Annotated in this window: 48 protein-coding genes and 1 pseudogene (2 of these 49 cut by a window edge); 28 read left to right on the forward strand and 21 right to left on the reverse strand. The window is 70.5% G+C overall.

The window, feature by feature from the left end:
- From E9565_RS00550 to E9565_RS00585, 8 genes are all read left to right on the forward strand, one after another.
- Positions 1 to 1,459, forward strand: partial view of a glycogen debranching N-terminal domain-containing protein gene (locus E9565_RS00550; RefSeq protein ID WP_236833811.1) — the 3' portion only. It extends 668 nt beyond the left edge of the window; the window shows 1,459 of its 2,127 coding nt (coding positions 669-2,127); the start codon falls outside the window, past its left edge; its stop codon occupies positions 1,457 to 1,459.
- 380 nt (positions 1,460 to 1,839) lie between these two features.
- The gene (locus E9565_RS00555) at positions 1,840 to 2,313 is read left to right on the forward strand and encodes a hypothetical protein (protein ID WP_236833812.1); all 474 of its coding nucleotides are present in this window, start codon (positions 1,840 to 1,842) and stop codon (positions 2,311 to 2,313) included.
- A 347-nt stretch (positions 2,314 to 2,660) separates the two neighbouring features.
- A complete protein-coding gene (locus E9565_RS00560; RefSeq protein ID WP_236833813.1) occupies positions 2,661 to 3,131 on the forward strand; it encodes a general stress protein in 471 nt (156 codons plus the stop codon).
- A gap of 316 nt (positions 3,132 to 3,447) precedes the next feature.
- On the forward strand, positions 3,448 to 4,056 hold the full coding sequence (locus E9565_RS00565) for an adenylate kinase (RefSeq protein ID WP_236833814.1): 609 nt from the start codon (positions 3,448 to 3,450) through the stop codon (positions 4,054 to 4,056).
- 299 nt (positions 4,057 to 4,355) lie between these two features.
- Positions 4,356 to 4,934 (forward strand): NYN domain-containing protein, encoded by a 579-nt coding sequence (locus E9565_RS00570; RefSeq protein ID WP_236833815.1) that lies wholly within the window; start codon positions 4,356 to 4,358, stop codon positions 4,932 to 4,934.
- A gap of 438 nt (positions 4,935 to 5,372) precedes the next feature.
- Positions 5,373 to 7,514 (forward strand): TerB N-terminal domain-containing protein, encoded by a 2,142-nt coding sequence (locus tag E9565_RS00575; protein WP_236833816.1) that lies wholly within the window; start codon positions 5,373 to 5,375, stop codon positions 7,512 to 7,514.
- Entirely contained in the window at positions 7,511 to 8,935 is a 1,425-nt protein-coding gene (locus E9565_RS00580; RefSeq protein ID WP_236833817.1) for an ATP-binding protein, read from the forward strand. The genes E9565_RS00575 and E9565_RS00580 overlap by 4 nt, the downstream gene beginning before the upstream one ends.
- 21 nt (positions 8,936 to 8,956) lie before the next feature.
- A complete protein-coding gene (locus E9565_RS00585; RefSeq protein ID WP_236833818.1) occupies positions 8,957 to 11,254 on the forward strand; it encodes a DEAD/DEAH box helicase in 2,298 nt (765 codons plus the stop codon).
- 180 nt (positions 11,255 to 11,434) lie between these two features.
- Here E9565_RS00585 and E9565_RS00590 read toward each other — a convergent pair whose 3' ends face one another.
- Positions 11,435 to 12,109, reverse strand: a complete 675-nt coding sequence (locus E9565_RS00590; RefSeq protein WP_236833819.1) for a Crp/Fnr family transcriptional regulator — start codon at positions 12,107 to 12,109, stop codon at positions 11,435 to 11,437.
- 499 nt (positions 12,110 to 12,608) lie between these two features.
- Here E9565_RS00590 and E9565_RS00595 point away from each other — a divergent pair, with 499 nt between their 5' ends.
- A complete protein-coding gene (locus E9565_RS00595; RefSeq protein WP_236833820.1) occupies positions 12,609 to 13,622 on the forward strand; it encodes a S1C family serine protease in 1,014 nt (337 codons plus the stop codon).
- A 356-nt stretch (positions 13,623 to 13,978) separates the two neighbouring features.
- On the opposite strand, the gene E9565_RS00600 is transcribed toward E9565_RS00595, so the two are convergent.
- The gene (locus E9565_RS00600) at positions 13,979 to 14,485 is read right to left on the reverse strand and encodes a hypothetical protein (protein WP_236833821.1); all 507 of its coding nucleotides are present in this window, start codon (positions 14,483 to 14,485) and stop codon (positions 13,979 to 13,981) included.
- A gap of 297 nt (positions 14,486 to 14,782) precedes the next feature.
- Here E9565_RS00600 and E9565_RS00605 point away from each other — a divergent pair, with 297 nt between their 5' ends.
- The 5 genes from E9565_RS00605 to E9565_RS00625 all read left to right on the forward strand — a co-directional run bounded on the left by E9565_RS00605 (position 14,783) and on the right by E9565_RS00625 (position 19,966).
- Positions 14,783 to 16,126 carry a DUF4365 domain-containing protein gene (locus E9565_RS00605; RefSeq protein ID WP_236833822.1) on the forward strand — a complete coding sequence of 448 codons (1,344 nt, stop codon included), beginning with the start codon at positions 14,783 to 14,785 and terminating at the stop codon, positions 16,124 to 16,126.
- Positions 16,126 to 17,556, forward strand: coding sequence for a hypothetical protein (locus tag E9565_RS00610; protein ID WP_236833823.1), 1,431 nt, complete (start codon positions 16,126 to 16,128; stop codon positions 17,554 to 17,556). Before E9565_RS00605 ends, E9565_RS00610 begins: the two co-directional genes overlap by 1 nt.
- A 390-nt stretch (positions 17,557 to 17,946) precedes the next feature.
- Positions 17,947 to 18,360, forward strand: a complete 414-nt coding sequence (locus E9565_RS00615) for a hypothetical protein (RefSeq protein ID WP_236833824.1) — start codon at positions 17,947 to 17,949, stop codon at positions 18,358 to 18,360.
- 83 nt (positions 18,361 to 18,443) lie between these two features.
- A complete protein-coding gene (locus E9565_RS00620; RefSeq protein ID WP_236833825.1) occupies positions 18,444 to 19,349 on the forward strand; it encodes a hypothetical protein in 906 nt (301 codons plus the stop codon).
- Positions 19,346 to 19,966, forward strand: coding sequence for a hypothetical protein (locus tag E9565_RS00625; protein ID WP_236833826.1), 621 nt, complete (start codon positions 19,346 to 19,348; stop codon positions 19,964 to 19,966). The genes E9565_RS00620 and E9565_RS00625 overlap by 4 nt, the downstream gene beginning before the upstream one ends.
- A gap of 121 nt (positions 19,967 to 20,087) precedes the next feature.
- Here E9565_RS00625 and E9565_RS00630 read toward each other — a convergent pair whose 3' ends face one another.
- Positions 20,088 to 20,555 (reverse strand): hypothetical protein, encoded by a 468-nt coding sequence (locus E9565_RS00630; RefSeq protein WP_236833827.1) that lies wholly within the window; start codon positions 20,553 to 20,555, stop codon positions 20,088 to 20,090.
- A gap of 121 nt (positions 20,556 to 20,676) precedes the next feature.
- Here E9565_RS00630 and E9565_RS00635 point away from each other — a divergent pair, with 121 nt between their 5' ends.
- Positions 20,677 to 20,895 (forward strand): helix-turn-helix domain-containing protein, encoded by a 219-nt coding sequence (locus tag E9565_RS00635; RefSeq protein ID WP_236833828.1) that lies wholly within the window; start codon positions 20,677 to 20,679, stop codon positions 20,893 to 20,895.
- Between the two features lie 246 nt (positions 20,896 to 21,141).
- Here the strand turns inward: E9565_RS00635 and E9565_RS00640 are convergent, their stop codons facing one another.
- Genes E9565_RS00640 through E9565_RS00660 form a run of 5 tightly spaced genes read right to left on the reverse strand, consistent with a single transcriptional unit; the run spans position 21,142 to position 28,259 of the window.
- The gene (locus tag E9565_RS00640) at positions 21,142 to 22,536 is read right to left on the reverse strand and encodes a DUF2399 domain-containing protein (protein ID WP_236833829.1); all 1,395 of its coding nucleotides are present in this window, start codon (positions 22,534 to 22,536) and stop codon (positions 21,142 to 21,144) included.
- The gene (locus E9565_RS00645; protein WP_236833830.1) at positions 22,527 to 25,697 is read right to left on the reverse strand and encodes a hypothetical protein; all 3,171 of its coding nucleotides are present in this window, start codon (positions 25,695 to 25,697) and stop codon (positions 22,527 to 22,529) included. Before E9565_RS00645 ends, E9565_RS00640 begins: the two co-directional genes overlap by 10 nt.
- Positions 25,694 to 26,341, reverse strand: a complete 648-nt coding sequence (locus E9565_RS00650; RefSeq protein ID WP_236833831.1) for a hypothetical protein — start codon at positions 26,339 to 26,341, stop codon at positions 25,694 to 25,696. The genes E9565_RS00645 and E9565_RS00650 overlap by 4 nt, the downstream gene beginning before the upstream one ends.
- Complete coding sequence (locus E9565_RS00655) at positions 26,338 to 26,916, reverse strand: hypothetical protein (protein WP_236833832.1); 579 nt, start codon at positions 26,914 to 26,916, stop codon at positions 26,338 to 26,340. The genes E9565_RS00650 and E9565_RS00655 overlap by 4 nt, the downstream gene beginning before the upstream one ends.
- Positions 26,913 to 28,259 carry a hypothetical protein gene (locus E9565_RS00660; protein ID WP_236833833.1) on the reverse strand — a complete coding sequence of 449 codons (1,347 nt, stop codon included), beginning with the start codon at positions 28,257 to 28,259 and terminating at the stop codon, positions 26,913 to 26,915. Before E9565_RS00660 ends, E9565_RS00655 begins: the two co-directional genes overlap by 4 nt.
- Before the next feature lie 256 nt (positions 28,260 to 28,515).
- On the opposite strand from E9565_RS00660, the gene E9565_RS00665 reads away from it, so the two are divergent.
- The 4 genes from E9565_RS00665 (at position 28,516) to E9565_RS00680 (ending at position 33,489) form a co-directional block, all read left to right on the forward strand.
- Positions 28,516 to 29,601, forward strand: a complete 1,086-nt coding sequence (locus E9565_RS00665; RefSeq protein ID WP_236833834.1) for a type IV toxin-antitoxin system AbiEi family antitoxin domain-containing protein — start codon at positions 28,516 to 28,518, stop codon at positions 29,599 to 29,601.
- The gene (locus E9565_RS00670) at positions 29,598 to 30,560 is read left to right on the forward strand and encodes a nucleotidyl transferase AbiEii/AbiGii toxin family protein (RefSeq protein ID WP_236833835.1); all 963 of its coding nucleotides are present in this window, start codon (positions 29,598 to 29,600) and stop codon (positions 30,558 to 30,560) included. The genes E9565_RS00665 and E9565_RS00670 overlap by 4 nt, the downstream gene beginning before the upstream one ends.
- 548 nt (positions 30,561 to 31,108) lie before the next feature.
- Positions 31,109 to 32,098, forward strand: coding sequence for a DUF4238 domain-containing protein (locus tag E9565_RS00675; protein WP_236833836.1), 990 nt, complete (start codon positions 31,109 to 31,111; stop codon positions 32,096 to 32,098).
- A 146-nt stretch (positions 32,099 to 32,244) separates the two neighbouring features.
- The gene (locus tag E9565_RS00680; RefSeq protein WP_236833837.1) at positions 32,245 to 33,489 is read left to right on the forward strand and encodes a DUF4032 domain-containing protein; all 1,245 of its coding nucleotides are present in this window, start codon (positions 32,245 to 32,247) and stop codon (positions 33,487 to 33,489) included.
- 13 nt (positions 33,490 to 33,502) lie between these two features.
- Here E9565_RS00680 and E9565_RS00685 read toward each other — a convergent pair whose 3' ends face one another.
- From E9565_RS00685 to E9565_RS23020, 7 genes are all read right to left on the reverse strand, one after another.
- Complete coding sequence (locus tag E9565_RS00685) at positions 33,503 to 33,781, reverse strand: hypothetical protein (RefSeq protein ID WP_236833838.1); 279 nt, start codon at positions 33,779 to 33,781, stop codon at positions 33,503 to 33,505.
- A gap of 352 nt (positions 33,782 to 34,133) precedes the next feature.
- Entirely contained in the window at positions 34,134 to 34,361 is a 228-nt protein-coding gene (locus E9565_RS00690; RefSeq protein WP_236833839.1) for a hypothetical protein, read from the reverse strand.
- A gap of 166 nt (positions 34,362 to 34,527) precedes the next feature.
- Positions 34,528 to 34,965 (reverse strand): HIT family protein, encoded by a 438-nt coding sequence (locus E9565_RS00695; protein ID WP_236833840.1) that lies wholly within the window; start codon positions 34,963 to 34,965, stop codon positions 34,528 to 34,530.
- Positions 34,966 to 34,991: 26 nt separating this feature from the next.
- Positions 34,992 to 36,023, reverse strand: coding sequence for a nucleotidyltransferase domain-containing protein (locus E9565_RS00700; RefSeq protein ID WP_236833841.1), 1,032 nt, complete (start codon positions 36,021 to 36,023; stop codon positions 34,992 to 34,994).
- Between the two features lie 43 nt (positions 36,024 to 36,066).
- Complete coding sequence (locus tag E9565_RS00705; RefSeq protein WP_236825540.1) at positions 36,067 to 36,318, reverse strand: hypothetical protein; 252 nt, start codon at positions 36,316 to 36,318, stop codon at positions 36,067 to 36,069.
- 37 nt (positions 36,319 to 36,355) lie between these two features.
- The gene (locus E9565_RS00710; RefSeq protein WP_236833842.1) at positions 36,356 to 36,805 is read right to left on the reverse strand and encodes an HIT family protein; all 450 of its coding nucleotides are present in this window, start codon (positions 36,803 to 36,805) and stop codon (positions 36,356 to 36,358) included.
- Between the two features lie 943 nt (positions 36,806 to 37,748).
- Positions 37,749 to 38,150, reverse strand: coding sequence for a sigma factor-like helix-turn-helix DNA-binding protein (locus E9565_RS23020; RefSeq protein ID WP_236833843.1), 402 nt, complete (start codon positions 38,148 to 38,150; stop codon positions 37,749 to 37,751).
- 348 nt (positions 38,151 to 38,498) lie between these two features.
- Between E9565_RS23020 and E9565_RS23025 the strand changes: the two genes are divergently transcribed.
- Both E9565_RS23025 and E9565_RS00725 read left to right on the forward strand, forming a co-directional pair.
- Positions 38,499 to 39,770 carry a PP2C family protein-serine/threonine phosphatase gene (locus E9565_RS23025; RefSeq protein WP_236833844.1) on the forward strand — a complete coding sequence of 424 codons (1,272 nt, stop codon included), beginning with the start codon at positions 38,499 to 38,501 and terminating at the stop codon, positions 39,768 to 39,770.
- Between the two features lie 473 nt (positions 39,771 to 40,243).
- Positions 40,244 to 42,196, forward strand: a complete 1,953-nt coding sequence (locus E9565_RS00725) for a hypothetical protein (protein ID WP_236833845.1) — start codon at positions 40,244 to 40,246, stop codon at positions 42,194 to 42,196.
- Between the two features lie 24 nt (positions 42,197 to 42,220).
- Here the strand turns inward: E9565_RS00725 and E9565_RS00730 are convergent, their stop codons facing one another.
- The 4 genes from E9565_RS00730 to E9565_RS00745 all read right to left on the reverse strand — a co-directional run bounded on the left by E9565_RS00730 (position 42,221) and on the right by E9565_RS00745 (position 48,574).
- Positions 42,221 to 46,525 (reverse strand): DEAD/DEAH box helicase, encoded by a 4,305-nt coding sequence (locus E9565_RS00730; protein ID WP_236833846.1) that lies wholly within the window; start codon positions 46,523 to 46,525, stop codon positions 42,221 to 42,223.
- Between the two features lie 377 nt (positions 46,526 to 46,902).
- Complete coding sequence (locus E9565_RS00735; protein ID WP_236833847.1) at positions 46,903 to 47,040, reverse strand: hypothetical protein; 138 nt, start codon at positions 47,038 to 47,040, stop codon at positions 46,903 to 46,905.
- Positions 47,041 to 47,289: 249 nt separating this feature from the next.
- On the reverse strand, positions 47,290 to 48,015 hold the full coding sequence (locus E9565_RS00740) for an adenylate/guanylate cyclase domain-containing protein (RefSeq protein ID WP_236833848.1): 726 nt from the start codon (positions 48,013 to 48,015) through the stop codon (positions 47,290 to 47,292).
- A gap of 1 nt (position 48,016) precedes the next feature.
- A complete protein-coding gene (locus E9565_RS00745) occupies positions 48,017 to 48,574 on the reverse strand; it encodes a Pycsar system effector family protein (RefSeq protein ID WP_236833849.1) in 558 nt (185 codons plus the stop codon).
- A 557-nt stretch (positions 48,575 to 49,131) separates the two neighbouring features.
- On the opposite strand from E9565_RS00745, the gene E9565_RS00750 reads away from it, so the two are divergent.
- From E9565_RS00750 to E9565_RS00770, 5 genes are all read left to right on the forward strand, one after another.
- On the forward strand, positions 49,132 to 49,590 hold the full coding sequence (locus E9565_RS00750) for a hypothetical protein (RefSeq protein ID WP_236833850.1): 459 nt from the start codon (positions 49,132 to 49,134) through the stop codon (positions 49,588 to 49,590).
- Positions 49,591 to 50,278: 688 nt separating this feature from the next.
- Positions 50,279 to 50,506 (forward strand): hypothetical protein, encoded by a 228-nt coding sequence (locus tag E9565_RS00755; RefSeq protein WP_236825513.1) that lies wholly within the window; start codon positions 50,279 to 50,281, stop codon positions 50,504 to 50,506.
- Position 50,507: 1 nt separating this feature from the next.
- Complete coding sequence (locus E9565_RS00760; protein ID WP_236825512.1) at positions 50,508 to 52,052, forward strand: cation:proton antiporter; 1,545 nt, start codon at positions 50,508 to 50,510, stop codon at positions 52,050 to 52,052.
- A gap of 291 nt (positions 52,053 to 52,343) precedes the next feature.
- Complete coding sequence (locus E9565_RS00765) at positions 52,344 to 52,922, forward strand: MBL fold metallo-hydrolase (protein WP_236833851.1); 579 nt, start codon at positions 52,344 to 52,346, stop codon at positions 52,920 to 52,922.
- An 82-nt stretch (positions 52,923 to 53,004) separates the two neighbouring features.
- Positions 53,005 to 53,853: a DUF817 domain-containing protein gene (locus E9565_RS00770; protein ID WP_236833852.1), complete on the forward strand. Its 849-nt coding sequence runs from the start codon at positions 53,005 to 53,007 to the stop codon at positions 53,851 to 53,853.
- Here the strand turns inward: E9565_RS00770 and E9565_RS00775 are convergent, their stop codons facing one another.
- On the reverse strand, positions 53,854 to 55,290 hold the full coding sequence (locus tag E9565_RS00775) for a serine hydrolase (RefSeq protein ID WP_236833853.1): 1,437 nt from the start codon (positions 55,288 to 55,290) through the stop codon (positions 53,854 to 53,856).
- Positions 55,291 to 55,479: 189 nt separating this feature from the next.
- Between E9565_RS00775 and E9565_RS23470 the strand changes: the two are divergent.
- Positions 55,480 to 56,070 (forward strand): annotated as a pseudogene (locus E9565_RS23470) (SemiSWEET transporter); the annotation flags it as partial.
- Positions 56,071 to 56,103: 33 nt separating this feature from the next.
- On the opposite strand, the gene E9565_RS00780 reads toward E9565_RS23470, so the two are convergent.
- A complete protein-coding gene (locus E9565_RS00780) occupies positions 56,104 to 57,243 on the reverse strand; it encodes a glycosyl hydrolase (RefSeq protein ID WP_236825509.1) in 1,140 nt (379 codons plus the stop codon).
- Between the two features lie 96 nt (positions 57,244 to 57,339).
- Here E9565_RS00780 and nagB point away from each other — a divergent pair, with 96 nt between their 5' ends.
- Positions 57,340 to 57,671, forward strand: the beginning of a protein-coding gene (gene nagB, locus E9565_RS00785) for a glucosamine-6-phosphate deaminase (protein ID WP_236825508.1). 445 nt of this gene lie beyond the right edge of the window; the window shows 332 of its 777 coding nt (coding positions 1-332); the start codon lies at positions 57,340 to 57,342; the stop codon falls past the right edge of the window.

The following is a 57,671-nucleotide window of genomic DNA, read 5'->3' on the forward strand; positions in this document are numbered from 1 at the left end:
CAGCCGACCGGCCCAGCAGCTGCGCCGGTGGCGCCAGACCAGCACGACGATCACCGCCGACCATCCGGTGCTCGCCGAGACGCTGCGGCGCACCGAAGACGACCTCGGTGTCCTCCAGATCCACGACCTGCCCGGCGACCAACCCGTGGTCGCAGCCGGCGCGCCGTGGTTCATGACGCTGTTCGGCCGCGACAGCCTGCTCAGCAGCTACATGGCGCTGCCACTGGAGACATCGCTGGCGCAGGGGACCCTGCAGACGCTTGCCCGGTTGCAGGGCCGACGGGTCGATCCCCACACCGAGGAAGAACCCGGGCGCATCCTGCACGAGCTGCGGCTGGGCCCCGACCGGGACACCGCCCTGGGCGGCAGCCACTACTACGGCACCGTCGACGCCACGCCACTGTTCGTCGTGCTCCTGGCCGAGGCCTGGCGGTGGGGCATTCCGGAACAGGTCGTCCGTGAGCTCCTGCCGGCCGCCGACGCCGCCTTGGAGTGGATGGACCACCACGGCGACCGCGACGGTGACGGATTCCTGGAGTACCAGCGAGCGACCGACCGCGGCCTGGTCAACCAGGGCTGGAAGGACAGCTTCGACGGCATCAACGACGCCGCCGGACACCTCGGCGCCGCGCCGATCGCGCTGTGCGAGGTCCAGGGATACGCCTACGCCGCGCGGCTGGCCCGCGCCCAGCTCGCCGAGGCCTTCGGCGACCCCGACACCGCCCAGCGCCTGCGGGACCGCGCCGCCGAGCTGCGCACCGCCTTCGCCGAGAGGTTCTGGCTGCCCGACCGGGGCTGGTTCGCCGTGGCCTTGGACCGCGACAAGCGGCCGGTGGATGCGCTGACCAGCAACGTCGGCCACTGTCTGTGGAGCGGCATCGTCACCGATGAGCACGCCGCGGCGCTCATCGAGCGGCTGGCCGACTCTCGCATGGACACCGGCTACGGGCTGCGCACGCTGGCCGCGGACATGGGCGCCTACAACCCGATGAGTTATCACAACGGCTCGGTGTGGCCGCATGACACCGCGATCGCCGTGGCCGGCCTCATCCGGTACGCCCACCTGCCCGGAGCCGTGGAGCTGGCCCACCGGTTGGCCAACGGGCTCCTCGATGCGGCCGCGGCGTTCGGCGGGCGGCTGCCGGAACTGTTCTGCGGCTTCGCCCGGCACAGGTTCGGCCAGCCGGTGCCGTACCCGACGTCGTGCTCGCCGCAGGCCTGGGCCAGTGCTGCGCCGCTGCTCCTGGTCCGGGCGCTGCTGGGCGTCGAGCTGGACGTGCCGTCCCGCACGCTGACGCTGCAGCCCCGGCTCCCGGCCACCTGGGGGCACGTCGTGCTCAACGGGCTGGCGGTGGGTTGCGCTCAGGTACGCATCGACGCGGCTCAGGACTCGGCCATGGTGGATGGTCTGCCGGACGAGTGGGTGCTCAAGGGGGCTGCCGCCACGGCCGACCAGTGACACGACCGCGCCGCTGCAGCCCTGCGGACGGTGGCGCGAGGCAATCGGGCCGAAAGCGATCAGGCCCACAGATGGAGACCTGGCAGTCGCGAGCCCGCGCCGGTCTGGTTGAGGTCGATGTCGGACACGAGGAGGGACCGCCGAGCACTCGGCGGTCCCTCGTCACCACCCAGGGGCTGTCCCCGCGGCACCGCTGCACCCCCTACGGGGTGACCCTCTCCGCACGAGCGCCGCTGGAGCGGCGACCCGTTCACCGGCGGTGGCTGCGGGGATTAGCCCGCCCCACCTCCTACGAGGTGGACGCACGCACGAACAAGGCTGCCTGCCGCTCTATTCCCGGCACCGGCGGAACTGTCGGCGGAGTACGGCACCGTCTGGACATGTCGACGCCGACGGGAGCCCGCCACCCCTCCGACCTCGTCGCCACTGCGCTGCTGTGGGACCTGGACAACGTCGCCGTCCCCCTCGCCGAGATGAACTCCTTCGCGCGGACGCTCGGTGCCCTGGTGCCGCCCACGGCGCCGAAGGTGGCGGCCGCGAACTGGCGCGCGTTCCGCCTGTACGGCGACGTCCTGCGCGCGCACGGCATTCGAGTTCTCTCCGGAGGCCGCGATCCCGCCGGCGCCGACGGAGTGCTGCTGCGCCAGGCCAAGCGGCTGCGCAGCGGCGGAGCCACACGATTCCTCGTCGCCAGCAACGACCGGGTCTTCGCCCGGCTCGCAACCCGCGCCGAGGTGCACGTGGTCACGCGCACCGGCGACCTGGTCAGCGGACGGCTGCGAGCCGTCGCTCGCAGCGTCACGGTGCTGGCGCGCGAGGAGGACGGATGCTGGACCGCCTTGCCGGCGGCCTGACCGCCCACGATCCGGTGCCGGGGTGACGAAGCGCTGATGGTGCCCGCAGCGCGCAGGAGCACGCGGGCAGGTCGCGGGGTCCGGTCCGGATGGGGGCGAGCGGGCTGCAGCGTCAAGGACTGGGGTCGTCGCCGCGCGGCAGTGGGCGGGGGAGCCAGCGACGGCGTGGACCGACCGGAGCGCGTGAGGGATCCGGCTGCCGCGTCCGAACGCCGGACCGAGGCCAATGCAGACCGTGCGGCCGGAAACCTGACGCCCGCCGGATCCGATGTTTGAGCTTTCATCCACATCGGTAGCTGAAGTACCACCAACGGATGGGGAAGCGAACAACCAGAAGGGAGCCGACCATGACCACCGTTTCCCCCAACACCGGCGCCGCGACCGGCCGCCTGCTGACGCTGGCCCGCTTCGGTACCTACGCCGAGGCCCAGCGGCTGGTGGACCGGCTGTCGGACGCGAAGTTCCCCGTCGAACGCACCCGAATCGTCGGCAACGGCATTCGCACCGTGGAGACGGTCACCGGGCGGATGACCACCGGCCGAGCCGCCCTCTACGGCGCCGGCAGCGGCGCATGGCTGGGCCTGTTCATCGCGCTGCTGTTCGCGATCTTCACGATCGGCCCGGTGTGGTGGGGCGTTCTGCTCACCACCGTCCTCATCGGCGCGGTCTTCGGCGCGGTCCTCGGTGCAGTGGGGCACGCGCTCACGGGCGGAGCACGCGACTTCGCCAGCGTGACCGGCATCGAAGCCGACGAGTACGAGGTCCAGGTCGACGCCGCCTACTACGACGAAGCGATGCGTCTGGCCGAGACGGCCTGATTCTGACCGCAGCGGAGTCGCTGGCCGAACACGGACCGGCGGCTCCGCACACACACCAAGCCCTCCGCGGTGGACGCGGACAGCCGACAACCGACGCCGCTGCGGCCCCCGGTCGATCACCCGACGGTGATCCGTCCGCCTACGTGGTCCGCGCGCGGCTCCCGTCCGTCGCACGTGAGCGCCGGCGCACCCGAGCCTGTGTCCCGGGCCAGGCAGCGCCGGCGTGGCACCCGGGTGCAGTCGCAGCGCCGGCCGTCGGCCGGGGCATCACCGGCGCAGCGGTATCCGAGGGCATTCCGAGGTGAGGCGAAGGAGCGTGGACACGGTGCGGGTTGTCTTGTTAGGGCCGCCGGGGGCAGGCAAGGGCACCCAGGCGCGGCAGATCGCCGACCGGCTGGGCGTTCCGGCGATCTCAACCGGGCAGATCTTCCGCACCCATGTCGCCGAGCAGACCGACCTGGGCCGACGGGTCAGGCCCTACCTCGATGCGGGAGAGTTCGTGCCCGACGAGGTCACCATCGCCACGGTCGAAGACCGACTCACCCGACCGGACGCCCGCGCCGGATTCGTGCTCGACGGGTTCCCGCGCACCGTCCGGCAGGGCAACGCCCTGCGCACGATCCTGACCGGAATGCAGACCCGACTGGACTGCGCGCTGGAGCTCGTCGTCGAGGAGGAGGAAGTCATCCGCCGGCTGGCCAACCGGCGGGTGACGGGTGATACCGCCGGAGGGCGACGTCCGAACGACCAGCCCGACACCATCCGGCACCGGCTGACCGTCTATCGCGAGCAGACGGCTCCGCTCACCGAGTACTACGAAGCCGAAGGAGTCTTGGTACGCATCGACGCCTCGGGTCCGGTCGATCAGGTCACGCAGCGGGTCATGACCGCGCTGCAGACCGCCGCGTCCCGCCGCTCACCGTGACCGCCAGGCCCAGCACGCCGGACGCCCGTCGGCTCCGCGGCCGTACCCACCGCGAGGCGACCGCCGCCGATCTCTGATTCATGACGGCCACGCCGGCGCGGCCCGAGCGACGAGTCGCGCAAAACCATTCAACACCGGAATCGACCGGGGGACGAGGCTCAACGCAGCTGTGCCGGCCACGAATGGCGAGGGTGCAGGGCGTCCGGCTGGCGAGGGTGCAGGGCGTCCGGCTGGCGAGGGTGCAGGGCGTCCGGCGTGTCGGCACTGCGCCGACGGGCTGCCCCGCACAGGGTGGACCCGTGGACCGAACCGTCCTGCTGGTGGACGCAGGCAACCTGCTGGCAGCAGGCGGCAACCTGACCGTGGCGAACAACCGCCGCCACGACCTCGACATCCGCGTCGGGCCACTGCTCAGCGCGCTGACCGCACTCGTCGCGGAGCACGCGCGGCTGCCGCTGCTGCGCACGTACTGGTACGACGCCAGCCGCGAAGGACGGCTCACCGCCGAGCACGAGGCCGTCCGCGGGCACCCCTACACCAAGCTGCGACTCGGGCGACTCGTCGGAGGCGCGCAGAAAGGCGTGGACGCGCTGATCTACCGCGACCTGACCACCCTGGCTCGGCAGCGCTCCATCGCCAGCGCCTACCTGTTGGCCGGTGACGAGGATCTGCGCGAAGGCGTCGCCGAGGCGCAGTCTCTGGGCGTCCAGGTGATCCTGCTGGCGGTAGAGCCCGCAGGCAACAGCAAGATCTCCGACGCCCTGCTGTGGGAGGTCGACGACGTGCTCGACCTTGACCGCGCCTTCCTCGCACCGTTCTTCACTGCCCGCGGCGTTGGCGCGGAGCCAGCCGCCGGAGCAGTCACCGACTCCACATGACAGGGCACGCGGCCTCCCGGCCGTAGTCGGCCGCAGCTGCCCCATGCGGAGGAGAAGTCGGCGCTGCCGGGTGACCGTGGCTGGGGGCCTGAGCGTGTGACGCAGGTGCCGTCAGCGTACGCGTGGGCCGCACGATCCGGTCGAGACGGCAAACGCACCGGACGGTGTCGCATCTCGACCTAGGCTCTGCTGCGGTCGGGGGGCGAGGACAAAGGCGCCATCCCGCGCGGGAGACGGGGGAGCGGCATGGGCTGGCTTGCGAGGTTGCGTCGAGGCGCGACAGACGCCCACCCGGAGCAGCCGCAGCCGACGGCCCAGCCCCGCCTCCGCATCGATTCCGATCGACCCGGGGAGTACACCGTTCGGCTGGATCTGGCGCTACCGGCCGTCCCACCGCCCCCGCACCGTCCGAAGGGGTCACGCCATCCGGGGCGGTGGATGCCTCACGGCACAGTCACCACGATCGCCGGGCTGCCCGTCCACGGTGGCCTGCTCTACGTCGGATCCGACCTGCCGTCGGTGCGCGGCTATGAGGTCGACCCCTCGCTGATCGACCCAGCGCTGCCGATCGACCTGGTCCGGGCGGACAGCAGCGGGTTGGGCCTCGGCTACTGGCCCTCCTACAGCCACCTCACACCGGCCGAGCGGGGCGGATTTCTGCGCTGGCTCGCCCAGGGCCGCACCCACCCCCAGGCCCCAATCGGGTTCGTCTTCATCTACTTCTACGGGCTGGAGCGACGTCTCCTGCACGACCTGCCAGACGGCGATCCGGAGCGCGTGGTCCTCCTGCAGGAGGTCCGGCGCCTGCTGGACCTGTACGGCGAGAACCACTCCTTCCGCGGCTACGCCACCAATCTGCTGCAGTGGGCGACGCCCCTCGACGGCGGTCGTCGCTACCTGGCACCACCGCCGGCGCCCACGGACTGGGGGTACGAACTCCCGTTCGACGTCTGCATCGGCCTCGGTCAACTGCTCGCCGACGGGCACCCCATCCCGCCCGCCTGGGCTCAAGCCTGGTGGCAACAGCACCCCGAGACGCGCACCCGCGCCCCGGTCAAGCGCTGCCCGGAGCAGTTCGCTGCCGCCTTTGCGACGCTCTACCGCCGCCGCTTCGGTGACGGCCTCGTCGTCAAGGAGAACAAGAAGCGCCTCCAACTGGACTACCGTCCGGCCAGCGCCGGCCTTCCCGGCCACACCAAGGACCTCGGCCTGCCCGACGTCCGCGGCCTGCGGGGCCCCGTCACCAAGTTCGCTGAGATCGCCGAGCAGGCCACTCACGACCTCGACCCCTACAGCCGCTACCTCGGACGCAGCGGCGCCGACCCCGGCTCACCCGCCGCGCTCGCGGTGCTCCCGCCCTACCTCGACGTCGCCCCCAGCCAGAGCACCCAGGACCTGCTCAACTGGGTCCGCGGGACACTCGGCACCGCCGACTGCCGCCGGGTACCGGCGGTGGAGATCATCAGCCGGTGGCCGGCCAGCCGCTCCGATCGGCTGAACAAGGCCGAGACCGAACTGCTCGCCACGCTGCTCGAACGCCACGGCGTCGGCATCGAGCCCGACGTGCGCTTCGGGAGCGCGCCGCCCACCCCGACCGGCGACATCGTCCTGTTCCCGCTCCCCGGCGGAGCCAGCGCACGACCCACCGCCGCGCCCAACCCCGATTACGTGTCGGCCGTCGCGCTCCTACAGCTGGCGGCCGCGGTCGCCGCCGCCGACGGATCGGTCGCCGACGAGGAGACCACCGCCCTGCTCGGCCACCTCAGCCGCGGCCTCGCCCTGAGCGCGACCGAGCAGGCCCGCCTGCACGCGCATCTCCACCTGGTCCTGCGGCGTCCTCCCACCCCGGCGGCCCTGCGCAAACGCGCCGCCACGCTCGACGACGCTCAGCGCCAGCAGGCCGCGCAGCTATTGCTGGCGGTCGCCGCCGCGGACGGAACGATCAGCCCGACCGAGATCGACCAGATCTCCCGCCTGTTCACCGTCCTGGGCTTCGAGGCGACCGATGCCTACGCCCAGATCCACGCCGCGGCGACCACGACCCGCCCGGTCCCGGATCCGCTCACACCGGCACGCACCGCCGGAACCGCGGCCGGGAACTTCGCCCTGCCCCCGCGTCCGCCGGCCACCGTTCCTCGTGGCCGCCATGCCGCCCCCCAACCCGCCGACACCGCAGCGCCGCTCCAGCTCGACCCGCACCTGCTCGCCCGCACCCGCCGCGACAGCGAGCAGGTCGCGGCGCTGCTCGCCGACATCTTCATCGACACCGACCCACCAGCGCACGAGCCTGAAGCGGCGATCGCGGCGGCACAGACCACGACCGTGACGGCCGACCACGGCAGCAGCGCACTGCTCGCCGGGCTCGACGCCCCGCACAGCGAACTGCTCCGGTCGCTCACCGAGCAGACCCAATGGGCCCGTGCCGCATTCGCGGCCCTGTGCAGTGCGCGGCGGCTGCTTCCAGACGGCGCGCTGGACACGCTCAACGAGGCAGCCGTCGAGGCGACCGGAGAACCGGTGTGCGAAGGACACGACCCCATCGAGATCAACAGTTACGCGCTTGAGGAGATGCTTCGGTGACCACCCCCTCGGCCCCCGCCGCCGGCCGGCTGCGTCCACGCGAGCGCGACGCCATCATCAACAGCCTGCGTGCCGGAGTCGTCCCCCGCGCCGGCTTCCAGCACATCCAGGTCGGCCGCGCGGGAGAGGTGAAGGCGCTCGCCGCCGACCTCGACCGGGTCGCCGACGGCGGCTCCCTGATCCGCTTCATCATCGGTGAGTACGGCGCCGGCAAGACCTTCTTCCTCTCGCTCACCAGCTCCATCGCCGCGGAGAAGAAGCTGGTCACCGCCCGCGCCGACCTCACTCCGGACCGACGCCTGCAGTCGACCACCGGCCAGGCTCGGTCGCTGTACGCCGAGCTGATGCGCAACCTCGCCACCCGCGCCGCGCCCGACGGCGGAGCCCTGCCCGCCGTCGTCGAGCGCTTCGTGACCTCGGCCCGCACCGAAGCCGACGCCTCCGGCAGCGACGTCGACCAGGTCATCAGCCGCCGGCTATCCACGTTGTCGGAGATGGTCGGCGGCTACGACTTCGCGCACGTCATCGGCGCCTACTGGCGCGGCTACGACGCCGGCAACGACCAGCTCAAGAGCGACGCGATCCGCTGGCTGCGCGCCGAGTTCACCACCAAGACCGAGGCCCGCGCGGCGCTCGGCGTGCGCACGATCATCGACGACGCGAGCTTCTACGACGCGCTCAAACTCTTGGCCACCTTCGTGCGCCTGGCCGGCTACAGCGGCCTGCTCATCTGCCTCGACGAGATGGTCAACCTCTACAAGCTCGCCCACACGCAGAGCCGCAACAGCAACTACGAGCAGGTGCTGCGCATCGTCAACGACTGCCTGCAGGGACGAGCTCCGGGTCTTGGCGTCTGCTTCGGCGGCACACCCGAGCTGCTCATGGACAGCCGCCGCGGCCTCTACAGCTACGAGGCGCTGCGCAGCCGCCTGGCCGAGAACGCCTTCGCGGTCGGCGGCCTCGTCGACATGTCCAGCCCCGTGCTGCGCCTGGCCAACCTGACCCCCGAAGACCTCTACGTGCTGCTCACCAAGCTGCGGCACGTCTACGCGGCCGGCGACCCGAGCGCCTACCTGCTGCCCGATGATGCCCTGCACGCCTTCATGCAGCACTGCGCCACCCGGGTCGGGGACGCCTACTTCCGCACCCCGCGCACCACCATCCGCGAGTTCCTCAACCTACTCGCGGTCGTGGACCAGAACCCGGACCTGGACTGGCACACCCTCATCGGTCGCGTCGAGCTGCCGGCCGAGTCCAACCCCGACCTGCAGCCGCTGCCCGAACCGACCCCCAGCGCAGGCGATGATGCGTCGGCTGCCGCGCTCGCCTTCGCCTCACCCGAGACGACCGCGACCCTCGGAGCCACTGGTTCGTCTGCGCAGGACGAGCAGGACGACGACCTGGCCACCTTCCGGCTCTGACCCCATGACCACGCTGACCCCATGACGACCGACCGCGGCAGCGTCCGCTCGGCCGCGGCCGGCACGGACAGCCGCGCGTTCGAGCGGCTCCACCCGCATGTGCAGCGCTGGATCTACGACGCCAACTGGACCGGCCTGCGCGACGCCCAAGAACGCGCCATCCCGCTACTGCTGCAGCCAACCGGCGACGTGCTCATCTCCGCCGCCACCGCCGGCGGCAAGACCGAAGCCGCGTTCCTGCCGATCATCAGCAACCTGCTCGACCAGCCGGCACCCGGTCCCGGGTTGCAGGCCCTCTATCTGGCGCCCCTCAAGGCGCTGATCAACGACCAGTACGGCCGGCTAACCGACCTTTGTGACGGCACGGGCCTCGCGGTGCACCGCTGGCACGGCGACGTCGCGGCCGACCGCAAGACCAAGCTGCTCAAGACGCCGTCCGGAGTGCTGCTCACCACCCCGGAGTCGCTGGAGGCGCTCTTCGTGCTCCGCGGCACCAAGGTCCCCGGATTGTTCGCCCAGCTGCGCTACGTCGTGGTAGACGAGCTGCACGCCTTCCTGGGCACCGAACGCGGCGCGCAACTGCGCTCGCTGCTGCATCGGCTGGAGCTGACCGTGCGCCGCCGCATCGCGCGCGTGGGCCTTTCCGCGACCCTCGGCGACATGCGCCTGGCCGCCGCGCAGCTGCGGCCCAGCGCCCCCGACCAGGTCACGCTCATCGAGTCCGCTGCCGGCGGACAAGACCTCCGACTCGCCGTCCGCGGCTACCTCGACAGCGCCCCACGCGCCACCATCGGCCCACAGGATCAGACCGCCGAAAGCTCAGACGAGGAGTCCGGCGACAACGCCACCCTCACCAGCACCCGGCTGATCAGCAGCCACCTGTTCGAGGTGCTGCGCGGCAGCGACAACCTGGTCTTCGCCAACTCCCGCAGCAAGGTCGAGATGTACGCCGACCAGCTGCGCCGCCTCTGCGAACAGGCGCACCTGCCCAACGAGTTCTTCCCCCACCACGGCAGCCTGTCCAAAGAGCTCCGCGAAGACGTCGAAGCAGCGCTCAAGAATCCCGCCCGGCCGGTCACGGCGGTGGCCACCACCACCCTGGAGATGGGCATCGACATCGGCAGCGTCGCCTCGATCGCCCAGATCGGCCCGCCGCCCAGCGTCGCCGGCCTGCGCCAGCGTCTCGGCCGCTCCGGACGCCGCGGCGACCCGGCCACCTTGCGGACCTACATCACCGAACCGGAGATCGACCCCCGCACTCCACTGGCCGACCAGCTGCGCGGAGCCCTAGTACAGGCGACCGCGACGATCGAGCTGCTGCTCGCCGGCTGGTGCGAACCGCCCGACCCGGCGGTGCTGCACACCTCCACCCTCATCCAGCAGCTACTCAGCCTGATCGCCCAGCACGGCGGTGTCACGCCCCTGGATGCCTACCGCGCGCTCTGCGACATCGACGGGCCGTTCCGCGCGACCACCCCCGTCCGGTTCAAGGCCCTCCTGCGCTCACTCGCCGCCCACGAGGTGATCGACCAGAGCCGCGACGGGACCCTGCTGCTCGCCGAAGCGGGGGAGCGAACCGTCAACCACTACAGCTTCTACGCCGCGTTCACCAGCCCCGAGGAGTACCGGCTGCTCACCGGCGGCCGCCAACTCGGCGTTCTGCCCGTCGACTTCCCGCTCTACATCGGCCTCGGCCTAATCTTCGGCGGCCGACGATGGCGCGTCATCGGCATCGACGACCGGCAACGCACCATCGACCTCACCCGGGCCGCCGGCGGCCGACCCCCGACCTTCGGCGGCGATGGCGCGGCGGTGCACGACCACGTCCGCGCCCAAATGCGTGACCTGCTGGCGGACGACCGCGTTCCCGACTTCCTCAACGCCCCGGCCCGCCAGCTCCTCACCGAAGCCCGGGACACCTTCCACCGGCACGGACTAGCCACCCAGAGTCTGCTCGACCGTGGCCCGGCAAGCATCGTGGTGCCGTGGGTCGGCACCCGCACCGGCAACACCCTCACCGTCCTGCTCCGCCACCACGGCATCGAGGCGGTCAACGACGGCCTCACCATCACCTGCGAGCGGCACGACCGCCCCCAACTGCTCGCCGTCCTCACCATGCTGGCCGCGACCGGTCCTGCGGACCCGCTCGCTCTGGCGGCCTCCGTCCAGGGCAAGCAATCCAACAAGTACGACAGGTGGCTTGATGACGCGCTGCTCGACGAGGACTACGCCGCCCGATCCCTCGACACCGTCGGTGCCCACCGGACCGTCGTGCGCCTGCTCAACGAGGCGAACGGTGCCGGGCAGCAGCACGCATGACTCGGGACGCCCACCCGCGTCGGCGCGTCGTGCACCGATGAGCTCTCGCCGCGAACCGTCCGCCGGAACGCAGCAACTCTGGGCCCGCCCAGCGGAGTACCTCCAGCAACCGCGACGGCCCGCCCACGAGGATTCCACAGGTCGAGGACGAGCGGCTCGCCGTCGGCCGCGATGCGCCGGTCAGCGCACCCGGCGACGCAACCGTTTGGGATCGAGGATCAACACCGAGCTGCCCTCCCGGCGGATCCAGCCACGCTCGACGAAGTCGGCCAGCGCCGCTTCCACCGTCTCGCGCGAGGCCCCGACCAAGCCGGCCATGTCCTGCACGCTCAAGTCGAGCTGGATGCGCACCCCTTCAGGAGTCGCGCGACCAAACTTGTCGGCCAGCAACATCAGCGCTCTGGCGAGCCGACCTGGAACGTCGGTGAAGAACAGATCGGGCACCCACGGCCTCGTGCCCCACAGGCGGCGGGCCAGCACGCGCAGAAGCCGCTCGCCGATCTCCGGATGCGACTCGATCCACGGGCGCAGCACCGAATGCGGCACGCGCGCCAGCTGTACGTCGGTCACCGCCGTGGCTGTTTCGGTCCGCGGACACGGCTCGAACACGGCGAGCTCCCCGAAGTGTTCCGACGGCCCCAACTGGGCCAGCACCTTCTCCTGCCCGCCCGGTGAGCGGCGGGTCAGCCGAATCGTCCCGGCGAGGACGATGAAAAGGGCATCGCCTGGTTCGCCTTCGCGGAAGATTACCGTGCCGCCCGGAACGGCGAGCCGCTCCAGCCGTGATGCGACTGGATCGACGACCTCCGCCGGTAGCCCGTGGAAGAGTCCGGACCGGCTCAGTACGTCATCCACGGCGCATTCTCCCTCGGTGACAGGTGAGCGGACTGGTCGGGGCCCTCATCGGCGTCCGGCGAAAGAATAGAAAGCGGAGCGGCTATTCGCCACTCACGCCGGGTCGAGCTGTCAGCGCTCGCCGGATCAATGCTTCGCATTCCGTGCCCCAATAGGAACGACACTGACAGTGTGTAAGTGAATCGGTGGTACTAGGCGTGCGGCCCGAAAAGCCGACTGCGTCAAAAGTCGCGGTCGCTTCGCTACCCCACGAGCTCCACCAGAAGCGCAAGCCCCACCACACCTGATCGAAAAGGGAGGAACCTCGAACGCCTAAGCCATTCTCCAGCCTCCTCAGGATCCACCAGCGGACAAGCGAGTCCATTGCGGGATTAGCCCACCGCGCAGCGGGACATGTACGGCGCGCACCCCGTGGAAGGAGGCCCGTCACATGCGTCAACCAGTCGGCACCCGACCGCACATCTTCCGCCTCCGCCGGACCGCCCTTGCCCTGACAGCCGTGGCGGTGCTGGGCGGGTGCACCAGCGACAGTGACGGCACATCGGCTGCGCCCACCACCAGCGCAGCCGAGTCCTCCGGCAGCCCGGCGAACTCCGCCGCGGGCCTGCAGGACGCCTACCAGCGCGTCATCACCAACGTCCTGCCGTCGGTGGTGGAGATCCGCTCCTCAACCGGGCTCGGCTCCGGCGTCGTCTACGACGACGCCGGGCACATCGTCACCAACGCCCATGTCGTTGGGGCCGACAAGGACTTCGACGTCCTGACCTCCGGATCGGCCACCCCACTGCAGGCCACGCTGGTGGGCACCTTCCAACCCAACGACATCGCCGTGATCAAAGTCGAGGACCCGCACGGGCTGGTGCCAGCCACCTTCGCCGACTCCTCCGAGGTACGCGTCGGCGACATCGTCCTCGCCATGGGCAACCCGCTCGGGCTCTCAGCGACCGTCACCGACGGCATCGTTTCTGCCCTCGGTCGGGAGGTCTCCGAGCCCGCGACAGACTTCTCCCCACCGGCCACCCTGCCCAACATGATCCAGACGTCCGCGGCGATCAACCCCGGCAACAGCGGCGGTGCGCTGGTCAACCTGGACGGCCACGTCATCGGCGTCCCGACCGCGGCCGCGACCAATCCGGAGGCCGGCGGGCTTGCTCCCGGCATCGGCTTCGCCGTCCCGTCGAACACGGTCAAACGACTGGCCGACCAACTGGTGGCTACCGGCACGGTGACCGACTCGGGCCGGGCCGCCCTGGGCGTCGGAGTGACCACCGTCGTGGACAACGCGGGTCGGCCGCAGGGGGTGGGCGTGATCTCGGTGCAGCCCGGCGGCCCCGCGGATCAGGCCGGCATCCAGCCGGGGGACATCATCGTGGCGGTCAACGGCACCACCATCGCGTCAACGCAGGCGCTCGGCGCGGTCCTGGCCGATCTGGAAGTGGGGACGACGGTCCCGGTGACGGTGCGACGCGACGGCGATGAGCGGCAACTGCAGGTGACGCTCGGCGAGCTGTGACCGGACACCCGCCCCCAACCGCCTTCGCCGGCCTGTGGACGGACACCGGCGACAGGCTGCGGAGGTCCGGCCGGTCGAGTGGTGCCTGCTCTGCGCGCCTTCGACGACTGACAAGAGCCCGGAGGGGGACACCAGGGGCTTCCGACGACGTGAAGCCCTGTCAGGAAACTGTGTCAGATTGCCGGGTGCCGTTCGTGTTGACCGTTGACCAGCGGGCGAGCCGGCGAGGACCCGACCGGCGGCGGATGGGCTGTCCGCAGTCGCTGGTCGAGGTGCGATCGCGGCGGTGACCGCGCCGGCGATACCGCGCGCCCGGACGAAGTTTCAGGCCCGGGCAGTGGTGCGGGCGACGGCGATCAGCGGCGCCGAGACAGGTCGTCCAGCAGCGCGCGATGCAGCGCGAGGAAGTCTTCCGGTCTCCGGCCCTGCGGGATCGTCACCGGCGAGGGCAGCCCGTCGTAGGTCAGTGTTGCCGCCCCCGGCCACCAGTCGCCGCCGAGCGATCCTCCGGCCCAGTCCTCATTCCGGTTCAGCGTGGTCCCCTTGACTGGCGCGATCTCCACCTTGAGCAACGCGTCACGAGACACCGTGGTCACCACCACGCTGCCTCCCTCCTCGAAACCATCACGGGGCACATCGGTGAAGTCCACGACATGCACCAGCCGCTCGGTGAAGGCCACCAGCCGACCGGCGACCCGCTCACCGTCGCCGGTCAGCTGAGCGTCGAGAAACAGCGCCTCGGCGCCGCCCAGCGCATACACAAGGCGGATCACCAGGTGCGGCGGAACCGAGAAGCCGCCCACCTTGCTGACGCGCTGAAGCAGCGACCGGGCGACCGGCTCACGCGACGTCTGCTCACTCATCCGCACACGCTAACCGGTGGTTGCCGCTCCTCCGTCCACGTCGTGGTGAGGTCTCAGCGCCCGCTCGGCGTGGACGCGGCAAGGGGCTCCCGGTCGCCGGCCAGGGGCACCGGCCGACCCGCTGGATCACACCAGCAAGCCGCTACCGATGCCGATCGCGTCCGCCCGGCGCCCGGCGGTCGGAGCATGGGCGCGGCGTACTCGCGCCGAGCCGATGCCTCGAATCGGCACGGTCCCAAGCCGCTGCCGCCCGCGCGTCCGCGGTTCTGTCGGAGGGGCGACGTACCGTCGCGCGTGATGGCCAAGCGGATCGATGTCAGCACCCACCGGGGGGACGCCGGGGTGGCCCTCATCCATCTGCGCACGAATCAGATGGGGTTCGTGTGGCACGACCGTGCGGTCGATGCCGGCATCGACGGCACGATCGAGATCCGCGACCCGGGAACCGGCGCGATGAGCAACCGGCACCTGCTGGTGCAGAGCAAGGCCAGCGCCCGGCCGTTCGCCGGGGAGAACGACCGGTCGTTCCACTACACCTGCGAGCAACGGGACATCGACTACTGGATGCAGGCCGAGGCGCCGGTGCTGCTCATCTGCTCGCATCCGGAATCGGAACAGGCGTGGTGGATGCACGTACAGGCGTGGTTCACCGACCCGGTGCGCCGGGCGTCGGGCCGGATCGACTTCGACAAGGCCACGCAACGCTTCGATGCGACGGCCGCGCCCCGGCTGCTGTCGCTGGCCGACCCGCACGCGCAGGCGCGCCTGGTCACCGCCGAGCAGCGGCCCGAAGTGCTGCTGTCCAACCTGCTGCCGGTCACCATGCCGCCGACGATCTACTCCTCGCCCACCGCCGCCGCGTCAGCGGGCGAGGTCTACCAGGTCATGCGCGCCGAGCCCGCAGCGGCGACGCGGCTGGACTGGACGCTGCATGGCGGACGGTTGTTCACCTTCGCCGATCCCACCGGCACCGCCCTGTCGCGGGCGGTCACCGGTGCGCCCGAGACCGTCGGTGTGGGGGAGTGGGAGACCGACCCGGTCGGCGAACGGAACCTGGTCCGGCTGCTCAACCGGGCACTCATCCACGACGTCGCCGGCGACTGCACCTACCACGCCGGCCGGGACCTCATCTTCTTCTCCGCCACCCCGGACCTGACCCACCGCAAGATCGTCGGCGGCACCGGACAGCCCCGGCTGGTTTTCCACGCCAAGCACAACAAGCGCACCGGCAAGATCTCCTACTACAAGCACGCGGCGCTGCGCTGGCAGTTTCTCCACCTGGACGACGCGTGGCTGTGCGCCCTCACCCCCGAGGCCCACTACACCCGCGACGGCTACCGGGACTCCCGGTTCATCGCCGACCTGCTCGCCGGGCTGAAACGACTCGACCGGAACCCCGCCGTCCGCGGCCATGTCCGCATGTGGGCCACCTACCTGCGCGGCGAACGTCCCCTCCTGGACCAGGACGCGACCCGATTGCTCGACTTCGGCCCGCCGTTGACGTTCACCTCCCAGGTCGGCATCGACGACGCCGACTGGCTCACCGACCACCGCACCACCGCATCTCCGCCCACCACCGCGGGCATCCCCGGCGATGCGCCGGCGACCGAAGACGCGCTGTCCCTGTTTGACGAGGTCTGATGCGACTGACCTACCTGCCCGAACCGGACCTGGAGTTCTTCGGCGGCGCCCGGCATCTGGATCCACGGCACGGCATCACCGACTACGGCCCGGCCGACGCCGACCAGCAGCACATCCGCACCATCCGCGTCGGCGTCGTCGGCAGCGAAGCCAACATCGACGGGCTGCGCCGCTGGCTGGACCGCTGCCGCCAGCCCCTGGCCGCCAAGGACAGCCGGCTCACCCGCTTCTATCTGCCCTTCCCCGGCTTCGACACCACCACCGGATTCCGCTCCACCCTGGTGTTCGACAGCCGGCTGGAACGCCCGATCCGGGAACGGTCCCTGCGCCGCCTCACCGAACAACCCCCCGAGGTGGCCACCCGCGACGCCGTCGACCTCTACCTGGACGAACTCACCACCCTGGACGAGGAGCCCGGCTGCGACGTCGTCCTCATCGCCCGCCCCGACCACCTGCCCGAACGGGCCGCGGCGCCGGTGGACGAACGGCGACCGTGGCGCAAGACCCAGCCCACGCGCCCGCAGGACTTCCGGGCGCTGCTCAAGGCCGAAGCCATGCGCTTCAGCCGGCCACTACAGGTCATCCGCCGCGGCACCTGGGACGCCACGTTCAAGGATCCCGACGCCGACGGTGAACGCCGCCAGCAGGACGAGGCCACCCGGGCCTGGAACCTGCACACCGCCCTCTACTACAAGGCCGGCGGTGTGCCCTGGCGGCTACCCCGCGACCCGAGCGCGCTGACCAGTTGCTACGTCGGCGTGTCCTTCTACCGGACCAACGACCGCGCCACCCTGCACACCAGCGTCGCCCAGGTCTTCAATCAGCGCGGCGACGGCGTCATCATCCGCGGCGGCCCCGTCCAGGTCAGCAAGGACGACCGGCAGCCCCACCTGACCGCCGAGGACGCGCAGCGGCTGCTCAGCGACTCACTCAAGCGCTACAAGGCCGAACACCACACCCAGCCTGCTCGGGTCGTGCTGCACAAGACCTCCTCCTACACGCGAGCCGAGATCGACGGGTTCGACGCCGCCGCCGACGCCGCCGATCTCGCGGTGCTCGAACTGCTGTGGCTCCCCTCCGCCGAACCGATCCGACTGTTCCGGTTCGGCGACCATCCTCCGCTGCGGGGCACCATGCTCAGCGTCACGGCCGGCAGGCACCTGCTGTACACGCGCGGCAGCGTGCCCTCCTACGGCACCTATCCCGGCACCTACATCCCGGGACCGCTGCCGTTTCGCACGGTCGAGACCGAGTCCAGCCCCGAGGCGCTCGCCAGCGAACTGCTCGCCCTGACCAAGATGAACTGGAATCAGACCCAACTCGATGGCAAGCGACCGATCACCCTGCGGACCGCCGAGCAGGTCGGCGAGATCCTCCGGCACATCCCCGAGGACGTCCGGCCCCAACCCCGCTACGCCTACTACATGTAGCCCGAGCACACTCCGTGCCCCCGACCTGTGCCCGCGGGTGGTCGGCTCACTCCGGTGCGACAGGTGCGCGGCAGATGTTCAGATGAGCCGGCGAGTGCCGGAGACGCCACGATCCCGTCTCGACGGCCGCTTCTCTCTTCAGCAGAGTGCGATCCTGCCGCTGGCTGCCGCTGGTGGATGACGAACCCCGATCCGCGGCGGGCCCGATCGGCATCACTAGCGCACCGACTGTCCACCGAGGGCCAGCCTTCCTTGCGCTCCACCCCCTCCCGCGCGACAGAGGTCCAATCACGCAGGCGACAAGAACGTGCGGCGAATAGGTACACCGATCCTCTCCACCGGCCGATGCCTGACAGGACGACATCCGCCCGACACGAGGGAAACAGGTCCATGTCCCGCAATCCCGCCGACGAGGTCATCGACTTCGTCATGCTCCACCTCGCCATGCACCAGCGCCCCGACGAGGGCGACGACCGTCCCGAGGACGAACCCCTCTCGGAGGCCTACCACCAGGCGAGGAAGGACGTCACCGCCCTGGCTGCGGCCGATACGGACCTGTGTCTGGCCCTTCTGGGCGACCTGGCCGGTCACTTCGCGGCCACGCTCGGGCAGCAGGCCGGGCGCCGGGCGGTCGAGAAGGTGATCGACGACTGGGCCGGCCGCGGCTGGACCCCGGGCATTCACCGCGCGGAGGCGATCACGCCCACCGCCGTGCCCACCGTGACGCAGCCGGACGGGAAGCCGTCCACGCGGCCCATGCCCGGCGGCCCGCGGTGGGCAGCCGGGGAGCCCGCCCCGTTCTGACGCCGTCCCCGTCCGCGGCGCCCGAGAAAATGGCTGAGCGGTCGGGCAAGTCAGCACCGAATCGCGCCGATGCCATCACGGTGATGACCTTCGAGCAGCCGCAGCCTGCACAGTGGACCGTCCGCGCGCTGGCCCACCACCTACCCGACGGGCTGCCCACCGCAGCGCTCACCATCCTGCGACTGCCAGGGCAAGCGGTGCGCCGCGGCCCCTGGTCGACCCTGGTGGGGCAACTCCTGCTGGACACCGTGGACCGCTGCCGTCCGGTCGTCTACACCTGCGCCGACGAGCCCTACCAGCACTGGCCGGAAGAGGGCTGCAATCGGCTCGGCCCCCACTACGCGGGGGTCAGCGATGCGTGTGGCTGCTGCCCGCCCGAGCGCGGTCACTTCACCGCCCGCCGTCGCGGACTGCCGCTGATCGGACCGTTCCGGTCCACCGTGGACAACCTCACCGCGGCGCTCGCCGACCACGAGCCAGACCACGGACCCAGCCTGGTACTCATCGACAACGTCGAGCACGCCCGGCCCTACGCCTTCCAACCCGGCGGCGTCTATGACGGCGACAATCGCACCGCCAGCCTGGACAGCGTCGAGAACACCCGCCGATGCGCCAGCGACCTGCTGACCTTCGCTACCGAACGGAGCGCGGCACCGACCGTCGCCTGCACCTGGGGCGACACGACCCCACTGCCTGCGGCGCTAACCGAGGTCGCCCGCGTCGTGATCACCGCGCTGCCGTGCGAGCGCCGCCGACCGGTCACCCTCCACCTCCAGGCTCGGCGCAGTCTGCAGGCCCCCTGGCCACCGTCGACCGAAGTGGTCCTGCCCTGGTTCGACTGGGGCTTCGACGACCGGGACCTCGACGATGAAGACGACGCCTTCGAGCAGCAGGCCGCGCAGTCGGCCGGCGGGCAGCCCCTCGCCGACCCGCCGGCAACCCCCGACCCCTGGGCCGCGCCCGTCGTCTGGACGGGAGCCGATGGATGACCCGCACCGAGCCGCCACACCGCCGCACCGCCGCCCCCGGCCACGCCGCGCCAACCCGCGGCACAGCGCCCTGGATCGCCGACATGCGCCGCATGGGCTTGTACGTCTCCACCGACGGCACCGAGGTCACGGTGACCTCGCAGGTCCTGCCCTCGCTGTTCGGCCGCGCCGCCTATCAAGAGTTCACCGTGACGATGAGCAGTACGAGCCTGGTCCGGTTGCGTCATCTGCTCACCGGTGGAGTCGATGTGCTGCACATTCCGGTGCGCGGCCGAGTTCTCACCGACCAGGGGGAGTTGCGCTCGACCAGTCGGCTGATCGCCAGCGCCCAGTACCTGCCGGCTCGGCGGGTCGTCCTGGAGGTCACCACGTGGGTCACCGCCGCCGACGGCAGCGAGGCGTGGCTGGACACCTACCTGCTCGACGATCTCACCGGCCCCGACCTCGACCACGTCGAGACCGTGCATGCCATGTGGAGCGCCGGGGTCAGACCGTGCTACGACGCCGCCCGCTACATCGCCGCGACGCCCGGCGAAGCGCGCACGCTGCACGACACCCTCGCCCCGGCGGAGCGGAACGCCCGGATCGACCTGCTCATTGCTCTGCGTACTCCCTGACCAGCACGCGCAGGCGCGGCACCTGCCGGCACCTGCAGGCCGGCGAACACGGGTGGATCCGTTCTCAGTCCGGTGCGCCGACGGCAGGCCCCGTGCCACCGCACCGCGACGGCGAAGTCCGCTACGGCCGCAGGGTCTGGATGAGGAACCGGAACGGCGGCTCACCCGGGGCGTGTCCATGGCACGGGGTGCGCCGCACGGTGATCTCGACCTCCACGGTGTGATGCGAGTCGGCGATCACCGGCCAGCCGGTCTGGCCGTCCTCGATGGCGAACGGATGGCGCACCGCATGCGCCACCTCCTCCAGGATCCTGTCGGGGTCCGGCGCCACGAGCGGGGTGATGGTCTGCACCTCGTCCAAGGGCATGTCGAGGACCGTTCCGTCGTCCAGTTCGATCCCGAGGCCGGGTAGTTCTCGGCCCTGTTCTCTGGTGAACCAGACGGGACCGTCCGGCCGTCCCTCGATCCGTTGCCCGTCGCGGGTGGTGACCGCGATGCGTTCGTGCATGCTCAGCCAGGCGGCGGTGTGCCGCTGACCGTCCTCGGCGACCATCTGCCAGCAGTCGCAGGGCTGGGCGTCGTCAGGCATCGGCTCCCCTTCGGTGAGCGGTGGGACCGGCACTACCCAAACACAGCATTTATGCCGTGGTAAGGGGGTTCTGGTACACGGACGGTTGCACTCCGTGCCCGGTCGCAAGTCCAGCCCCCACGTGACTCTGAACTCCGAGCGCAGCCGCGCCCTCGGCGATCGCCTGCGGCAAGCCCGGCGGGCCGCGGACCTGACCCAGGAGGCGCTCGCGCAAGCCTCCGGTGTGGGCACCGAGCACGTGCAGCGCATCGAGCGAGGCGCCGGCAATCCCACCGTCGCCACCCTCTACGCGCTCAGCGACGCCCTGCACATTCCGATCGCGAACCTGCTGCCGCAGTGACCGCGTCGCGCTGTCAGCCCCTGGCTCAACCCAGACCAGCCCCCACCCGCCCGGGGCATGGCGCACCCCACCTGGGCACCGACACCCGAGCCGGTGCGCCTGCACCGGTGGCTGGTCCGGCCGCCGGGCCGCGAGCGGACGGGGCTCGCGCTGGCCGATCTACACCGTGGTCAGACCACAGCGGCGCGAAGGTGCAGCGCCGGTGAGCGCGGCCTGGGCCGGCCGGCGGGCCGGCGACCCGAGTGGTCACACCGGCCGCGCCCGACCGGTCGCCAGCCACTGCTCGACGGCGGCGCGGACGGTGTCTTCCTGTTCCACGCGGTAGCCGCGGCCCAGACACGCGCCGGCCAACCGGCCCGCCGACCCGTCCAGCCGCTCGCGCAGTCCCCGAACCGTGGCACCGTCGGCCGGCCAGGGCCGCTGCCGGCGGTGTGGCCACTCACCGGGATCGCACAGGGTCACCCGCGCGGCCACCTCGGGAGGCAGCGCGTCGAGGACCGCGGCTGCGATCCGCACCCCGCCGAGGTCGGCATCGGGGCACAGCAGCACCCGCGGGACCTGGTCGATGAGCGCGCCGAGCAGGTCGAGCGCGGCCGCGCTGGGAGTGCCGGCGGTGTACGCCACGGCGACGGTCGTGCCCGGCGCGGCGAGGCGTTCGGCGAGCACCTCAGCGGCCTGCAGGTTCTCCACGATCACCAGATGCTGCGCGGGGCTGACCAGCGTCAGACCGGGCTGGTTGGCGCGGATGAGCACCGGCCCGTCGAGGGTGGACAACGCCACCCGTGTACCGTTCCGCTCGGCGTCGACCGCGCCGGCGACTCCGAGCCGGGGTGCGCGGCGCAGGCCGAGGGCGATGGCGACCTCCGCGTCGACGCCGGCGTCGGCCAGCACCCCGAGCGCGTCATCGCGGATCTTGCTGTCGGCGAAGTGGGCCAGCGAGAACGCGCGGGGGCCGTCGTGGGTGACGCCGTCGAGCAGGTCGGTGGTCGCCGCGAGCAGCACCAGACGGCGGACCCGGCCGGTCTCGTGACGCAGCGCGTGCACCAGGGATGCAGCCGCCTCGGCCGAGACGCCCAGCGCGAGATCCCCGTCGGTGTGTGCCGTAACGAGCCGGGTGAGCAGGTCGTCGCGGCGCTGTTCCATCTGGTCGCGGCGTGTGGTCACCGCGGAGGCCCGTGCCTGGGCCAGCCGTGCACCGCGGTCGAGCAGGTGCCAGCCGGTTGGCGCGCCCAAGCGCATGTCTTCGGTGACCGTGCAGCACACGGCGACAAGTCCGGCACGCGCCCACGCCTCGGTGACCGGCCACGCCCGCTCACCGAACTTCCGCTGCACCGCCGCCCAGGTTCGCCGCGCTGCCCCCAGCACGAACGACGCATCCGCTCCGGCCGGGTCCGGTGCGGCCGGAACGTCGGCGTGGGTGGTGGCGGTGAGCGCGACCGCGGTCAGCCGCAGCCGCCGGCGCCGGTCGGGGACGACCCGCCACCCGGCACCGTCGGCGACCACCCGCTGGACCGACCGGGCGACCAGGCCCGCGGGTACCCCGTCCAGCGGCACCACCGGGCCCAGGGTGGAGGTGAAGCGGCGAACGGCGCGGGTCAGGGCCGGATCTTGGGGTGACCTGTGCGGGTCGGTCAGCTCCACGGCCGGCCGGCGAGCAGCGCCTCGGCGGTCAGCTCCACCCGGGCGCGGTGCTCATCGAAGCCGAACATGCGGGTGGGCTGGTTGAGCGCCTCGGCCTTGGACGGATAACTGAAGTACAGGACCTCGCCGCAATAGGCGGCCGCGTCGGGCATGACCGCGTCCTGGCAGGTGCCCAGCACGGTGATGCCGTACTCGGCGGCGACGGCGGCGACCGCGGTCAGCACGTCCCGGCGGTGTTCATCGCCGAGCGAGTCGCCCAACTCGTCGAGGATGAGCACCCGGCCTTGCGGATGTGGGCTCGCCAGCAGCGCGGCCAACACCAGGTGCACGCTGAACAGCTTCTCCTGCGCGGAGTTGGTGGCGTTGTCGTAGCGCAACATCCGCCCGCCGGGGGAGCGCCGCCACTTCGGCACGACCCGCCAGGTCCAGGCGTCTTCCGCCGCCGCGGGGCGCAACACCTCCCAGTCCAGTTGGGCGCCGAAGCCCTGGGCCGAGAGGTTGAGCCGATTAAGCGCCTCGCTGATCGCGGCGAGGTTGCCCTCGATCCGCTGCTCCAGACTGTCCTGGATGTTGTCCAGACCGGACTGCATCCCGGCCAACTTCTCCTCGGCGAAGGTGATCTCCTGCTCGCGCTGCGCTCGTGCGGTGCGGATCTGCTCGGAGGCGAGCAGATCCCGGTCGGCGTAGCGCGCCAGCCAGGCGTCGATGGCCTGCGCCAGCCCGCTGAACCCGATCTCGTCGCGGCCCAGGCGGGTGCCGGCGCTGTCGGCCAGGTGTTCGCGCTGCCGTACCGCCTCGGTGATCTCCGCCGTGGGCGCGCCCGCACCGCTGGATCGGTCGATGTCGAGCAGGGTGACGATCGCAGTCAGCCGATCATTGGCCCGGTTGCGCAGCGTGTCCCGAGTGCGGCGTTCCCACTCCCGCGCCGGATCCTGCGGACCGGTCGGGCGGGCATGCCCGTCCTCCCACCGCAGGGGGCCGTCGTCCCAGTTGAGTGCGTCGCGGGCGTCGCGGTCACTGCCGCCGAACTCGGCCAGCCAGTAGTCCAGGCCCAACCCGTCGAGGCTGCGCTGGATCTCGGCCACCGCGCTGCGCGCCGCGGTCAGGTTGCCCTCGGCGCTGCGGCGGGCGGCTTCGGCGCCGGCGCGGGCCGCCTCCAACGCGGTCACCTCCGACCGCGCCCGGGTGTAGGCGTCCTCCAGCACGCTGCGCCGCTCGGCCCGCTGCTGCACCCGTCGCCCCGCGGCCGGCAACTGCTCCTCCTCGACCTGGCGCAGCCGCGCGCTCACCTGGGCGTGTTCGGCGGCGGCGCGGGCGGCGTCCAGCGCGCCGGCGGCGATCTCCTCGCGCTCCCCGGCCCGCCGGGCTGCCGCGGCGGCGGCGCGGTGCGCGGCCTCGGCGTCATCGAGCCGACGGCGCAGCGCGGCCACCAGTTGCGTGCGACCGGTCGTGGGATGCGGAAAGCCACCGACGACGGTCACGTGCAAGCCGGCATCGATCACGGTGTCGACCATCCCGGGCCCGGGGGTGACCCGCGCGGCCAGCTCGGTGAGGAAGGCGCGCGCCCAAGGCGGTGCCGCGCGCAGCCCGTCGGGCGGATCCGTCCGGTCGTCCGATCCACCGATGACGATGGCGCCGGGCACTGCGGCCAGTTCGGCGACCGCATGCGAGACCTGGTCGGTGTGCACGCAGACCGCATCCCGCCACGGGTGCAGGCGGGGCTCCCACTCGCCGCGGGCAGCCGGGTCGACCTCGACGGCATCGAGAAGCCCGACCGCGGCGACACCAGCGTCGGCGAGCACGGCGAGGCAGCGCCCGGCGTCACCGCCGCGGCCGGCCTCGGTGTCGCGCACCTGCTCGCCCAGTGCCTCCACGCTCTGCTCGGCGGCGTGCGCCCGACCCTCATCACGAGCCCGCGCCTGCCGGGCCTCGGCAAGCCGGGCCTCGGCCTCGGCAACCGACAAGCGGGAGCGCAGGGCACCGCGGGCTTCCAGCCGGATCAGGTCCTCGCGGAGCCGAGCGGCCTCGGTGGTCAACCCCGACTCGCGCCGGATGGCCTCGCTGTGCTCGGCGTCGGCCTGCTCGTAGGCATCCTGCGCGGCGCGGGCACGGGAGGCCACGCTGGCGTCGTCGGCGAGGGCACGTTCGGCATCGCGGGCGGCGGTGTAGGCCTGCTGCTGCTCGACCAGCGTCTCCTGGGCCACGGCCAGCTCCTCGCGCAGGGCGGCCTGCCGGGCCAGCGTGTCGAGCAGCCCGCGGGCCAAATGCTGACGCCAGAATCGCTGTCCCTCATCGAGCTGTTCGCGCACCCGGGTCCGCTGCCGTACGTCGGCGAGGATGGTCTCCTCGCGGCCAAGATGGCGTTCGTGGTCGGCCTTCGTCTCAGCCAGCGCCGCCGCCTGGGTGGCCAGTTCGCGGCGTTGGGCCTGTTCGGTCTCCAGCGCGGCGCTGCGGCCGGTCAGCCGGACCAGCGCGGCCCCGATGTCCTCCGGTCGGAACGCGCCGGCGTCCATCTTCAGCAGGGAGGGGCCGCTGCGTTGCTTGCCGCGGGCGGCGACGTAGGCCAGGCAGCGGGGGCTGCGCCCGTAGAGCGCGTCGATGTAGCCCTGCGCGCCGAGCTCGTCGGACCGCAGCGACTGCCACACCTTCGGCGCCAGCCAGGTTCGGTCCTGGTCGGTGTCCCCCTGCACCAGATGGACACCTGAGGCGTGCCGGACGGTCAGATACTTGGGGGTGGAGGCGATCCGCATCCAGACGGTGTGGGCGGTCCCGGCGGGGTCGTCGGGGTCGGCGAACACGCCGACGATGAACCCCACCTGCGCCGCCGGGAACCGCGCGGCGGCGACTCCGGCGGTGTCGGGCTCGAACAACAGTTGAGCGACGTCGGCGACTCCGCCGCCGGACACCCGCCACTCGGGGTCGCCGAGCAGTAGGGCGACCGCGGCGTTGAACGAGGTCTTGCCGGACTCGTTGGAGTCCCGCGGCCCGCGGCCGGTCACCGCGATGAACGACGACGGCCGCAGCACCACCGGATGGCTGGTCAGCCTGGCGATGTCGAACGTCTGCACGGCGACGAGTTGCCGCGTGCCGATCACGCCGAGGCCTGCGTCGCCCGAGGCCGTCAGTGTGTCGCTGGGCGCGGCGGTGTCGAACAGGGTCATCGGGCCTTCTCCTCTGCCGGGACTGCGACCGCCGCGCCAGCCCCGGAGGGGCCGGCGCGGCGAGCGCGCAGCACGTGCGCGTATGGGCTGTCGGGCGCGGCGAGCAGCAGCAGGTCCTCCCACAGCCACGTGGTTCGCTGCCGGGTGAGGCGCAGCAGCGCCGGGCCGGGCACCAGATCGGCGCGGTGCCCGGGACGCAGCAGCCCGAGCGTCCGCAATCGCCGCACCGAGGTGGTGATCTGCGCCTTGGTCAGATGCCGGTTCCGCGCCAACTCATCGATGCTGGTCGGGCGGGCGCCGTGCTCGACCACCCAGGCCTCGCCGGCGACCTCCCCGCGGGCGCGTGGAATCGCCACGGTCCGCAGCAGCACGAGCGCCAGCACGGCCCGATCCACCGCCGACACGGTGCCGTAGCCGTGGCAGACCAATGCGTCAGCGACCGTATCGTCGTAGCCGCTGACCCACCCCTCTTCGACCGGCAGCAGCACCCGTCCGCAGGCGGCCAGCCGGTCGGCCACCACCCGCCGCAGCGCCGGCTCCCGCAGGGCCATGAAGGCCGCGGTGGGCAGGATCCCTTCGGCGATCTCCAACGCGCCGATCGCGTCCCGAACCGCAGCGTCCTCGTCGGCGGCCAGCGGCGTCACCGCGCACCATCTCGATCCCCGAGTTCCTCCGCGGCGGGGAGCCGGTCGTGGAAGCGCCGCAGGGCCTCGACGAACGCGCCGGGCAGTCCGGCGGCCGCCGGTCCCAGCCGCAGCCGGTCGCCATCGCCGACGACGAGCAGCGCGGGTCGCAACTCGTGGTCCAGCGCGGACTTCACCCACATCGCCGGTGCCCCGAGGTGACCGGCCAGGTCGACGACTGCGGCCCGGGTGAACGGTTCACCGGGATGCGGATCGGCCGACCGGTCGGTCCAGGCCAGTCCCAGGCAGCAGGCCCAGGTCAGTCGGGCCATCGTTCCCGCCTGGCGGACCCGGTAGGTGTGCGTCTCCTCCGGTGACGGCGTCGTCTGCGGCTGCCAGCCCAACGTCAGCCCGTCGACGAGCCGTGGACTGGACGCGGGGGAGGGGACCGGTGCCCGCAGCAGGGTGCGGCCGGCAGCGGCCGACGCCACGGCGGCCGCGCTGACCGCTGCCGGGTCACTGGCGCTCATCGGCAGCCCGCCAGTGGCGCGCACCGCGGCCAGCAGGACCGCGGCGTCGGCAATCGGTTCGGTCATGCCCTCTCCTGAGCCTCGTGCATCGCGGCGGGAGGTTTCGCCGCGGCACCGTTCCTGCTCCCGGGTCCGGCGTCGGGTTCCGCCGGCGGGTCGCTGCGCCGCAGGAACACCGGATGCCAATAGGTCACCGGCCCGTCTGCATCGATCAGCAGCAGCTGCCCCAGCTCCACCGCGAATGGCTGCCCCGGGTCGTGCGCTACCGCCAGCAGGTCCATCAGCTGCTCGGCGGCGGCCGGCCACCCCAGGGCACGCAGTCGCGCCGTCAGCTCCACCTGCTCACCGCCCTGTAGGTGTTCCTCCACGGCCAACCGGCGGCGCCGCTGGTCGTCGGCGTGCCGGCGCTCCAGCGCCGCCAGCGGATCCGGGTCCGGGTCGCCGGCCGGTTCCGGCGGACGGACCCGGATACGTCGCCGCGGCGCGTACTCATCCAGCGCGTCCACTACGGACCCCGGATCCAGCCACGGCTGCGGCGGGTCAACCACTAGGTGCGCGCCGACGCCGGCCAGCTGCCCGACGTCGGCCTCCAGCGCCGCGGACAGGTACTGCTCGGGGGTGAGCACGCTGAAGTCCAGCGACGCCCCACCCTGATCCAGTACCCGGTCGACCGCGGCCAGCACCTGCTGCCGGTAGCCCAACTCGGCTTCTACCAGCCCAAACGCCAGCTCACCCAACTGGTGGTCACGACCGAAGCGGTCGGTCACCAGCCGATTGAGCGCATGCACCTGCTCCTCCACCCGACGCGGATCGTGGTGGCGCTGCTCGGCGATCAACTCCCCGATCGGTGCGCTCTGGATCAGCCGGGCCAGCGTCGCCCCGTACACCGACAGCAGCTGCCGGCACCGCCGCAGGTGGCTGACGACCAGTTCCCGGTCGGCGTGGCCGTGTTCGATCAGCCAGCGGGTGCGGTCCAACAGCATGATCATCTCGTCGACGCCGCCGGTCGCTCCGAGCCGCTCGAAGACGAGCAATCCGGCCATCCCCGCCGGGTCGAGGACGTACCGGGGCTGGTGCTTCTTCTCCAGGAACGGCCGGATCAGCCCCATCCGGACGAACAAGTCGAACCGGGCGTCGAACAGTGCCGCATCGACCGGCCGGCGCCGGGCGATCGCCGCCTGCACCTGGGCCTTGGTCATGCCGGAGACGCCGGGATGATCGGCGAACGCCTCGGCCAAGTCGCGCGCCATCTCCAGCGCGCGCGGGTCCTCGACCACCGCACCGGCATCGGCCGCGATCGGGGCGACGAAGGACCGCAGATGCCGCAACAGTCGCGCATCGCTGATCCGCCCGTCCCCGGCGCGCGCAGCAGCTGGGCGCGGCACGTCGAACAGCCCGTCCTCGACCATGCTCCGTCCCCCGTCTCACTGACTCGGTGGGCCGGGACGGTAGCGGCCGCCAGCGACAGATCCGGACTCGTGATCACCCGATCGGGTCTAGGGGAGGTCGTAGCGGCAGGATGGATGCGGTTCGAAGGGGTGGGCGTGGCCCGTCGACGCCTCCGTGTCGGTGTCCCGGCGCTTCACCTACGGCCTAGTACTTCGAAACTCGCAGCCTGTAGCTGCAAAACTAACCGCTAAATGCTACTTTTGCAGCATGACGGCGGTGGAAGAGCTGACCCTCCTCAGCGACCTTGCCAGTGACCAGTGGGGGCTGATTACCGCCACCCAAGCCCGCCACGCCGGCGTCACCGTCCAGCAGCTGGCCCGCCTGACCCGCCAGGGCGCTCTGGAACGACTGCGTCATGGGGTCTATCGCCTGGCCGGTGCCCCCAGCGATTCCCGAACCGAGCTCAAGGCCGCCTGGCTGAGTCTGGCACCCCACCTATCGATCGAGCAGCGGCTCGCCGACCCCGCCCCTGCTGTGGTGTCTCATCGCTCAGCCGCCGACCTGCACGAACTCGGTGACCTGGAGGCCGACGCCTTCGAGTTCAGCCTTCCGGCCCGCAAGCAGACCCGGGATCGGCACATCCGGCTGCACCGTCGGCACCTCACGCCGGATCAGTGGACGGTCGTGGACGGTCTGCCGGTGACCACCGTGCCGGTCACCATCGGTGACCTCGCGCGCAGCGGCATCGACGGCGGTCATCTCGCCGGAGTCGTGCGAGACGCCCTCACCACCAAGCACGTCGACGTCGACCAGGTCGCCGCTGCCCTCGCGCCCTTCGCGCGCCGCTACGGCGCCCGGCCCGGGCACGGCGACGAACTTCTCCGACGCTTTCTGCACCAGGCCGGCGTGCCGGCGAGCACCCGCCGGGTGGGCGAACTGCTCGACCTTCCCCGGCCGGACGTCACCGCGGTGCAGCAGGCGCTCGCAGAGGCGCTGCGCCCGTCGACGACGGCGGCGCTGCAGCAGGCGCTCACTGCGCTCCGGCCGGGCACTACAGCGCTCAGCCAGGCAGCCGCCGACGCGCTCGCTCCGGTCGCGGCCAACCTTCAGCAGGTCACCGCGGCCGCGCTCGCTCCTGTTGCCGAAAACCTGCAACGCGCCCTCGCGCAGCAACTGACCTCCGGCCTCGCAGTCGGGCGTGCGACCGAAGGGCACCCTCGGGGGGGCGATCTCCAACCGATCGGCGCCGCGGCGGACTCCTCATCCCAGCGGGCCCCCAGTGCTCCTGCCGGAAGCCACCCTGCTGACCGCGAGCACGCAGAACTCACGAACGCCGAAGACGACGCAGAGAACGACGAGTGACCCAGCCGCCCAAGAGCCCCACGGCCTTCAAGACCTCGCTCCGCGACCGGCTGAAGACCCGAGCCAAGTCCACCGGACGTCCCTTCAACGAGCTCGAACGCGAGTACCTGCTCCAACGCTTCCTCGCTCGCGTCTTCGCCGACCCGGACAGTCCCTGGATCCTCAAAGGCGGCACGGGTCTGCTCGCCCGCCTGCCGGGCGCGCGCCACAGCCAGGACATCGACCTGCTCCACCGCACCCAGACCCTCGAAGCGGCCGCCGACGACCTTCGACGACTCGCCACGGCCGACGGCGGTGATCCCTTCCGGTTCGTTCTCACCGACCCCGTCGCCATGACCGGCACCGTCAACGGCGCGCAGATCCGCGTGACCGCCTACCTCGGCGCCACCGTCTTCGGCCGCTTCCCCATCGACCTGTCCACCGAACTCGCCTTCGTGGCCGAAGTCGAGCGGCATCGCCCCACCCCTGTCATCGAGGTGCCCGACGTCGCGCCGCTGCCCGAGTTCACCCTCTATCCCCTCGTCGACCAGGTCGCCGACAAGGTCTGCGCCATGTATGAACGGCACGGCCCCCAGCAGATCCCCTCCACGCGGTTTCGCGATCTGGTCGACCTGGTGCTGATCACCCGCGAGTTCCCCCTGGACGGCGACCAGCTGTCGGCAGCCCTGGCGCAGGAGGCTCAACGCCGAGGACTCACGCTCCCGGCCACGCTCGTCCTCCCCGACAGCACGTGGACAGCCGGCTACCCCAAGGTCGCCCGGCCCACCATGGTGCCCAAGGAGCTGCAGACGGTTCCCGCAGCGCTCGAAGCGGTGGCCCGCTGCATCGACCCGGTGCTGGTCGGCCAGGTCGCCGAGCAGCAGTGGGAGCCGGGCCGCCAGCAGTGGGTCTCCGCCGCAGGGGGCGACAGCTCGTCCGACCGCGCGACGGCGGCCGGCCCGCCCGTGCCTGGGGTGTAACCGCCCGCTTGGCCGGCAAGTCATACGCCGTGCACAGGAATCTCCCGATGGACGCCGAGGAGCGGCCGGCGACGCTGTGGGCTGTGATCCCAGAGTGCGCCCTGAGTAGGCGTAGCCGTCGTCTTCGGGATGTGCGTGGGCGGTTAGCATGATCGCGCGGGAGAAGGCGGAGAAGGTCCGCGACCACCTCCTCACCATGCTGGGGGACCGCCGGGAGGTGACCGGGGTCGGCATCGTGCGACACGGTCACGGCTACGGCGTTCGGGTCAACCTATCGGCGCCGGGCATGCGCCTTCCCTCAGAGATCGACGGTGTCCCCGTCCAGACCAGGGTGACCGGCCCCGTGGTTGCTCACCGCCCTGCAGCCGTCTCCAGCGTGAACCGCCGGGCCGGGTGATGAGGCGAACCGTCGAACGGCTGCAGTATCGGACCCGAGTTGCAGGGACATCAGACCGGACCGTCGGGGCGCCGCGCGGCCACGGCACGACCACCCTCGACCGCACTCGCCGACCACCACCGCTGCCGCCCGCTCGGCCTACCGTGGCGCCGTGCCCCGCCACCACCTCGTTCCGCAGATGTACCTGCGGAACTTCGCCGACGAGCACAACCGGCTGCGTCTCGTCAACCGGGACGCCCCGACGCGAACCCTGCTCAGCAGCGTCAAGCGGGCGTGCAACGAGGTCGGCTTCTACGAGTGGCGTCCCGGCCTCGCCGTGGAGGAGGTGGACGACCCCGCCGTCCTGGACCCCGAGCACATCGAAGGCCTGCTCAGCGTCTTCGAAGGCCGGGCTACCGCGGCCATCGGCCGGATACTCACCACCGGCAATCCTCCCCGCACCACGCAGGACCGGTACGACCTTGTCCACTTCGTGGCGCTGCAGACCGCCCGCGGCCGACGCTTCCGCGACGACCTCGGTCAGATCGCGACCTGGGCTGCCCGGCGCCACCTGCGTGAGACCGTCACCCACGAGCAGGCCGCGCAGTGGCTGAGGAAGCACGGCCGGCCCCACACCCGCGCCGATGTCGACGCCTTCTTCGACCGCGTTCTCGGGCCCGGCGGCCCGACGCTGCTCCCGGACAAGACCTTCGCGATCCAGCAGGCCTTGCGCTTCGCCTATCTCGACGTCGCCCCCCGGCTGTGGACGAGGCGCTGGCACATCGTCCAGTTCGACCGGCCGGCGCTGCTCACCAGCGATGAGCCGGTGGTCGCCTGGCACCCCGACAACGAGCCGGTCACCGCCGTGACCGCGCCCATCGTGTGGCTACCACTCAGCCGCCGGCACGTTCTCGAACTCCGCAACGCCGCGCACGGTGACGGCGCCAGCCGTCGAGGCCGACCAGAGGAGGCCCGCCGCATCAACTCACTCGTCGCCACCCAGGCCGAGCAGTGGATCATCCACCACCCCGAGGACCAGGCACTGCTCACCCATCTGGACCTGGGCCCGCGTACGTCATGGGCCGAGGAGACCATCGACCGTCGAATAGACGGCGACACCATCCAGGAGACGCGCCGCGTCCGGCGACTACCACAGCCCTGACACGCACCTCCCTGGTGTTCCTCGCGCCTCCGCGCCCGCCGGGCCGGACCTGGCCGTCCGTCCCGGACCGTCCAGGTCGGAGACCTTAAGATCGCGCTCTCGGAGCCCACCCCGGGGCTCCCGTTGACGGATCGACGGAGCTGCTGATGCGGTTCGTGTTCCGGCCGCCAGCGACCGACGGCGCGGGGCTGCTCGACCTGCCGTGGCACTTGCCCCTGGCCGAGTGGGATCCAAGCCTCCTGCTGGAGGTGCCACAACGCGGCATCTCCCGACATGTCGTCCGGTTCGTCGCCCAGGCCGGCGGCGTCTTCGCGCTCAAGGAGATCAGCGAGCCTCTCGCCCGGCACGAGTACGCCCTGCTGGGCCACTTCCAGGAGGAAGGACTGCCGGCCGTCGCGGCGCTGGGCATCTGCGTGGACCGCCCCCACGGGCAGGACGCCATCCTCGTCACCCGGTACCTCGAATACTCGATGTCCTACCGGTACCTCTTCTCCCGACCCACCGGGCGCCACTCCGTGGCCCAGTTGCTCGACACCCTCGTCGTCCTGCTCGTCCGGCTGCACCTGGCCGGGATCTTCTGGGGCGACTGCTCCTTGTCCAACACCCTGTTCCGGCTCGACGCCGGCACCCTGGCCGCCTACCTGGTCGACGCCGAGACCGCCGAACGTCATCCCCAGCTCTCCGACGGCCAGCGCAGCTACGACGTCGACCTCGCCCGGGAACGGGTCGGCGCCGAACTGCTCGACCTGCAAGCCGGCGAACTGCTGCCCGAACAGATCGATCCGATCGAAGTGGCCAACAGCCTCCCGCCGCGGTACGAGGCGTTGTGGAACGAGGTGACCCGAGAGGAGGTCTTCCGGCGCGAAGAACAGCGTTACCGGATCGCCGAGCGGCTGCAACGGCTCAACGACCTCGGCTTCGACGTCGGAGAGGTCGAGCTCGTCACCCTGCCCGACAGCAAGGTCAAACTGCGGGTGGAGACCCGGGTCGCCGAACCCGGAAACAACCGCCGAGAACTGTTCCGGCTCACCGGACTGGAAGTTCAGGAACGCCAGGCTCGCCGACTGCTCAACGACCTGCGTGGCTTCCGCGCCTACCTGGAAGAAACCCAGGGACCAGTAGCCGAGAACGTCGCCGCCCACCGCTGGCTGGCCGAGGTGTACCAGCCCGTCATCGACGCGATCCCACCGGAACTGGTCGGCCGACTCGAACCCGCCGAGGTCTTCCACGAAGTCCTCGAACACCGCTGGCTGCTCTCCGAACGCGCCGGGCGAGACGTGGGCACCATGGCTGCGGCCCGGTCCTACTTCCAAGGTGTGCTGTCTAGGATTCCCGAGGAGGTTACGACAGCCTCGGTGATCGCCAAGCGGCAGCAGCCGAATGCTCGATGAGGCGCGACGGCGGTCAATCAGAAAGAACGTCCTCAATGTTGGTGCGCCACTGTCCGATCAGAGCAGCGTCCTCATCCTCGGAAAGCGGGCCGCAAACACTCTTGAGGTCATCGATCAGGTTGCGCACCGAGACAGCCATGTGATGGCCCCGCGGAGCAGACTCCAATGCGCCTGCCAATCCGCCCAAGATGATGACAGCCTCCACGAGCGCGCCGCGCTCAACACTGACCGGCCGGCTGTACGTGTCGTCGATCGAGTGTGACGGCACCGGCGGAGGGTTCTGGGCGGGCATCGTTTCCCCTGCTCATCGCTACAGACGATCTTGATTCAAGCATGACGGCCAGGAACCGACCTCGTATCAGGCAGGCGACCGGCGCCCGCCGCGGACCTGGCGACAAGGACAGCGTAAAGCCAGACCAAGCGGCGCTCAGGAGACCAGCCGATCCGACTGCGGCTGCCGCGCCGCCGTAAGCACGCATCGCGACAATGTCAGCAAACCGGAGCCCACGGCCCGGTTCATCCTTCCGCCGCCTCCGCGACGGCCGGCTACGCGGCGATCGTGGGTCAACCAGCGGTCCGCGGTGTGCCCGACCGCACGATCCGTCAGCCAGCAAGACAACACCGTCCGAAGGCGCGAAAGCGCGCTAGTCGTGAGTCGAGTCAGCTATTTGTCGCGCCAACTTTCCGCCACCGACCGGGTCGAGTTCGATGCCCATCTCGTCGTGCATGCGGCGCAGTTCAGCCAGGATCTCACTCGCGGGATGCCCGGCGTGCGACTCCCGCAACTGGTCGATCCGCGCTTCCAGTACGGCCATCGCGCCGATCTGCCGACCGAAATCACCATGAAACTGAAAATCGGGTGTGGACGACACGGCTGCCTCTCTACGGTTGGTCGGTTGTGGCGGCGGATGCAGCCACCTGGTCAGTGAGGACCGAACGTCGCTCGCTGCTTGGGCCTCGCCGCTCACCCAGGCGGTAGCCGCGATGCATCCAGTCCGTGCTCTGCTGTCGTCACCGCGCCCCTGCATAGCCGAGCGATCACGTTGGTCGCGGCTGGTTGAGGGCTGCCTCCAACTGACCGCGAAGGCGTTCTGTGACGGCCGCCGGCAGCTCCGTCATCGGTCTTGGGTCGCTCCAGGGAGGGCGGGTCGGTAGCGGCTCGCGCGCTGGGTCGCGGGGGATGACGTGAACATGCAAATGCTGGTTGGCGTTGCCGAGCACGGCATAGTTGATGCGAGCGGCTCCTACGAGTGGGCGCAGAATGCGCCCGAGGGACGCGACGTCGGACCAGACGTCTTGGAGGTCGGCAGCATCGAGATCCTCAAGGTGTTCGGCGTGCCGGTTGAAGACCAGGATCGCACGCCCAGGAAACCGGGCGTCGCTGTAGAGCCCGAGCCTGGTGGCCCGGAGCGACGGTGCGTCCACCGGCAGGTAGAGGCGGAAGCCGCATGTGGGGCAGGACCAGGCGTCGGGCACAGACGTTCCTTACGGCAGGCGATGCGTCAGAAGGTCAAGTACTTCCGGGTCAGGGCCTGCAGCGTCACGTTGGACCGCCCGAGCGGCTCGGTGGACATGAACAACTCCTCCAACGCGTTCTGCAGGTCCATCGTCCGGTCCCGGGCGGCCGCGAACTCTTCCGGAAGATCAGCAGCGCCGGGGCTGTCGACGCCCTTGATCGCGCTGCGCCACGCCTTGTTCTCCTGCCAGCCTTGAAACTGGTCAGCGATCGCGAGGACGTCGCGGAGCGCACCGGCGGTGGCGCCTTTGGGATTGACGTACTGGTGCAGTTGGGCAAGCCGCGCCAGGGGAGGCATCGCGAACTGCTTCATCAAGTACGCGCGCGTGGTGTCCTTCTGCTCGATGACCGGCATGAAAAGGGACATGATCGACCCGGCGAACGTCCACTTTCGGGACGTGCGCACTTTGATGTACCGCAGGCCCCACTTTTGGCCTTCTATCTCCTGCCAACGCTTGGCCTGGTAGTCCACCGCAATGGTGCGCCAAAACCGCACCATGTCGTTGAACAGGAACCTGGGGACCCGGGGCTCATCGGCGCCGGCATAGTCGTACAGGTACCGGCTGAGAATGGAAGAGACGAGCGCTTCGTACCGGCTGTGCTTGTTCAGCCACTCGCTCTCCTGGAGCACCAGGATGCGCCGAGAAAGCGACTTGTTGGTGTCTTCGTCAAGCCCGATCTGATTGACCATGTCCGGAGCACCCACGACTACCCCGAACAGATTGGAGGCGCCGGGCTCGGCCGCCGCGATCGTCGTCAACGCCGACCGCGCCGCCTTGCGGAAGGTCTGAATGATGCTCGGGTTAGGAACGATCTCGTTGGCCACCACGAGGTAGTCGAAGTCGCTTCCAGGAGCCATCTCGTCGCGGGCCATCGACCCAAAGGCGACGATGTCCAACCCCTGGCCCGTGGTGAAGCCCCCCAACTCCTCGTCGAGATACCGGTCCACCTCGGCTCGTGCGTCCGCCAGAGTCTGTTGGGTCCTGGCGGCCGCGGATGCGAGGTTGGCCAGGTCCACGTCCAGTCGTGTTTGGGTCTCGACGAGGACCGGGTGCATGCGGTCAGGCCACGTCGGACGTCAAGATTTCGGCGGCGTTGTCGTGTAGTGCTCCGAGTGCTTCGGCGACGCGCAGGGCCCGCTCGATCGACCAGTGGTCTTGCCACAGGAGGGCCTCGACCCCGGAGGGGGCAAGCCCCAACTTCTCGGCGATTTCTCTCCGGTCCCGCTGCTGAATGATTTCCTTGGCGCGCTTTTCTAGGCGCTCGGCGAGGTCACGCTCGATGTGACCAGGCTCGGTGAGGAAAGCGGTCATCGTCTTCTCCTGGGGTAGCGGACGGGGCCTATCTGCACTATCGGCGTGTCGTCTGCCGGTCATGACTGATCAGCCGGCTGGCGATCTCGTCCTTGATGGCTTCCCGCTGGGCGGGCGGTAGGGGAGTGGCTGGCTGGTCGGTCTGCCACGGCGACAACCCCGGCGCTGGGTCGAGGGTCCACCGCCGCGGGATGAGGTGGAAGTGCACGTGTGAGATCACGTTGCCCAGCACTGCGTAGTTGATCCGATCCGCCGCCACGGCGTCCTTGATGGCCACCGCGGCCCGGCGTGCATCCGCAAGCGCGGCACTCGCCAAGTCTTCCGGCATGGTGGCCAAGTCATCGAAATGCTCGTGCACGACCAGCAGGCAGCGCCCGGGATACCGGGCGTCGTCGTAGAGGCCCAGCGTGGACACCTCTAGGTCGGCCACCGGATGCCACAGCGACATGCCACACCGGCTGCAGGTGTAGGAGGGGCGCCGGGTCATGCGCTCATCAGACAGCCCAGGTACGACAGGTTCTGGTCGACAGGCCGCCTGGTGTTGCGGTCGAGACAGACGCGCCCTTGCGAGGCATCCGAGGTATCGCGACGTGCCTGCTGCAGTCGGCACCTGTCCTGCGGACGTGTCCTGGCATCGCCGACGAGGGCTGCGCACAAGGGCCAGCCGGCGTATGCGGCACCTCTTGAATCAGGGGTCTTGCGGTCCGCGGACCTCATGAGGGAAGTGTCGGGGCCGCCCCTCGCGACGGCCACCCGTCCGCACCCGCCCCGAGCTCTCACCTGCGTCGTTCTAGCAGGTCCCCGCCAGTAAGGGTCGACCTGCCCCTTCGCCCGCCGCGATTCTCCTGAGAGCTGACCGCGTCGAGTGCCGAACCTCACCGCAAGCAGGGTGGGGATGAGGTGCTTGCCGACGGACTCGCTCGGCCAAGGCTCACCGGAAGTCGTGGCGCTGCGGAGCCTGACCCGAAGCCTGGGCACCTGAGTTGCAGTCATGGCGCCTCGGGGAGAAGCCCTGCATGTGCCCGGCCGAGCCGCCGGAGTCCTGTCGCACGTCGGTAGGGCCGGCCCCACGGCTCCCCCGCCTCGGCCATCACGGTAGGAGTCAAACTGCGATCTATCGCGTTATCGCCTTCCCCCGACTTGGTGACAGCGCTGCAGCCGTCAGCCCGCCTCGCCACGCGATTCGACGTCCGAACATCTTCGATTGCTATTCCAGTTCGACCTGCGGTGCAGTCGCCGATCTCATGGACATCGGGGGGGACACCAGCGGTCTGGACGATGGTCGGCAGTTTCACTCCCTCAATACCTCAACGAATAACTCCACGCACCCGCACAAGACAGCCGCCTCAGCCAAAACCGACGGGACCTCCCGGCGACTGGGACAGGATGAGTAAATGGATGCAGCCTCGACGGCGCGAGGCATCAAAATCTCACTTCTCCAGACTAGCTGCCGCGTCCTGCAGCAGCCTGGAGATGCGCTGGCGGGTAAGTCCAAAAAGGACGCCGATTTCTTCCAGTGTCATTCCCTCGCCGCGCAGCGCGGCTGCCTTCGCCTGACGGAAGCGAGTGCCTGCGCCCTCGAATCGAGCGGTCGCGTCTGTGAGGATCTGGACGATGAGGGGGCGACTCTCGCGGGCCACGATCTCTCGGTAGGTCAGTCCCTGCGCCCGACATCCCCGGATGTCGGCGGCCTGCTCCCGAATCAGGGCCATCACCTCAACCATCTGCTCCGCAACGGCGACCAGGTCGGCGAGCGCCCGCAGTGGCGGGTCCTCCGGAAGGCCGCCCGCAGTCACGTGTCGGGGTTGCCCGAATCGGTCGTCGGGTTCCACGGCTGCCCCTCTCTGCGGGTAGGTCGTCGGCCGCTCGACTTCCCCAGTACAGTCGACACGGGAGCGCAACGATCGTTGACAGCTGGGTTCCTCCACGCAACGATCCGGTTCCCGCCGGTGGTGGAAGCAGTCCTCCTGGCGCCGACCTAGTTGCAGTGTGCCGCGCGGCCGCCAGCCACGCGGCACTGGGGCTTGTCCAAACGGAGGGGGAGTGGCTTGACCATGCATGCATCCCCGTCTCCCGATGGCTCGGCCGACCGACAGCAAGCGGCCCCGCTTGCTGATTCCGGGTTCGAAGAAGCCCTGACACACCCCACGGCGGGCGATCGAGAACAGCTACTGCGCCGGGTGACCGAGGCCTTGGTCACCACTCTGGAGCCCGAAGAAGCCGCGGCTCGTTTGTGCGACCTGGTGGTGCCGACCCTGGCGGATTGGGCTGTGGTCACGCTGATGGACGAGGTGCCGAAGCCAGAACAGCGCCGTCGGCTCTGGCACACCGTCAGCCGCCACCGCGATCCCGCCCGGCAAGCCCTCGCTGCTGACTACGCCAGCACCAGGTTGGACGCTCTCACCGATGACGCCCTGCTGGTAAGAGCGGTACGCAACGGCCGCCCGGAGCTGCTGCGCGGCAACGCGACCAAGAAACTGCAGGAGATGCTGCGGCTAGGGCCGGCGCACGACCTGCTGACCGCCCTCGCGCCCGAGCACGTGATGGTGCTGCCGCTGCTCGGCCGAGACGGCGCAACCGGGCTGCTCAGCCTCTTCAACGGCTCCGATCGAGGCCCCTTCGCCGCCGATGATCTCGCCGCTGCTGTCGACATCGCAGCTCGGGCGGGACTCGTCCTCGACAACGCCCGTCTCTACGACGCGCAGAGATCGCTGGCCGAGGCTCTGCAGCGATCCATGCTCACGGAGCCGCCAACCATCGAAGGCCTAGAAGTCGAGGTGCGCTACACGCCGGCGGCGAAGGCGGCCGAGATCGGCGGCGACTGGTACGACTGCTTCATCCAGCGCCGCGGGGTCACCTTCGTCATCGGCGACGTCGCAGGTCACGACATCAGCGCAGCTGCAGTCATGGGCCAAGTTCGCACCCTGCTGCGCGGCATCGGCATCGCCACCCAAGCCAGCCCCGGGCCGCTGCTCGACGCCGTCGATACCACGATGGCAGAGCTCCAGCTGGGCACGCTCGTCACCGCCGTCGTCGCCCACCTCAGCTCGGTTGAGGGCCGTGCACATTCGGGGTGGCAGCTGCGCTGGGCCAATGCCGGCCACCCGCCGCCGCTGCTGGCTCACCCCGACGGTCAGATCACCGTCCTCAACACCACGCCAGACATGCTCCTCGGCGCCGCGACCGGCGTTGTACGCAGCGAGGCCACGGCACCGCTCGAACCCGGCGACATCCTGCTGCTGTACACCGACGGACTCATCGAAACCCGCAGCCGATCCATCGACGACGGCATCGATCTGCTTCGTCGCGTACTGGCCGAGCTCGTCGCTCCAGACGGCGCGCAATCGACACCCGTCAACCTTCACGACCTCTGCGACAGACTCCTCGACCGCGTCCTGTCTTCCGATCCCGAGGACGATGTTGCGCTCCTCGCCGTTCGACCGGTCCTCTAACCCGGGGCTTTACCGCGGATGATCTAAGGGCTGGTCCGGGAGTGCGAAAGGTGCCTCTGACCTGCGCCGCCGGAACCGGGGAGCCGCTGGCCTTTCTGCTGCGGCCAGGGAATGCCGGCTCCAAGACCAGATCCCACGGCCGGTTCATCCTCCCCGCTGCCTTCGCGACGGGAGGCGACCCGGCGATCGCGGGTCAGCCAGCGGTCCGCGGTGTGCCGACCGCACAGTCAGTCAGCCAGCAAGCTGACGACGACGGAGGCGAGATTACGAGCCGTCGCTCGAACCGACGCGGCCCGCGTCAGCCAGCGTGGACACAGGCCTCGCCGCAGCGCCCCCCTTGGCCTTCGGGGTTCAGGATGAGCGTGGTCAGCTCAGCGTGGCCGTCCAGGGCGTGCCGAGCGCCGCCCCCAGTCCGCGCTAGTAGCCTCGGTGCATGCGCGGGTGGGGAGGTCCGGTGCCCCGCGAGTGGTCCGATGCCTGACTACGCCACCTACCTGGAGTCGGCATTTCCGTTCGTGAAGGTGTCCCGGCTGGTTGCCGCCGATCGGCGGGCGCCTGACCCGGCTTACCAGGCACACCGCTGGTGGGCTCGCCGCCCTCCCGCGCTTGTCCGTGCGGCACTGCTCGGCGCGACCCGGCCAGCGAACACGTCGCCACGCTCGTTCTGGCGGACTTACGCCAACCCCGAGCCTCACCTGGCCGGACTAACCGTCTCCGACCCGTTCCTCGGCGGCGGAACCACTCTCGTTGAAGCCGCCCGTCTCGGCGCCCGTGCCGTCGGAACCGATGTCGATCCACTCGCCGTCGCCATCAGCCACCACCAGCTGTCTCCGCCGGACGGCAGCGAAGTGCTCCAGGCGGGCCTGCGCTTGTTCGCTCGCCTTCGAGCCGACCTCGGGCTCCTCTGGCCCGAGCCCGATCCGGGCGCGTGGCAACCCTTGCACTACTTCTTCGCGCCGATGGTGACGTGCCCTACCTGCCGCCACGACTCCCTGCTGTACCGATCGTTGATCCTCGCGCGCAGCGTCGGTCTGCCCGGATCCGTCGTTCGCGACGCCGCCGTCGTAGCCTTCTGTCCCGACTGCCGGCGCCCACAGGACCTGGACGAAGACGCCACCGCACTGAGCTGCTGTGATCGCACTCGACGCCTCACGGAGGCCACCTTCGCCCGCGCCCGGTACACCTGCCCCGCGTGCGGAACCCGCAGTCAGCACGAAGAGCTGCAGACGGCTCGCGCGCGACAAGCACTACTGGCCGTCGAAGAGACCCCTGTCGAGGGCACCCGCAACGGTCGCGCGCGCCGCCGCATCCGGGCCGGTGACCCGTCCGAGCAGGCGATAGAGGCGGCGGCCAGCGAGTGGCTCGCGCAGTCCGGCGTCACCACCCCGGCCGGCGTTCCGCTCACCGCCGCCCTGAACGATCAACGGCCGCTCAGTTTCGGTATCGACACCGTCGGCAGGCTGCACACCTCCCGGCAGCTCGCCTACCTGGCTTGGGCGCAGCACCTCATCGCCGAGATGACCGAAGCCGACGAGGTGAAGAGGGCCCTTCGGCTAGCCGTCTCCAGCACCATCACGTCCAACAACCGGTTGTGTGGCTACGCGACTGACTACGGGCGGCTGGCTCCGCTGTTCAGCGTTCGAGCGTTCGCCCTACCGGCGCTCACCGTCGAGTTGAACCCGCTCAACCCAGACGGCGGGCGCGGAACATTCCTGGCCGCCCTGAACCGCGTTGGCAGGTCGTGTGACCAAACGGTCAAGCGCAGCGTCTTCGATGTGCACGGACAGGTTCAGCCCGTCGTCATGCCGCTGCCTCGGGGACATGCTGCGCACGACGTTCGATGCGCGGATGCCACCGCCGACGACGCGCACCCATCACCCGACAGCGGCGGTCTCGCCGACGTGTGCCTCACCGACCCGCCCTACTTCGACTTCATCGCCTACGACACGCTCAGCCAGGTCTATCGGGCGTGGCATCCGGCCCCCGCGCTGGCCGGAACTCCGCTCCACCCGGACGGTGAGGATGCGGTCGGCTCGTTCGGCACTCGACTGGGCGCCGCGCTGGCCAAGGCGACGGCAACGTGCAAGCCCACCGCCCTGATCGCCTTCACCTACAAGGGCAACAATGACGCCTGGAGCGCCGTAGGGCTGGCCCTTGATGAGGCGAAACTTCGAGTGACAGCGATGTGGCCCGTGCTCGCCGACCCTCACATGGGCCATCACGCCTCCGAGGGAAACTGCGAGTACGACATGCTGGTCGTCGCTCGCCCGATCAGCGCCACCCGAGGCTGCCCCGCGGCTGTCACCAGCCCGCAGCGGTGGATCAGGGCTCTCCGAACGGTCCGAAAGGTGTCGTCCGCGGACCAGAGCAACATGACAGCGGCCCTGTCGATGGCGGCGGGCCGGTGGGGGACCGTCAGTCCCTAACGAGACCCACCGGGGCGTAGCGGCCTACGACCAGCGGAGGCTTGCCGGCTGCGTCTTGACCGTGCCGCGGTCGTCCCAGGACAAGCGGACTGTGCTGCGGAGACGACACCGGATGTCGGCGAACGCCTTCAGCAGTCCGCTTGCCCTCAGCACGTCGATGTCGGTCGGAAGGTGCTGGAGCAACTCCTCGCTGACCAAGACGATCAGCTTGGCTCGGGCTCGGGAGGCCATCACATTGAACCGGTTGAGGGACTGAAGGAACTCGTCCTCATCGGCGATGGTGTCGGGGTCTCCGACTGCGTACGAGGCGACGATGACGTCGCGTTGCTGCCCCTGGAACCGCTCCACGGTGTCCACCGCGGCGCGCACGAGACCAGGCTGAACGGCAGGCAGCACCCGACCGATGAGGGTGCTGATCATGCTCTGTTGTGCTCGGTGCGGGGTGACAACTCCGATGCCGGTGGCGAACAGCGCCTCCACCGCATACGGCGTGTTGGAGGGCGGGACGGGGTGCCCGGTGGGAACGGCCTCGCCGTCCAACTGGTCGGCCAGACGGTTGTGCAGGAGCCACGTCAGTCCGGCGACGACCTGCGCTTCGAAAGGATTGGATTGACCAGACAGGCCGTCTCGGTAGACCAGACAGGTGACCGGCTTGTCCGGGTCGAGTAGCAGCGGCAGGTCTGGCGACCAGACGAGCTCCGAAGGCCAACCGAATGGCGGCTCAACGTCCGCGGGCATCGACCCCAGCAGGTTGAGGCGCAGTCGTGGATTGTGGGCGACCAGGCCCGGCGGATAGTCGGCGTCTCGCGCCAAGGCAACGATTTCGTCGTTGGATCGGTAGTTCACCGTGAGGTTCTGTGACGGCACCTTGTGGTGCTTGGCGATGAAGTCGTAGATGCTCCCCACCAGATGCTCGGTGCCCTCAGGCGGCTCCACCTGATGGATCGGCGGCAGCTGCAGTGGATCGCCGGCGATGACGATGGATCCGCCCGACGCGAGGGTGGCCAGCGGCAGCACGGCGTTGGCCACGTCGACCTGGCTGGCCTCGTCGATGACAATCAGGTCGAACAGGGGAGCGGTCGGCCCGAGGCCCGTGCCCTCGGCGAGCCGGTGGAGCTGGTGCCCGCTGGCGCCCACCACGGTGATTTCGGTTCCTGGGACGGTGAGCCGGTCCTGCAGCGTCTGCTGAGCTGCGTCGGCATGGCGCGAGATGGCGCAGTCGATGACCGGCGCGACCGCCGGTTCGCGGCCGCCCGAGCGGCACCGCCAGACCTGGGCCGGCAGCGACATCCGTTGCACGAGCGCGGCGACTTCGCTGAGCACGTTGTCGATCGCGTTGTAGGTGGAGGACGCGACGAGGATCCGCAGCGGCCTCTGCGCGGTGGCCGCGTCGTACACGGCGCCGGCGATGATGTTGGTGACCGTGCGGCTCTTCCCCGTCCCGGGCGGCCCCCACAGCAGCGCCAGTCGGTGGGTCAGGGCGTGGTCGAAGGCCGACCATTGACTTGCGTTGAGGTCACGTTGGGCGTTGATCAACGCCGCCTTCGCCGCCTGGACGTCCCGAGGGACTGGGGTAGCGGCCATCGCCGGCGCGTCCCACAGCACGTCTTCCACGGGCACGGAGGCGCTGGCCTGAGGGGCAGGAGCTCGACCCAAGGCTCGGGCGGCGATCGGCGATGCCACCGCCTTCGGGGTCCTCCCGATGGCGCGAAGTGTGGCCTCCAGCTTGTCGGAGAAGAAGTCCTTGCTGGTCTTTTCCAGACTGACGTGACGATCCAAGGACAGCAGGCCGCTTCCGAGGAGCGCCTGGCGCGCGAGCGCCTTGTAGGAATCCATCTCAACAACGGCAAGATTGAGATCCCGGTCGAACCGGACCAAGGTGGCGCTCAGGACGTCGGACATGGCCGCGTACTGGTCCTGCCCGAAGTTGGCGAGGATGTTCGGAGCGAGAGGACCTGCGATCTTTCGGACGAAGCGCCCGACCTTCCAGTCCAGAATCTCAACCATGTGCTCCGGTACCAGGGCGCAGAGGAAGTCGCCTTCCTTGAAGTTCGCCTGAGCGCTGTTGGGGCGAACCTCGTACACCTCGTGGTCGAGCGTTCCGGTCATGTTGAGCGCTTGGAACGCGTCGTCTCGTTCGCGGCCGGTGAGCCGCCGGGTGAACCGGGCGGCGACGAACCGTGCTTCCCGTTCGTGCGGCGGCATGGCGCGGCGGCGCGCGGCTTCCTGAGCCTCCACGGCGTGGTTCAACTTGGTGAAGGCCAGCAGCAGCAGTTCGTCGGCGGTCAGCCGGGCGACGTTCTGAGGCGGGGCGAGTACGGACTGACGCGGCGCACGCCGATGCAGCAGGTCCTGTTCACGCAGGTCCTGCCGAAGCCGCTTGGTGACCTCCTCCAGTGCTTGCAGCCGTGTCCCGACGGCTCGCTGGAGGTTCGTGATCGTGTTGGCGAAGTGAGGGCCCCGCCGCCAAACGTCATGAGCACGCTCGCTGGGGATCTGGTCAGACAGCGGGTCTTCCCAGAAGGTCGGCATCCGGAACTGGTCGTACGGGGGTTGGACGCTCCTGGTGTGGTAGAGCCGAGCGGTCCGCAGCAGCGAGTAGTAGTGGCTGATCGGCAGGGCCACCAGCGACCGGACGGCGTCGCCGACGATCGTGATGACCGGGTCAGCCATCAGTCGCCACTGGTGCAGGATTTCCTCCGGCGGGAATAGCCAGGCGAGGGTCCGGAGGCCGTTCGGCGCCGCGAGGATTGCTTCCAGGTGCCGGCCGACGATCCGGCACAAGTGCCGATAGGTCAGGTCGTCCCAGATGTAGAACTGGATGGTGGACAAGTCGCCTGGTGCGGCGCCTCGGCTGGCGTCCTCAGAGCGGACGAACTGAATGATGCTGTCGATCTGAGCGAGGAACTGAAGGAGGACCTCTTCCTCGCGCTTGAGGGTCTTGCTGTCGACGACGAAGGCCTTCGGGCTGTTCCACACCCGAAAGTTCGGTTGGGCGGGTCGAGGCTGACCGAACGGGGTCGGTTCGCGCCAATACCCGCTCAAGCCCAGCGCGAGAGTGATGGCGCTGGATGCATCAAAGTCGGCGGTGATGTACACGCTGAGGTCCGACCACACCGGTAGCACGGCGCTGGTGCCTGACCGCGGAGCGATGCCGGTGGCGTCACCGGAGGTCAGGGATTCCGCCCGACTAGCGATGACAGTCCGCTGTCCGCGAAGCGAGTGGTGCAGATCGAACGCGGGATCTGTGGGCTCAAGGGCGGCGACTGCGCTCACCGTGTCACTGCCGGCTCCCGCCAGGAGCGCGCTTGCGCCGCGGCCGACGAACGCGATCTGCGACAGATGACCGGTCGCGGCCGCAGTCGGCAGGCAGTGCAGCGGATCAACGCCACTGTTCGCTCCCCAGGCCTGGCCGAGGAAGTCGCAGCCACGGCACCGGGAGGTGACGTGATACGGCAACTGCTGCCACGGCTGGCTAAGCACCTCGGGAAGCGTGACGTTGAAAAAGTGCTGGAGGCTGCTGACGAATACCGGCAGCGGTGCCACCTCAAGATCAGTCTGCACCGCCGCGAAGGCGTCGGAGGCGGACAGGGAAATCCCCTGCTCTCTGGCTGCCGTCTGCGCGGTGATGAGGGCGCTCGCCTCGTGATTGCCCGGCCAGATCGCCGGGTCGGGGCAGACCACAAAGTCGCTGTCCAGTTTGTGGTCGACCAGCCATCCGGCGAGGGCGACGCTGTAGTACACGACCTCGGCGAAGTAGCCGGGACCAGGCTGTGCGGTCAGCTTGATGTCGATGATCCTGAGTTGCCGTCGGGCGTCGCCATCGGGCAAGTCGGTGACCGACCCGTCGGCCTTGACGATCCGTGCAGTCGTGCCCGGTGAGCGGATCTCGATCAGGTCCGGGCGCAGGTTGTCGAAGGTGAGCCCGTGCTCGTCGATCAGCGCGGTGACGTTGAAGCCCTCTTGGAAGGCGGGCCCCACCTCGAAGGTGTGCTCTGCCAGGAACGTCTGCGGAATGGCGCCGGTCAGGCTGTCCAGCAGGGGAGTGCTGGCGAACTCGATCCCCGATGCGTTGGAGGAGCGTTTGCGCGTGCCGATGAGGACGTGAGAGCCCATCACCGCATCCAGCTCGGCGAGTCGACTCGCGGCCCACTCATCGCCTGCCTGCGCGATGGCATTGAGCCCCGGAAGCGGAGGCTGCTTGGGAGGCATGCCGAGCGACTGCCTCTCCGGGTTGGCCCGGGTCTCGGGCGCCAACAGGATTCGCAGCTGCTTCTGGCAATCCGTACCGAGGAAGCGCGTCAGCGTGTGCTTTCCCAAGACCGGCACGGCGGGCCTCTCTGCAGAACGTCCATGACACCTTGCGTGCCGCCCAAGCCAACGAATCGGAACTGAGGCGGACGGCAGGCAGAGTAAGCGCCGGTACCGACAAGACTCGTCCGCGACTGTGCCGACGTGTCCCGGTCCCGCGGTGGTGAGACAGACTCGGGCCACGGGCTTCATGCACTCCCGTCGCAACGGCGCTCAAGACCGGTGCAGTCGCGGACCCGTCGGAACTCGTGCGCTGAGCGGTCAGGCCGGCCGTCAGCCAGCGATGAGCGTCCCCGTCAGGCGCTCGCGCAGAGGGAGCCAATGATCGCGCCGGAGCCGGACAGCAGCGCCGGGGTCTCGGCGGCCGTCTGCGTGGCCGCCGGATCGGTCGCTACTCAGCTGCGGGTGTCCGCGACCACGCGTCGCGCATCGACGGCCACCGCCGGGACGATCCGCTCAACGCCGTCGACGCTGGCGGCACCGATGGCGACGTCGGCCACGTCCGCGACGCGCCAGGTCTCGTACCGCGCCACCGGGCACCACCGGTGTCGGGCGATTGCGGCGATCGGAGGGGCGGCCGTCACTAGCTTCCGGCAAGACGAGCAGGTACACGGCGCAAATCCCCTGCTTTCACAGCACTCCTGCGTCCCCCGTCGTCACCGCCACCAGTCCTGCGTCTCGCAGGGGCAGTTCTCTGCTTGGTGTGGTCGCCGACCGGCTCGGGGACTCCATGCGGCTCGGGCAAGCCGCTCCAGCTCCTGTAGCGGGGACCAGAGCGGGTCTCAGAAGCCTTGCGCGTCCATCCACTCGCTCATCGACTTGAGGACGACATCTCCGCTGTAGCACCGATGCGTCTGGTTGTAGGCCAGCAACTTCTGGTTATCCTCGTTGAGGTTGTTGTAGAAGACCTGCGACACGAAGATCGGCTTCTGCCAGCCGTCGTGCGCCTTGGCGGCCAGATGAGCCGCCTCGTTGACCACGTCACCCATGTAGACAACATCGTTGATCCCGCTGCCGTTGTAACCGGCCTTGACCATGAGCGCGCGGCCCCAGGAAGCCCCGATCCCGGCCTTGATGGGAGTCTTGAAGCCAGCAGCCGCCATCTTCTTGTTCAAGAGTTGCATAAGCGAGTTCGCGGTGTACGCGAATCGGAAGACATCGTCGATGTCTTTCTTGTAGGGCGTGTTCACGACAGCCCAGACCGCGTCCCCCGCGATGTTGACCTCTCGGGTCCCAGGGTCGCTGTTGAAGATCGCGACCATCTCCGAGAGGTAGGCCCGGTACACCTTCGCGAGCCGTGGCCGGTCGTAGTGATTGGGCAGAGACGAGGAGTCCCTGATGTCGACGAAGATCGCGGAGCAGTTGGCGTAGAAGCCGTTGGTAAAGGTCAGTTTGTCGCGATCCGGGAGGGAGTCGACTTCTGTGAAGTTCCCGGCGGGCTGCGCCAGGTAGTCGTCGATCCGCTTCGCCGAGGCGACGTAGTCGTAGTCCTTGTAGTTGCTGTCCATGTCAGCCCCCCACTGAGCGGATGGCCAGGATCACGGCGACCCAGGCCAGACTGGCTAGCGCTGCCACGAGGCAGACGACGGCGCGACTGCCCCACGTGTACTTCCGCAACGCCACGTGCGAGTTGGCCCAGACCTGCTCCGCAATCTCCCGGACGAGGTCCTCGCTGGACGCGGTGAGCCGGTGCAGGTCCAGGAAGTACGTGTGCGGCTTCGTCGGGTGCTTCTCGGCGATGTGCTTGTAGTAGAGAGGGCTGATGGGCGCGTCCCCGCGTGCGCCCAGGCGCGGAACCAGTGCGAGGGCCGCGGATGCTCCGGCGACGAGCACGGCGATCGCGCACAGCACTGACGCGATGGCGAGCCACGCACCGATCACGTTGACGCTCTTGACCAGGTTGTAGAGGACGCCGCCGGTCACGCCCGCGGCTGCCAGCGTTGCTCCGGCCTTCGTCTCTGCGTGCTTGATCCAGTCGACGATCAGCCCGAGCGCCTTCCAGGCGTGGTCAGGGTTGCCATCTAAGAGATCGTCGGTGTCCTCGGGAGGTTCAGGAGGAGGCGTCATCGGTCGACGATCACGCCCGGCGTTTCAGCCCGTGCCACTCCCTCGATGCTCATGCCAACACCCTATGAACGACCACCGACACTCCTGTGTCGCTACCGATGGTCGCTTCGTGGCCCGGCCCGCCCGGATCACATGGGAGGCCGAACGCCCCACGGTTGAGAGCGGAGGAAAGGCGTCTTCGTGCTGGCAGTGGCGCTGCTGGCAACGGCGCCGCGCCTATGGCCCTTGGGCGCGACCCATGGCTGCGCACCGGTAGCCCGAACCCGCACCGCACGTCGTGAGCACCTTGATTGGGAAGGCTGATGATCACCACATGGGGATTCCCTGCGAGCCAGTACTTGGGTCACCGGGGATCTCGCCCTCGCACGAGGCGCCCCGACCGGCGACTACCCGGCCGCCGACGGCGTGGTCGCCGTCCTGGTCGCAACCGGAGCCGCCACCGCAGCACTCCTTCTCCGGTGAAGTCACCCCACTCCCGGGCAGGACTGGCCGGTGCCTTCGCGGCGACGTCTGCGCTTAACCAACAGCCGCGGGCTGCCCGCGTCGATACACCTCGTATGGAGATTTACGAGTTCGATGGAGACCGCGCCGAGACCGACCTCATCAGCCACATCATCACCACGGAGGCGCCCCGCCTCCGGGCCGATAGTGGCGTTGTCGTCTGCGGCCGAGAAACCGCCCTACTGGAACGGCTCGCCATCGCGCTGGCCACCGCCGCCGGACGGACGCTTGTCAGCCACCTGCCGGTCGCATGCCACACGATCTATTGCAATGCCATCACCAGCGGACCACCGGTCGTCCTACTCGCCGTCCTGACGCCGGCCCGTGCGCTGACCTTCACTCACAACGGCGGGATGGCCGACTCTGATCGGCCTGCCGGTGACCGCGCCGTCCGAACCTTCATCGCGGGTGCTCGGTACATTCACCTTGCCCGCGACAACCAACTTCAGTGCCTCCGTGCCACCACCGGAGAACTTGCAGAGTGGGCACCAAAGCATCTCGGCGACGCCTCCTGAGCGCCGGTCCATGATCGGTGAGCAGGTTGATTGCGGCGCGTCCTCGGCGACGGTGGCTGCTGGCGCCGCTGACCCTGCAGCGCCCGTGGCCGCGGACCGCGGCACCGCGGCCAGGTCGGAGATGCTTGTGGGATACCGGGGGACCTCATACTGTTGGTGCGGACGACGCGCTGACCAGCGAAGACGTCCTGCAGGGCTCGATACCAAGATCATTACAGTCTCGTTTGCAGTCTCATTCACATGAGAGTTCCCAGCTGATGGCGAGGCCCGCCGGGATGTCCCGCGGATTCCCGCGGAATGTCCCGGCGGGCTCGCCGAAGTGTCAGCGGGTTCGACACCGACGGTCCGCCCACGGGCGGTAGTGATCGCCAACATGGCAACAGCCGTCCAGCCGCCCCGGCCCTCCACGGAGGGCTGGGGCGGCTCTGCATGTGACGTGCAGATCGACCCGCTCGTCACCCGGGAGCGCCGACCTGCGCAGCCTGACCGGGATGCTGCCGTGGGCTCGGTGGGAAGGGGCGGTGCACGGCCGCGTCGACCGATCGACCTTGCGACACCGGCCACGCGAAACGCCCGCTGCGCGATCGTCATGGCGCTCCTGCCGGTGGATCTGTCGGGACAGCCTGGCCCTCGTCACGGCGGAAGCGGATGATTCGGCCGTTCCAGCCGGACGGTCGGATGAGGAGTCATGGGGCGCCACGTGAAGATCCAGGAGCTGATGGGCATCGGCAAGCGCTACGACCTCGGCGTGCTGGGAGGTGGTCAACGGGTGTCTGTCGTCCTGCACAAGGACGGGCACCGGGAGCTGTACGCCTTCGAGAAGTCGGCCGAGGAGCCGAGCGCCGTGCTGGAACTGTCCGACGACGAGTCCCGCATGTTGGGGGCGGTACTGGCCGGCACCTACTTCGAGGACTGACGTGCTGCAGGCTGCGGCCGCCGGCGAGACCGCCGGCTTCGGTGAGAACGAGCTCGTCACCATCGGCGCCGTGCTGCTGCTGGCCGCCCTCCTGGCTCGCCTCGGGCAGCGGCTCAGTCTGCCGACCATCCCGTTCTTCATGGCCGCGGGCATCCTCCTCGGGCCCAGCGTGCCGGGGATCGTGCTGGTCGACGACCCGGTGGACCTCGAGCTGCTCGCCTCGCTCGGACTGATCCTGCTGCTGTTCCACCTCGGGGTCGAGTTCCCGGTGCAGCAGGTGGTCCGCAGCGGGCGCCGGCTGCTGTTGGTGGCCACGGTCTACATCGTGCTCAACGTCGGCGCCGGCATCCTGCTCGGGCTGGCCCTCGGATTCGGGGCGCAGGAGGCGCTCGTCATCGGCGGCGCCGTGGGCATCTCGTCGTCGGCGATCGTGACGAAGGTGCTGATCGAGCTGCGTCGGCTGGCCAATGCCGAGACGCCGGTCGTGCTCGGCATCATCGTGGTGGAGGACATCTTCCTGGCCGGTTACCTCGCGCTGCTCTCGCCCATCATCGGGGGAGCGGAGACCCCGCTGGCACTCCTCGGCGACATCGCACTCAGCTTCGGCTTCCTCCTCCTGCTCGTCGTCGTGGCCCGCTTCGCCGCCGGCGCGGTCGCGGCCGTGGTGCACAGCCGCGAGGACGAGCTGCTCGTCATCGGCGCCCTCGGCCTGGTGCTGCTCGTGGCAGGCACCTCCGAGGAGCTCGGCGTCTCTGACGCGATCGGAGCGCTGATGATCGGACTGGTCATCAGCCGGACGTCGTTGAGCGAGAGGGTCGAACGTCTGGTGCGGCCGCTGCGGGACGCCTTCGCCGCGGTCTTCTTCATCGCCTTCGGCGCCAGCATCGATCTCGGGGCCATCGGCTCCGTGCTGGTTCCGGCGCTGATCGCCGGCTGCCTCACCCTGGTGCTCAACCTGGCGGCGGGGGTCTTCGCCGCCCGCGTGTACGGCTACCACCAGCGTGCGGCCGCCAACCTGGGCCTCACGCTGCTCGGACGCGGGGAGTTCTCCCTGATCCTCGCGACCCTGGCCGTGAGCGCGGGGCTGGACGACCGGTTGGCCTCCTTCATCGCTGTCTACGTGCTGCTCCTGGCGGTGGTCAGCCCGCTGGCGGCGGCGAATGCGGCATGGGTGGCTCGCCGCCTGCCCGACCGCTTGTTCCGGGAGAACTTCACCTACGTCCGCGGCGAGACCATGGCCAGCTCCTGCACCCATCTCGACACCGTCCGGCAGGTCGAGCCGAAGACCCCGGAAGGCTGCGAGGAGTGCCTGGAGATCGGGGACACGTGGGTCCACCTCCGGTTGTGCCTGAACTGCGGACACGTCGGCTGCTGCGACGACTCCAAGAACAAGCACGCCGCGGCCCACTTCCGCGAGGAGGACCACCCGGTCATCCAGTCCCTGGAGCCGGAGGAGTCATGGCGTTGGTGCTTCGTCGACAAGATCCTGATCGACCCCGGAGCGACCGGGACGTCCGGAGAGCAGGCGCAGGGAACGCGGACCTGAGGGCGGTTCGGCGACCGGGCAGGCATCGAGCGGGCCGGCCCCGACCCGCGCCGGCGACCGGACAGGGACCGGCCCTGTCGTGCACGCCCCGGGGATCGCGCCGCGAGTCGGCGAACGGCCATCAGCCCGGGCAGTTCACGGGGACGTGGTCGAAGTGGTTCGCCGTCACGCTCCGGGCACGTCGCCGGCCACTCGATCCGCGGCGGCCTGAGTGCGGGCGAACCGCTCCCGCTGAATGGGCGATCACGGCGGTGGCGCGCGGTCCGTGCCGCCGCTGTTACGGTCCGCCGCATGACGGAGCTGGCGCGCACCGCCCGCCTGGACGTCCTGGTCGAGGGCTACGTGCGCATGCCGCACGTGGCGGGCACGGTCAGCCTGGTCCGGGACGCCGGCCGGGTCGTCGTCGTCGACCCCGGCATGGTCGCCGACCGGGACCTCATCCTGGCCCCGATGCGCGAGCTCGGCGTCCGCCCCGAGGACGTCACCGACGTCGTCGTCAGCCACCACCACCTCGACCACACGCTCAACGTCGCCCTGTTCCCGGTGGTCCCGGTACACGACTTCCAGTCCGTCATCGAGGGCGACACCTTCACCCGCCGGGCCGCCGAGGGCACGCAGCTGACGCCGGCCATCCGGCTGCTGGCCACGCCCGGGCACACCCCGCAGGACATCACCACCCTCGTCGGCACACCCGACGACGTCGTCGCCCTGACCCACCTGTGGTGGACCGAGGAGGGCCCGGCCGACGACCCCTACAGCCACGACCGCGACGAGCTGCGCCGGCAGCGGGAGCGCGTGCTCGACCTCGCCACCCTCGTGGTCTGCGCCCACGGCGCGCCCTTCCGCCCCGGCCCGGCCACCGTCCGGTGACCGACCGCCGGCCAGGGGCCGGCAGACACGCGCGGGCCGCGCAGACGCCAGCGGGCCGCGGGAACGACCTAGCCTCCGCCCGGTGAAGCAGCTGCTGCGGTTCGCCTGGATCGAGGCGCAGTGCTGCCTCTTCGCCGTCCTCTTCTTCGTCGGCCTGGCGCTGGTCCGGGTGGTGCCGCTGCCGATCGACGCCGCCGACGCGCTGCTGCTGTGGTCCCTCGGCGTGACGCTGGCGCTGTGGCTGCTCCGCTGGGAGACCGGCCGCGAGGTCGCCGTCATCTTCGGCTTCCACCTCGTCGGCCTGGTGCTCGAGCTGTTCAAGGTCGCCCAGGGGTCGTGGTCCTACCCGGACACCGGTCTGGCCACGGTCGGCGGGGTCCCGCTCTACAGCGGCTTCATGTACGCCGCGGTCGGCAGCTACGTCTGCCAGGCCTGGCGCCGGTTCGACCTCCGGATCGGCACCTACCGCGCGCGCAGCACCGCCGTCGTCGCGGCGCTGGTCTACCTCAACTTCTTCACCCACCACGTCACCTGGGACGTCCGGCTGCCGCTGGCCCTCCTGCTGCTCGCCGTCACCTGGCGGACCGGGGTGCACTTCACGGTCGGCCGGCGGCGCTACGTGATGCCGCTCGCGCTCTCGTTCGTGCTCATCGGCTTCTTCCTCTGGGTCGCCGAGAACGCCGCCACCCTGCTGCGCGCCTGGCAGTACCCGTCGCAGGAGTCGGTGTGGACGCTCGTCCACGCCGCCAAGCTGGGGTCGTGGTCGCTGCTGGTGGTGGTCAGCATCGTGCTGGTCGCGGCGGTGAAGGCCCGGGAGGGGCAGCTGTACGGCCGGCCCGGTGACCGGACGGTCTTCCGGGCCTACGAGGCGCCCGAGGTGCCCCCGCTCCCCGCGCCGCTCGCCGACCGGGTGCCCGCCGCCGGTGCCTAGCTAGCCCCAGAGCCCCGGCGACGGTGCCGGCCCGCCGGTCATCGAGGCGCGTCGGCGGCGGAACTCCTCGACCTGCCGGTAGGTGACGCCGCCCAGCCGCAGCGACACGACCCGGCCAGCGGCGTCCCGCTCCAGCGGCACGAGCTCGCCGGCCGGCCCGAACCCCGGTTGCGGGGCGACCCGCAGCGTGCCGGCGTCGACCACCTGCAGCTCCTCGACGCCGGGCAGGGGGTCGGGCCAGGTCGGCCGTACGAGCACCAGCCGCCCGGCGAGCTCGGCGACGTCGACCACGCCCCAGAGCCCGGCGAACCGGCCGGTGGACGACGACGGTGGCGGGCTCCCGGGGGGCGCGGCCGGCACCTCGGTGCGCGGGTGCAGCGCGACGTCGACCAGCTTCACCAGCCCGGTCGCCAGCTCCTCGGCGGGGCCGTCGATCGCGTTGGTGAGCACGCTGACGACCAGCCCGTCGGCCGGGTCCACGAAGGTGACGGTGATCTGCCCGGGCCACCCACCGCTGTGCCCGACCAGCTGCCGCTCGCCCACGGTGGTCAACGCCAGCCCCAGCCCGTACCGGCCGACCTCGGTGCCGTAGGCGGTCACCACCGACTCCAGCCGCTGCATCACCCGCTTGGCGTCGTCGCCGAGCAGCCGGTCGTCCCCGAGCACGTGGGCCGAGCCGTAGAGGGCGAGGTCCTCGGCGGTGGAGAAGAAGCCGGTCGCCGCGGCGAAGGCGCCGGTGCCCCCGGAGCCGAGGGGCTCGCGGGTCTCCTCGCCCAGCAGCAGCCCGGTGTGCCCGCTGACGTGCTCGTCGGCGCGGGCGGGCTCGTGGTCGGCGCCGGTGCGGGTGAGGCCGAGCGGCTCGAGGATCCCGCGGCGGACCGCCTGGGCGTAGGGCACGCCGGTGACGGCCTCGATCGCCAGCCCGACCAGCGCGTAGCCGACGTTGGAGTACTTGAAGTGCTCGTTGCGGCGCAGCACCGGGCCCGCCCGCAGCGCCGCCGCGATCACCCCCGCCCGGTCGGGGAAGGGCTGCTCCAGCTGCCAGAAGTCGGCGTCGGCGCCGTCCCGGGTGACGCCGGCCTGGTGCCCGAGCAGCTCCCGGACGGTCACCCGGGCCACCGGCGAGGCGCCCGCCTCGAGCTCCGGTACGTGGACCCCGATCGGGTCGTCGAGCCGCATCCGCCCCGCTTCGACGAGCTGCAGCACCAGGGTCGCGGTGAACGTCTTGGAGTGCGAGGCGACGCGGAACAGGTGCTCGGGGGTCAGCGGGGCCGCGGTCGAGACGTCGGCAACCCCGAACGCGGCCGACAGCACCAGTTCGCCGCCGTGGCGGACGGCGACCTGCACGCCGGGGACGCGGCGGTGCCGCACCTGGGCGTCCAGCCACGACCGCAGGTAGCCGCCGGCGGCGCGGATCGTCTCGGTGCGGGTCGTCACGGCCGCCCAGCCTACGAGCGTGCGGCAGACGTCACAGAGCGCAATCGGAAGATCACGTTCCGGTCACGGATGGATGACGCCGATGACGTCCCCGGTCACCGCCGGCCCAGCCGCTCACCGCCGAGCGCCCCGCACCCCGTTCCCGGTGACCGCTCCTCGCACCGACTCCGAACGGATCCCCGCTCCACCATGTCCGCCGCTCTCGGCATCCTCGCGGCCACCCTCAGCATCTCCGTCGTCTGGCCCCAGGTCTGGCGGTCCTGCCGGCACCGCCGCACCCTCGGCCTCTCACCCACCAGCGCCTGGCTCGCCGTCGCGCTCAACCTCTGCTGGCTCGCCTTCGGCCTGCTCTCCGATGATCCCGTGCAGATCGTCACCAACGCCGTCGTCGGCACGGGCAACGCCGCCGTCCTCGTGGCGCTGCTGCTCACCCAGCCCCGGTTGCGCGCCCCGCACGTGCTGCTGCGCACCGCTCCGGGCGCCGCCGTCCTCGCCGCGCTGGCCGCCGGGGGGCTCGCCGGCACCGGGTTGCTCGGCACCGACCCGGCGGCGGCCGCGGCGCTGCTGGGCGGGGTCGCGTCCGTGGTCGGCGCGGCGGCCGCGCTGCCGCAGCCGGTCAGCCTGCTGCGCGACCGCACGCAGGACCTCTCCGGGCTCTCGCCGGCGCGGTGGTGGCTCGGCTCCGGCGCCTGCGCCGCCTGGACCGGTTACGGCTGGTGCCTCGACCAGGCCGCGGTGTGGCTGTCGGCCGGCGTCGGGCTGTGCTGCTCGCTGGTCGTCTGCGGGATGCTCCGCGCCCGGCGGGCCATCGGTTCAGCCTCCGCAGCGGGGGACGTCGCCGGCGTCGAGGGCCCACTCCGGCAGGTCGGCGCGGAAGGCGTCGCGCACCGGCGTGGACCCGGTCGCGCGCCAGTCCACCCGGCCGCCGACCTCCGGCTCCTCCTTGGCCCACTCGAACCAGTTGATCATCGCCAGGCGGGGCAGCCGCTCGGCCAGCCCCGGGTCGAACAGCTGCCGCCACCAGGTCTGCTTCACGGCCAGCTCGCCGTCGCCACCGCCGTCGGGGGCGAAGAACGCCGCGGTCTCCGGGATGGCCACCGGCTTGCCGTACCGCTCGCCGTACTCGGCGTAGAAGTCCGGTAGCCCCCGGTCGTCCCCGCCCCGCCCGGCGTAGGTGCCGGTCAGCTGGGCGAGGAACTTGCCCGGCTCGGGCACCTCGTTCTCCCCCCACGGGTGGGCGTCGCCCCAGTGGTAGAGCGACATCCCGACCCAGTCGACGGCGTCCTCGCCCGGCCAGTACGGGGCGTAGGGGTCGTCGGCCGCCGAGACCACGCCGTCGCCGTCGGTGTCCAGCGCGGCGACGTCGGCCGAGGCGCTCGCCGCGTGGACGCCGCCGGTGAACGGGTACCCGCCGCCGTAGTTGGGCGCCCACATGACCGCCGAGCCCGGCGCCCCCGCGTGGACGGCGGCGGCGATCCGCCGGAACGCCTCGACGTAGGCGCCCGGCTGCTGCCCCCACGGGTACCAGGAGCCGTTCATCTCGTGGGCGAAGCGCACGACCACCGGCACGCCCCGCTCGTTGTAGCCGGCCAGCCGCCCGGCCAGGGCTGCGGACGCGTCGTCGGTGACGGCGGCCAGCCCGTCGTGCGGCTCCAGGGTGAGCAGCAGCAGGCCCCCCTCGCCCCGCACCTGCTCGACGGCGGCGTCGAGGTTGCGCTCGTCGGCGGGGGAGAAGGGGAAGCCGGTGAAGGAGACGGCGACGGCGGGGCGGGAGCCCAGCGCGGCGGAGTGCTCGGTCAGCGTGCGGTCGCCCCAGTCCAGGTTCACCCCGAGGTAGACCCCGTCGGCTGCACCCGGCCGCGTCAGCTCGGCCGCCGGGCACACCGGCCCGGTCGCCCCGCTGGTACCGGCGCCCGGCGTCCCGCACCCGGACAGCAGGGCGGTGGTGGTCACGGCGGAGAGGGTCAGGGCCGGCAGTCGTCGCACACCGTCCCATCGGACGACGGGCGCCGCGGCTGAAGCGGGGCGCACCGGTGGGATCCTGGGGCCGTGGAGGTGGTCATCCTCCCCGGGCCCGACGAGGTCGCCCGGGTCGCGGCGCGGCGGATCGCCGAGGCGGTCCGCCGGCGCCCGGACGCCGTGGTCGGTCTCGCCACCGGCTCCTCGCCGCTGGGCCTCTACGCCGAGCTGGCCCGGCAGGTCGCCGCCGGGTGGCTGGACGTCTCCGGCATCCGCGGCTTCGGGCTCGACGAGTACGTCGGGCTCCCGCCGGGGCACCCGCAGAGCTACGCCTCGGTCCTGCGGCGCACCGTCGTCCAGCCGCTGGGGCTCGACCCCGCCCGGGTGCACGTCCCCGACGGCGGCGCGGCCGACCTGGACGC

Origin of the sequence: Blastococcus sp. KM273129 (assembly GCF_021698995.1) — a bacterium.
Lineage (GTDB): Bacteria > Actinomycetota > Actinomycetes > Mycobacteriales > Geodermatophilaceae > Blastococcus.

Excerpts from the sequence above, each read along its gene's own strand:
- E9565_RS00750 (WP_236833850.1), top strand. The coding sequence starts at position 49,132 with ATGGAGATTTACGAGTTCGATGGAGACCGCGCCGAGACCGACCTCATC.
- E9565_RS00745 (WP_236833849.1), bottom strand. The coding sequence starts at position 48,574 with ATGACGCCTCCTCCTGAACCTCCCGAGGACACCGACGATCTCTTAGAT.
- E9565_RS00600 (WP_236833821.1), bottom strand. The coding sequence starts at position 14,485 with ATGAGTGAGCAGACGTCGCGTGAGCCGGTCGCCCGGTCGCTGCTTCAG.
- E9565_RS00645 (WP_236833830.1), bottom strand. The coding sequence starts at position 25,697 with ATGACCCTGTTCGACACCGCCGCGCCCAGCGACACACTGACGGCCTCG.
- E9565_RS00725 (WP_236833845.1), top strand. The coding sequence starts at position 40,244 with ATGCCTGACTACGCCACCTACCTGGAGTCGGCATTTCCGTTCGTGAAG.
- E9565_RS00585 (WP_236833818.1), top strand. The coding sequence starts at position 8,957 with ATGACGACCGACCGCGGCAGCGTCCGCTCGGCCGCGGCCGGCACGGAC.
- E9565_RS00680 (WP_236833837.1), top strand. The coding sequence starts at position 32,245 with ATGCGGTTCGTGTTCCGGCCGCCAGCGACCGACGGCGCGGGGCTGCTC.
- E9565_RS00655 (WP_236833832.1), bottom strand. The coding sequence starts at position 26,916 with ATGACCGAACCGATTGCCGACGCCGCGGTCCTGCTGGCCGCGGTGCGC.
- E9565_RS00560 (WP_236833813.1), top strand. The coding sequence starts at position 2,661 with ATGACCACCGTTTCCCCCAACACCGGCGCCGCGACCGGCCGCCTGCTG.
- E9565_RS00705 (WP_236825540.1), bottom strand. The coding sequence starts at position 36,318 with ATGACCGCTTTCCTCACCGAGCCTGGTCACATCGAGCGTGACCTCGCC.
- E9565_RS00685 (WP_236833838.1), bottom strand. The coding sequence starts at position 33,781 with ATGCCCGCCCAGAACCCTCCGCCGGTGCCGTCACACTCGATCGACGAC.
- E9565_RS00620 (WP_236833825.1), top strand. The coding sequence starts at position 18,444 with ATGACCTTCGAGCAGCCGCAGCCTGCACAGTGGACCGTCCGCGCGCTG.
- E9565_RS00740 (WP_236833848.1), bottom strand. The coding sequence starts at position 48,015 with ATGGACAGCAACTACAAGGACTACGACTACGTCGCCTCGGCGAAGCGG.
- E9565_RS00660 (WP_236833833.1), bottom strand. The coding sequence starts at position 28,259 with ATGGTCGAGGACGGGCTGTTCGACGTGCCGCGCCCAGCTGCTGCGCGC.
- E9565_RS00615 (WP_236833824.1), top strand. The coding sequence starts at position 17,947 with ATGTCCCGCAATCCCGCCGACGAGGTCATCGACTTCGTCATGCTCCAC.
- E9565_RS00765 (WP_236833851.1), top strand. The coding sequence starts at position 52,344 with ATGACGGAGCTGGCGCGCACCGCCCGCCTGGACGTCCTGGTCGAGGGC.
- E9565_RS00555 (WP_236833812.1), top strand. The coding sequence starts at position 1,840 with ATGTCGACGCCGACGGGAGCCCGCCACCCCTCCGACCTCGTCGCCACT.
- E9565_RS00630 (WP_236833827.1), bottom strand. The coding sequence starts at position 20,555 with ATGCCTGACGACGCCCAGCCCTGCGACTGCTGGCAGATGGTCGCCGAG.
- E9565_RS00575 (WP_236833816.1), top strand. The coding sequence starts at position 5,373 with ATGCCTCACGGCACAGTCACCACGATCGCCGGGCTGCCCGTCCACGGT.
- E9565_RS00610 (WP_236833823.1), top strand. The coding sequence starts at position 16,126 with ATGCGACTGACCTACCTGCCCGAACCGGACCTGGAGTTCTTCGGCGGC.
- E9565_RS00710 (WP_236833842.1), bottom strand. The coding sequence starts at position 36,805 with ATGACCCGGCGCCCCTCCTACACCTGCAGCCGGTGTGGCATGTCGCTG.
- E9565_RS00755 (WP_236825513.1), top strand. The coding sequence starts at position 50,279 with ATGGGGCGCCACGTGAAGATCCAGGAGCTGATGGGCATCGGCAAGCGC.
- E9565_RS00625 (WP_236833826.1), top strand. The coding sequence starts at position 19,346 with ATGACCCGCACCGAGCCGCCACACCGCCGCACCGCCGCCCCCGGCCAC.
- E9565_RS00605 (WP_236833822.1), top strand. The coding sequence starts at position 14,783 with ATGGCCAAGCGGATCGATGTCAGCACCCACCGGGGGGACGCCGGGGTG.